The sequence below is a fragment of the Blautia sp. OF09-25XD genome (assembly GCF_003482095.1).
Taxonomy (GTDB): domain Bacteria; phylum Bacillota; class Clostridia; order Lachnospirales; family Lachnospiraceae; genus Fusicatenibacter; species Fusicatenibacter saccharivorans.
In genome coordinates this window covers 57,672-110,043 of the sequence record NZ_QUMG01000011.1, presented here as the reverse complement: position 1 = coordinate 110,043, position 52,372 = coordinate 57,672, and the positions used below count along the sequence as shown (strand labels likewise).

Here is a 52,372-nt window from a genome sequence, read left to right as displayed (position 1 = left end):
CCCTCTGCTTTCCACTGTTCCAGACGCGTCCGATAAGAAGATACACTCCCAAGCGCATGCTGGACTGCCGCCCGTCTGAAATAGGATGGCATCTTGGGAAAGCAGAAATCAAAATCAAACCGGGCCGGATTCCGTTTCGTTGTATGCACCAGATGTTCCGCTGCATTGAAACGTTTCTTACTTTCTTCAATTTTGACCAGTTCTTCCCATACAGATTCATACACTTCGACCAGATAGCGGACAGCAGAACGGTAAATCTCCAGTGTCTGGCGGATCGGAATATTCTGTTTTCGTAATTCTACACCATAACTGGATATGATTTTCATCGTTCTTCCCCTTTCTGGTTTTAACTGGATTTTTCCTTCTGACCTTCTATGTAAGCAAGTACCTGTTCACGGCTTCGGTCACTGACCGTTACTGCACAATAAGACGGATTCCACAAATGCCCTCCCCACAACTCTTTCTTTAGCTCTGGATGCAAAAGGAACATCTGGCGCGCAAGATTCCCCTTCATGATTTTGATCATGTCTGAAATATAAAACTGTGGTCGGCAATCTACAAGCAGATGAATATGATCCGGCCTAACCTCCATGGCCAGGATTTGAAATTTATATTCCTGTGCAAGACTTTCCAGCATTTCTTTGCATTCCACATCAATTCCGTCTTTTAAAACCTTTTTTCTGTACTTTGTACACCAGACCAGATGATACTGCAGAGAGTACACATATCCTCTACCATAGGAAAGACCATTTTTATTAATTGTAAACATATCTTTCTTCATAAAAATAGTATACCATATGCATAGGAATATATCAAACATTTGTTCCTCTTTTTGGTAAAAATTTTGCGCGTCTAACTCATCACTGAAGTAACGAGAATGCGACGCGCAGTTTTCAAAAAAACGCACGGCAGGAAATCCCGCCGTGCGTCCATAGATTCTGATTTACGCTTAAATTATTTAAGAGTAACTTTAGCGCCTTCAGCCTCAAGTTTAGTTTTGAGCTCTTCAGCTTCTGCTTTGGAAGCACCCTCTTTGAGGACTTTCGGAGCACCGTCAACTACTTCTTTAGCTTCTTTCAGGCCAAGTCCTGTAGCTTCACGTACAACTTTGATAACTTTAACTTTGTTCGGGCCAACCTCTGTCAGCTCTACGTCGAACTCGTCTTTCTCCTCAGCTGCTGCTGCATCGCCTGCTGCTGCTGCAACTACAACGCCTGCTGCTGCGGATACGCCGAACTCTTCCTCACATGCTTTTACAAGATCGTTTAACTCTAATACAGATAACTCTTTGATAGCGTCAATAAACTCTGCGGTTGTTAACTTTGCCATTTTATTTTCCTCCTTGGATATTTTCTGAATAATGTTCTCAGGCTGCGTATTTCACGCTGCCCGCTTGAGGCTTAGGCCTCTGCTGCGCCACCTTTGGACTCTGCGATCTGGTTGAGGACGCGAGCCAGGTTTGCGATCGGGGACTGGATGCTTCCAAGCAGTTTGCCAAGAAGTTCTTCTCTTGACGGAACGTTTGCCAGTGCTTCCATTCCAGCTTTGTCGTAGTAGTTTCCTTCTACAACACCAGAAACCATCTCCAGCTTCGGAGCGGTTTTTGCAAATTTAGCGATGATTCTTGCCGGAGCTGTTGCATCGTCCTTGCTGATTGCGATAGCGTTTGTGCCATCCAGGTCTTTGGTAAGAGACTCGAAAGCAGTACCAGCGAATGCACGTTTCATCATTGTATTTTTGTATACTTTGTAATGAACGCCTGCTTCTCTTAACTCTTTACGCAGCTGAGTATCCTGAGCAACGGTTAATCCGCTGTAGTTTACCAGCAGCACGCACTGTGCGCCTTCTACCTGTGCGCTGATCTCTTCCAGGACCGGCTTCTTCAGATCGATTTTTGCATTGATTGCCATGATTGCACCTCCTTGTAGTATTTCGTACCTACGCTTTGGAAGTATAAAAAAAGCTCTTCGCGAAGATTGGCGAAGAGATCTCAAAATTCCATAACATGAACCTTGTGTAACTTCTCCTCGGCAGGCGTTTGAAACTTACGCCTTGCGGCACCTGCTGTCTTCGGCGTGATACAGGTGGTATGATAGCATATGTGAGGCGAGTTGTCAAGATCAAAATAAACTTTTTTCATATTTGTGCAACTTCATCAAAATATGCGTTCTATTTTTTCAAACCGTTTCTTCCTATACCATGTTATACTTACGTTGTTGTCGCCTCCCAAACTGGCAACAGGAAGGGGGTGAGCGCATGTCTATACTTATTTCTCTTATCGTTTCCGTTGTAGCAGGTGTAATCAGCTACTATATCTGCAAGTGGCTAGACGGAAAACATGGTGACAATTAGCCCAGGCGGATGCCCTTCCGTAAAATAGGGAAGAACCCCCAGCAGTTGCCGCTGCTGGGGGTTCGCTTTGTGAACACATGTCACTTATTTCTCTTATCAGCTACATATACTATATCATATGCAGAACCGAATTTCAAGATTCCTCTCCCACATTTTTATTTCACTTTCACCAGTCGCACAGCCATATACGGTCTTGACGGCATGTCGATCGTAAATTCTCCGCTGTGGCGGCCTGCCGGGGTGATGGTCATGTTCCAGGTGTCGATGACTTCCACATCAAACTCCTGGCCTTCCGGCATGTGGAACGGGCGACGGCATGGGCGGTTGGCTCCGAAATAGTACATGATACAGTCTTTTCTCGGATGGCTTGCGCCGTTCGTGCAGCAAGTCTCATCAAAGAATGCCGGAAGCGGCTCCATATAGCCTCCGTTTTCTTCCATAATGTCCAGCAGGAACTGAATACGCGCCGGGCTGCCGCCCCTCAGCTCTCCGCCGTGTGACCACCAGATCACACCGTTTTCATTTTCATACGTCTCGCCGTGCTGGCCATATCCACCTCTGGTATATGCCTCCCAGAACCGGCGTGTCATCTCCTCGCCGCTGATATTTCCCCAGCCGAACGGAAGATTTCCTTCATATGCAATCTCATCGAGTACGCACGGTTTTCCATACTGCGGGCGCCAGATTTCCACATTTTCTGCGGTACGGTACAGATCGATTCTCTGCAGACTGCAGTGCGTGATCCATCCCCTGGAATGATCGTACATGGTCATACAGTTGTGAATGGAGCGCAGATGGCGGTACGGATCCTGACGGCAGACGGTTTCTGCATTGGACTCCCACTCGGATACCGGTTTCCAGCGGAACAGGTCAAATTCATTTGCCATAGCCCACCATACATTGTGGTATGCGCTGAAACGGTTGACAACGTATCTTAAATAAAAGTTCTGCTGTTCCAGATTCATGCGGGAATAGCCCCAGCGGTCGTACGGATGGAACAAAATCAGATCTGCCTGGATTCCCATGGTGCCAAGGCGTGCGATCGTGTTTTCAATATGTTCAAAATAAGAAGGATTCGGACGAGTATAATCCCATACTTCATCCGGGTTTTCAATCATGGCATCAATGCCGCCGAACATATTGCGCGGCGCTTTTTCCAGCTTTTCTGTCTCAAAATCAGACGGAGACCATGGAGAATTTTCACGAATTTCAAACGGATACTGTGCCGGCTCTTTTAAATTGTAGACATAGTGTTTCGGAAAAACACAGAAACGGATCTTGTTAAACGGAGAGGACGCAAGACTCTCATACGTTTTCTCCTGTGTCTCCTTACTCTGCAGCTCCCACACATAACAGGTCGTACCGCACGGGTAGTATTCCTTTCCGTCATCGTAAGCAAAATGATAGGTGTTTGCCACACGGACCGGACCGTGACAGCCTTCATCAGCTGCACCGACCTCCACCGTCACTTTCGCCTCATCGCCCCAGCTTGTTGCTGCGGTGATCTCATACGTTCCTTCGCCGGATGGCATAAAGCGAAGCTTGTATACGCCGTTTCCGTCATAAAAGCCCTCGGCATGCTTTTCCTCTGCCTGACCTGCCATCGTTCCTTTCACCCACTGCTCCGCAAATGGATTTCCCTCGGACGGTCCCTGGAAAACCAGCTCTGCGATTCCATATCGTTTTACATGTTCGGTATAAGACTGTAACATACGTTCCACCTTTCTGAAATAAGTATCGCTTCGTATTGTGATAATTTAATTTTACTAAATACATTTTGAATAGTCAATCTTTTTAAATTTAATTTTTAAACAATAATTCAGTTATTTTTTTATTACTTTTGCCGGTATCCGTTTCTTTTTTCCTTGTATTTATTGACGTTTTTTCACTTTTATTGTAAACTTTCCCATAGAGTCTGCCGGATCTTTTGCTGAACAGTTCCGGCCTTTTCTTCTTATCTGGCTCAAAATTCAGCATGTATCTAACATGTATCGGAGAGGAGATGTTTCTTTGAAAAAACGGTTTTCCAAAATTTCCATACACTCACTTGGTTTTCGTATTTTTGTTCTGCTTGCAGTCATGGTCGTCTTTTTTTGCGCGCTTGTCGTGTACAACAACACAGCCGCTTTCGGTCTGATGCTGGAGCGGATCCATGAGAACTCGGAAAATACACTGGTTCTGTACCAGAAAAGCCTGGATGAAAACCTTTCCCGCCCCGAAACCTATCTCTATGTTTTTGCTTTGAATGATACCGATCTCCTTTCGCTCCGCGCAGCGGAACCACAGACAACCAGCTGGTATACCACATTAAACCGAATCAAAAAAAGCTTTGAAAACGCAGCACCGAACTATACCGTAGACGGCTTTTTCTGTTATCAGGAAGCCACAGATGCCCTCGTTCTCTACGACCAGACCAGCAACCCGCCACCGCTCCTCTGGAACTATATCCGCGGAATCGCCAATACAGAGGCTCCGTCCTCTGTATGGAATCTCAACGAAATCAACGGGAAATATTACCTTGTCCGTATCCTGAACCTAAACGGATATCTGCTCGGCGCGTACATTTCCACGGATACACTCCTCGGCACTCTGGTCGATACAAAAACGCAGGACAGCCTTCTGTATTTTTCCGATGGTTCTCTTCTTCTGCGCACCCCGTCAAACGATGTCCGCCTGGAGGCTCCCCGCTTGAAATGGCGACGGTATCCTTCCTACGAAATCGACGGAACCTCCTGGATGGCGGTTTCACATGAACTGAAGGAAACACCGCTGTCGCTGACCCTGCTTCTGAAGGATTCGGAATATACCAAATATCAGACAAACTTTTATATCATTGCCTTTATTGTTTCGCTCGGTCTGTTCGTAATCTGGCTGCTCCTGTCTGCTTCCCTGCACCGCTGGGTTCTTCACCCGGTTCACATGCTGACGCATGCGCTGGAACAGCTCCGCGGCGGTGATCTCAAGGTGCGGATTCCGGATGACGCTATGCTCGACGAATTCCGGAAAATGACGACCGCTTTCAACGATATGGTCGAAGAGATCGATGATCTGAAAATCGCGAATTACGAAAAACAGCTCGCCCGTCAGAAGCTGGAAGCGCTTTACCTGAAGCAGCAGATCACACCGCATTTTATGATCAACTGCCTGAACACCATTTATCAGCTGACTGAAAATAACCACGCGGACCTGGCACGGCAGATGCTTCAGAACCTGAGTGTGCATCTGCGCTATACGCTTTCCTCCGGTCAGACCGTTTCGCTTTTAGAAGAGCTGAAGCTTGTAAAAAACTACGTGGAGCTTTCCTCCATCCGCTATCCCGGCGCGCTGCGCCTGCTCCCTTCCTGCGAGGAATCGCTGCACAATGCAACGGTTGTGCCGCTGATGCTTCTGAACTTTGTGGAAAACACGGTCAAATATGAGGTCGTTATGGGGAAAGTTCTGGACATACATATCGACGTCACCGCCAGAGAAAAAAATCAGTGCACCCGCCTTCATATCTGTATCTGGGATACCGGACGCGGTTTTTCGGAGAATATGCTTGCCGTGCTGCAAAATCTTGATACCTATGTAAATTCCGAGCAGGAACACATCGGCATCACAAACGTTGTACTCCGCCTCCGCCAGATTTTTCCCGACGCGGCTTTTACTTTCTGCAACCGTTCCGGCGCAGGCGCTCAGATTACCATTGATTTTCCTTACGTTCCCTTTTTCCGCATCGACGGATAACCGGAACGGTAAAAAAATATATTTTGGGAGGTTATCATGAACCTGTTAATCGTAGACGATGAATATTATACCGTTGAAAGCATTTCCAACAAAATCCGCACACTGCGGCCGGACTTTTTTGAGATTTTCTGTGCCTACAATATGACGCAGGCATTGGAAATCTTTTCCGCGCATCCGATTGACCTGATGATTTGTGATATCGAGATGCCCGGCGGTTCCGGCCTCGAACTGCTGGACCAGATCCGTCAGGCACACTACGAAACGGTCTGTATTTTTCTGACCGCCTATGCAAAATTTGAATATATTTCCCGCGCCATGAAGCTTTCCAGCAGTGACTATCTGTTGAAGCCGCTGGATGACCATGCCCTTCTGGAAGCCCTTGACAAAGCCTGTGCGCAATGTGAAAAGCAGCAGAAGGACCGCGTCAACACCCTTCATGCCAATTACTGGAAGGAAAGTGAGCTCCCGCTTGCAGAGCAGTTCTTCCTCGACCTACTAAATGGCAGTATTTCCTCTGCTCCTTCCGAAGTGATGGATGAAATCCGCTATCGCCGTCTGAATGTCGAACTGATTCATCAGCCCTTCTGTCCGCTTCTGATCCAGACCGGACAGACGAACTCCTTTTCTCCGACCGACAACCGTACCCTGTATGAATTTGCCTTAAAAAATATTGCCCGGGAATATTTTTTTGAACCCGGCGAGCTGCCGCTGACGATCCGTGTGCTTGATGGTTTTTATCTTCTGCTTCTCCCGGCCTCCACACACTCTCGGGACGCCGTGATTGGCCGATGCCGTCAGGCCCTGACCGACTTTGTGACACACTTTCCGTTCTCGATCAACTTTTTCGTTGATCAGAAGGTCTGTCTCCCGGAAGACCTGCGAAAAGCTTTTCTTTCCATGAAAGCCTTCGCCGGAAAGAACGTCACCTACGAAAATCACGTTTTCGATCTTGCCGCTGAAACCGAAGCTCCTGTTCAGACGCCTTTTCAGCCGATTCCATCTGACCGCTGGTCCGATCTTCTCACATCCGGAAGAACGGAACAGCTTCAGATTGAGGTTTTCGCTTTCTTAAATCAGACGAAAAGCTCCGGCACTGCTACACGGGAATTTCTGACCGGCTTTTACTATCAGTTCCTGCAGCTGCTGTTTCGCCAGATGGATCATCCGGGCAGCGAAGACGAAGCCTTCCGCCGCCAGATTACCGTTGCTTCCCCGGAGCAGACCTTCTCCTCGTTTGGTGCTTTACGAGAATGGATTTCCAACAGTCTTCTGCTGTTCACACAAAGCCGTCAGGCAGCCGCTTCCCAGGACACGGCTGTTGCCACCGTGAAGGCATATATCGAATCGCACCTCTCCGACGAGCTGGATCGCGATACGCTTGCGGCCATGGTGTATCTGAACGCCGATTATCTGTCCCATCTCTTCAAAAAAGACACGGGAAGTTCTCTCATCAACTACATCATCGACCGCCGGATTGCTCGCTCCAAGGAGCTTCTCGCAAAGGGCGAAATGAGCATCCGCGACATTGCCATCACCTGCGGCTTCCAGAATATTTCGTACTTCTCCCGCCAGTTTAAAAAATCGACGGGCATGACACCACGGCAGTTTAGAAATTAAAAAAATCCGGCCTTCCTTTTGCATATCGGAAAGCCGGATTTTTTGGATTCACTTACTTTTTTATCAGCCCTTCACGCCGCCAAGGGTAATACCTTTTACAAAGTTTTTCTGGATGAACGGATAAATGATCATGATCGGCAGAATACCAAGTGCTGCCATCGCCATACGAACCGTTCCGGATGGGATCTGGGAGAGGCCTTCGCCTGCCTGCGCCATGTTGTTGGCGTTCTGCGTCAGCGCCTGAATATTCTGCATCAGACGGTTCAGCAGGTTCTGGATACTGTAGAGATCCGTTCTCTTTGTCAGATAGATATAACCATTGTTCCAGTCATTCCAGTAAGCGATACCGGAGAACATGGCAACGGTGGTAATAATCGGTTTGGACAGCGGAATGGCGATCTTCCACATAGTCTGGAATTCGTTTGCACCGTCAATATAGGCAGCCTCAAGAATTTCATCCGGCACACCGGTGACAAAGTAGCTCTTCATCAGGAGAACGTTGAATGCGCTCATCATCAGAGACGGAACCAGCAGCCCGAAGAACGTATCTTTCACATGGAATACGGTCGTGTAATTGATATAAGTCGGTACAAGGCCTCCGTTGAACAGCATGGTAAAGAACACCAGAAAGGTCAGGACATTGCGTCCCGGCAGACCTTTTTTCGAAAGACCATAGGCCAGACAGGTTGTCAGGGCAAGGCTGCAGACAACGCCGGTTGCGGTCAGGATAAAGGACATTCCGTAGGCTTTGATTACCATGGAACTGCTGGATGTGAATACCCACTCATAAGCATAGGTACTCCACTTTTCCGGCAGAAAAGAGTATCCATTCTGTAACAGAGTTGCATTGTCAGTCAATGAGGAAATGAACATCAACAGAATCGGAATGATCGCGAGCAGTGTCAGGATTGTCATGATCAGATGGCCGAAAAAGCTATAAATTTTATCTTCTCTTGTTTTCATACCGTTCCTCCTAGATCAGCGCGCTGTCGCGGTCAATTTTACGTACCAGCAGGTTGGCGCCAAGCACCAGAATAAATCCTACGATCGACTGGTAAACACCGGCTGCGGCAGACATCGAAACATTGCCCATCTGAAGCAGTCCGCGATATACGTAGGTATCAATTGTGTTTGTTGTGGAATACAGAGCTCCCTGGTTCATCGGCACCTGGTAAAAGAGACCGAAGTCAGAGTAGAAAATTCTTCCGATTGCCATCATGGTCAGCATGATAATGGTCGGACGCAGAAGCGGCAGGGTAATATATTTGATCTGCTGCCATCTCGTTGCACCATCGATCTTGGCTGACTCATAGAAGGATTTATCAAATCCCATCAGTGTTGCCAGATACACAATACAGTTGTAGCCAACCGACTTCCATGCACTGACAAAAACCAGGATAAACGGCCAGTATTTCGGTTCCGAATACCAGGAAACCGGATCTTTTCCCAGCGCCTTTAAAATCGTGTTGTTAATGAATCCGTTTTCTACACTGAAGAATGCAAAAACAAGATATCCGATGATAACGGTGGAGAGGAGGTTCGGAAGAAGGATGGCGCTCTGGTAAACTTTTTTCCGTTTTCCTTCCAGCTCACTTAAGATAATAGCTACTGCGATTGCCAGTGTTGTGTTGATTACGATAAATGCCACATTGTAGAGAATGGTATTTCGTGTAATAACAAAGGCATCGCTTGTCGTAAACAGATATTCAAAGTTTTTCAGTCCTACCCATGGACTTCCGTAGATGCCTTTTCCGGCATTGTACTGTTTGAATGCAATCACAAGACCCGGCAGAGGCATGTAATTGTTGATAAACAGATAAATGAGACCCGGCAGCATCAGAATATAGATCGGCAGAAAACGTACAAATGTTTTTCGTCTTTTCTGGCTCTTCTGACTTTTCACTCTTGCCATGTTTTTCCTTCTCCTTTTTTCTTATCCGCAGCCGGTCCCAAAGCGTTCCGGTTTTGACAGATTTTTCTCTTCTTACAACCTGCGCCGTCCTGTTTTTGGGACGGCGCAGTCATTTTTTGATCTAAATTCTTAAACTTTATTTGTTTGCTTCCTGCCACGCTGCAAGCTGTGCCTTTTTCTCGTCGATAATCTTCTGGAGGCCTGCAGTCATCATCTTATCATTCATTTCGGCAATTCCGGTCTCCGGGTCTACAAAGCCGTACTCTACGCTGGTCTGATACTCGTTGTATACGTTCTGTACTGCTGTGAGCTCGTTTGCCACATTTGTGCTGTCAAAGGAGAAACCGCTTGCTTTGGAAACCTTTGCATTGGTGTTAAACTCTTTCATCTCTGTCCACAGATCCGGATCATTTCCTTCCCATACATGGGTCAGGAACTGGTTCGGCATCATCCATCCCATGGAATGATTCCATCCGGAGTTGGATGCATCTACACCGTCTGCATAAGTAGCAAGTCCGTCATCGCCAATTTTATAATGTGTTCCCTCGATGCCCCATGCCAGAAGGTTTGCGATATCGGCATTTGTGTAGCACTCATTCAGGAATTTCATGGCTGCTTCTTTATGCTGTGCAGAGATCGGAATGGTCCAAGGCATACTAGCCACAGATGTGGAACTGATATAGTCATCCAGTGTCTGGAAGATGGTCATATCGCGACCGGTCAGTGTAGTCTCCTGCGCTTTGATGCCAGGCTTTCCGCCTGTGGTATAGCTCATCAGAGTTCCGGCTTTTACAAGCTCTCCGACTGCTGTTGTATCGGTCGATGCATCGGCACTGATATAGCCTTTCTGATTGTAGTCATACAGTCTTGCACAATAATCCTTGTAGAAATCGCTCTCAAAGAGATTTACAACATCAAGGTTCTGGCCATAGTCAAGCAGAACACCGAACACATTTCCTCCAAGGGAGTCTACGTTAGAGAACTGCGACATAGAACCTGTTGTCGGACGATAAACCTCTTTGTCCGGATATTTCTCATGCAGCTGTGCATAAATATCGTTTAATTCATCCAGACCGATTTTTACGATCTCATCGTCTGTGTTTGCTTCGTAGCCAATACCATCGAGATACTCGGTTGCGATCGCTGCGCATCCACGTCCCTGTGCAATGTCCCGGTTGCTTGGAAGGCCATAGAGAACTCCGTTCACACGGCAGGCATCAATGTTATCCTGTCCAACTGCTTCTGCGATGTCCGGTCCATACGTTGCAAGAAGATCGTTCTCTTCCAGATCGGAAAGATATCCCTGCTGAATTCCGGTTGCATATGGGAAACCTACACATGCAAGTACATCAATTTCCTCATTTGCGGAAAGCGCCAGTGTCGTATTCTGATTAAAGGATCCGAAATCGGTAATAGAAAGCTCAATTTCAACGCCAATCTTATCTCTTGTGATATCATTGATGGCTTCCTGTACTTTCTCCGTGTCTGCCGGAGCACCCGTCCAGGTCGGGAAGCTTACGATGATTTTTTCCACTTCTCCGCTTCCGTTCTCTGCTGTACTGGATGCGGTACTCTTATCCTTAGAATCTGTCTTTCCGGAATCTGAACTTCCGCCGCTGCTTCCGCATGCAGCCATGGAGCATGCCATAATGGATGCCATGAAAATCGCTGCTACTTTCTTTTTCATTCTTTCGTCCTCGCTTTTTATCTTTTTGTCTTGCTGCTTTATTTCGTTTCTGAGTTTCGGCCGTGACTCATTTGATGATCTTATTATATCTGCTTTCTTACCTCCAAAAAAGAACAATCCTGCGATGAATTTGCACTTTTCTGCGGTTTCTTTCCGCATTTTGTATAGTTTATGATCACTTTTCAGTCTTTTCTATGCATTCTGCTATCAGCACCCAATCTCCCGCCGCCGGTTTCTTTGGCATAATGCACGACTTTCCACGCACTTCCACCTGGATTTCTGCTTTTTCTGTCTGTCCCGTTCTCGGATCAAACCAGGAAATTGCATAGATTCCGTCGCAAAGGCCCGCGAGCGGTGTACTCATGCCATCCATCTCTCCGTAATAAATCAGTGCTCTCGTTTTATCCCGGCTGATCGTGGCAGCCGCAAGCTTATTGGCAAACGGGCTGATACTCTCTTCCATTTCTGCCGGTTCATATGGCACCATCTCCTCAAAATGATGTTCTTCATAGAAACGTTTCAGATATCCCATCTGTGCGCCTCCGGGGCCGTCAATGGCTTTCGCCAGGTGATGCCAAATTTGTTGAATGCATTAAAATCCGGGTTGATGTCACTTACCTCCCAGATATTATCCCAGATTCCCTGCGCACCGTACGTATAGCCGCAGCCGCCGGTCTGGACTGCCATATATGCCACGCGGCGCAGCATTGCATCGGTGCAGAGCCGGGTTCCGTTTTCTTCCAGTGTGGAACAGTATTCATACAGGGACTCGCCTTCGATGAATGGTTTTGTTCCGTGTTCCTTCCGATAGGCACGGTACCAGGACGGATTGATCGGGAAATCGCCGTGTCCGGCCTGATTCAGCACAAAATCAAACCACGATTCGTCATAATAGTAATCTGCAAACGGACGCTCATTCGTATAATGTGCGGTCTGCAGTGTTCCATATCCGTCCATTTTTTCCACATACTTTGCGACCTCGCGCCAGCCTTTGATGGCTGTTTCCCGCGGCTTTCCCGGGAAGTAGCCTGCCACTTCGCCTGACAGCGTCCACACAACCGGAAGGGCACCATAGCGGGCAATGATATAGCGTGCCAGATGTTTCTGGTGCTCCACGCCCTGCTCGATCGAGCCGGACCAGGCAAAACCGAGCGCGTTGATAAAGCCGAGGTCAGCGAGATACTGCATGCGGCGGTCGAGTTCGTTCTGGTAAAATGCCACATCTGGCACATCATCTGTGGCATCCGTTTTCCAGTAACGGCTCTTGTGCTCCTTCCAGCTGTCGCTTCGAAGGTTCGTCTGATAAACGTTATAACCCTGTTCCTTCCTGCGGTCCGCCATGCCGCGGAACATGCTCGTCATCTGTGGATGGTTCGACTCGTCCCACCGCTCACCAAAGGCAAATTCCCAGTGCGTATCGCCGAGCCAGAAAAACGGTGTTCCGTCTGCATACGTCAGATATCTTCCTGATGGATGCACTTTCAGAAATCCGTGCTGATAGATAGCAAGATTTCCTTCGTATGGAATACATTCGATCGTTCCCTGCACTCCGGAAAGTCCCGTCTCCTCCGGTGCTTCCAACCTATAACTCCACATTCCGGTTTCGGTCGGCGCAAAGGCAATCCGATAGGTATTTCCGCCGTCCCAGTATGCTTCTCTTCTGATCCTTCTTCCCGACGGTCCCGTAAAAACACTCCAGATGGAAACATCGAGGAATGGATTGTTGTATGTTTTCTTGCTCTCAAATGATAAAATAATTTGTCGCCACTGTTCTGCTTTCATCCCCATTTTATTTTCTCCTTTATCTGCGCAGAGCGCGCCCGGTTTTTTTCGGGCACGCTCCTCGAATCTGATTTTACTGTAACTGTTTATTGTTTTTTATTCCAGTCCGCGTTTCTTTGCAAGCTGCACGGCAATCTCAACCAGCTCCGCCGCATCCTCGCGGCAGACAAAGCCTTTCGTTACCTGCTCTTTCGTGTTTTTCTCCGCCATTTCCCGGTAATGTGCCAATGTTCCGTACAGCTCTTTTATCATTTCTTTCGAAAACGCCTGCTGATAACCGAACAATCCTTCCTTTTCCGATTCCGGATCCAGGAAATTCTGGCCTTTTTCAATGTCGCTGGTATTGCTGTATCTTCCGGTTGGATAGTCAAGGAGGCAGGTACGCAGTCCACCGATCGTATTTCCGAACGCATCCTTTTTGTTTTCTCCGTCGCTGTCAATCGCAATCCGGTCACAGTGCGCCGGAGCTGCGCCTGTCCGTACCCAGGTAAAGAGATTCCGAAATGCTGCCGCAAAAAGAATCTGGGACGGATAGTCGTTTCCTTCCTCATTTTTTCCCATATAGAATGGCAGATGGTTGATCCGCACCAGATCCGGATCGTTCTGATAGTAGTCCACATAGCTATAGGAAGTGTCATGGCTTGCACCCGTCACATCATACTGGCGGAACAGGAACTCCGGATCATCGCTGTCCTGCTGGGCAATGCGCCATGCTTCCATTCTTCCGTTTTCACTCTCCGTCTGCACAGCGATAAACGGCTCGCGCGCCTTTTCCACACGTGTCAGACTGTAATGGTACGGAGCCATGGTTTCATACTGGTTGACCGGAATACCAAGGGAATGGACTCCTCCTCCGGAAAGGTAGCCATCAAATACACACGCACCGCGTGCCACCTCCGGACGATACGCAAAGCTGTTCAGATAGCGGAACAGATACGAACCCGACTGTGACCAGCCCGTCAAATAGACGTATTCTCTCTTATATTCCCGAATCGGATTCTGCTCCTCATCGCCGCGCAGCAGCCACGCCAGGTCTGTCAGCATGTCCCAGAAAAGACCCGTTTCGTAATCATGATTCAGATCGCCGAGTCCGCCTGTGACCTGCAGTCGCTCCGAGAACGGCACATCCGGCGTCGGGTTGGCCCAGGAAAGACGGCCGTAACGCTTTTCATCAAACTCTACCATTTTAGCGATCGTATTCGGTTTGCTTGTGATTCCCACATAGATATCTCCGTCCCGCACAAATTTCTTCCAGCCGAGAATCCACATGCGGTCAATCTCCATAAAACTCGTTGGATTGATGATCTCCACTACAACGTTTCCGCTGCATTTTGCAGTGTCCTGCGGTGCGCGGACAATGATGCGGTTTGTATACGGCGCATCCGCAGTGCGCACACGGACGCCGCCGCGCTCGTCGGCTGTCTCGTAGACATTTGCCGTTCCATACATATAATATTCCTTCTCCACATAGCCGCGCTCCGACAGCTTCAGGTAACGCTCCGCACTGGCAAACGGATAGCTTTCTTTCGTTACCGAAATCTCCTCTAGTCTTGTAATCATCTCGTAAAACCTCCCTTTTTCCTTGTATGATTTTATTATTCCATACGGCTCCAATACGAAAAACAACGATTCTGCTGTTTTTTGACACTTTTCTGCGGTTTCTGTTTCGGTCAGACTTTTTCCGTTCCGGAAACAAAAACACAGAAAAAGCATCTCCGTGCAAATTTATCTCTGATTTGTACTTTTTCTTTCGGAATGTCTGTAGTAGACTGGTATTGTAGGGCAGAAAAAATCTATCATTCCCAATACCGTCTTTTCTGCCCATGCAAACAACTGTACTCTCAAGCTTTTTCTGTACCTGATTTTGTGAGATGATTTTTGTCAGTCGCAAAAGCAAGTGCAGAAAGACTCTGAGCGTACATTCCGTACCAAAGGAGGGTTTTTACAAATGAACGGAACTTATTATACCATTACCGAAGTTTTTGATTTCGGTCCGCATATTTCGAAAGTAATTCTGGATTATGGCAAAAGCATGAAGGGTGCGGTCCCATCTCCGGAGCAGTTTACGGTACACGTTACCCGTACATCCACCGAGGGCGAGGATTTTGTATGGCCGAATTTTATGGGCGACAAACCGGATGACTCGATGGACGGAACCCGCCGCGTTTCGAACGTTTACGTTTCTGACAAAACCGGTGCACCGTGCGAGGACGGTACCTGTCTGACGCTGGAGCTGCCGTGTTTCATCATGGAAGGAATCGGCTCGATCATCAAATTCAACGGTAATTTTAATGTATTTGTCAATGTTGCTTACGATGTAACACAAGTCTCTGAAATTGCAACAGACGATGATGCCATTTCTCCGCAGACGTTCGACGTAGACGGCGGAAACCGCGTCATCTACGGTGAATGGCTCAAAGAAGACCGCTACGAGGATCCGCAGATTCCGCTCTCTTACGTTTACTACGAGCCGGAAATGGATGCGGATGAGAAAATCCCGCTGATCATCTGGCTGCACGGCGCAGGTGAGGGCGGACAGGAACCGCCGATTGCAGCAATCGGAAATAAAGTTGTAAACCTGATTTCCCCAAAGGTTCAGAAAATTTTCGGCGGCAAGACCTATCTGCTCGCTCCACAGGCTCCAACCATGTGGATGGATGACGGAACCGGCGAATATACCAAAGACGGTTCTTCCAAATATACCGAAGTTCTCGATGCCCTGATCGGTGCTTTCGTGGATGCCCATCCGCAGATTGACCGCTCCCGCATCTACATCGGCGGCTGCTCCAACGGTGGCTTTATGACCATGAAACAGATCATTTTCAACCCGTCCCGCTACGCTGCCGCATATCCGGTCTGCGAGGCTCTGGCGGATGCATTTATCTCCGATGAAGATATTCTGAAGCTCAAAGATCTGCCGATCTGGTTTACACACGCAAAAACCGACCCCGTTGTCGTTCCGGATGATTTTGTCGTTCCAACCTATGAGCGTCTGGCAAAGGTCAACCCGAATGCTCACTTCACCTACTGGGACAAGGTACTCGATCACACCGGAACACAGAAAAATGCGGATGGCACCCCATTCGAATACATCGGCCACTGGTCCTGGATCCCGATGCTGAACGATGAGTGTGTCCTCGATTACGACGGAAAACCGGTTATGACAGACGGAAAAGAGACTCCGATTCTGGAGTGGATGGCTGCACAGAAAAAAGCATAACACAGCACTTGCCGGATTCTCCGCCTACGGCGGATTGTTGCAGTGAAAAAAACAGATGGTATGAAATCGGACTTCAAAGCTGATTTCATACCATCTGTTTTTGTCTGTTCTTGTCTTTTTTTCTCTGTTCCGTTTGATATCATCAACCGTGCAAGTCGGCTGATCTTTTTGAAAAGCTCTTGCCCCTACTGTTCTTTTCTTTTCAGCTCTTCATAAAATTTCTGCAGCACATAAAATGCCGGTTTGCGGTACTTTTTGTCCTCAGAGAGCAGCCCCTTCCGGTTATAATATTTCTGGATCAGGCTTGTTCTGCGCGGGCAGCGGAAGTCGTAGAGAATCCAGGGGGTCATGCCCTTGATGTAGTCAATGTTCCGCAGCGTTGCAATCTGTTTTTCGTACACATCCGCCTGGCACTCCTCGGTTCCTTTGTCCGAGATGGTTCCATGGTGATGCGGCAGCGCGTCTGCGCCGAACTCCGTTACGATAACCGGCTTGTCCGGCTGGCTGTTTTCCATCAGTGCCGGCAGCATCGCAAAATCCGGGGTGTACCAGCCGCAGTACTCGTTGATGCCGATGATGTCAAGGTATTCCATCAGACGGTCCTCAATCTTATTTTTCGCAGCATTAACCAGGCAGGCCGCAGACACCATTCGCGTCTCATCCTCCCGATGCGCGCATTCTGCCAGTGCGCTCATGAATTTCAGCCGTTCATCCGTATCGGCATTCTCATTTCCGACAGACCAGATGATCACGCTCGCGCGGTTCCAGTCACGGTTGATGAGTTCGCGGAGCTGATTCTGGGCATCCTCATATGTTTTTTCACGTTCAAAACGAATTGCCCAGTAAACCGGAATTTCCTCCCACAAAAGAAGCCCAAGCTCGTCGGCGAGTTTTGCCATTTCTTCGTTATGCGGGTAATGTGCAAGGCGCATGAAGTTGCATCCCAGTTCTTTCGCAATGCGGATATTTTCGATCCGTTCCTCTCTTGTCAGGCCTTTTCCGTTTTCCACGCTGTCTTCGTGGCAACTGATACCACGCAGGAAAACGGGCTCTCCGTTCAGCAGAATGTCTCTGCCGTTCACGCGAATTTCACGAAAGCCGACCCGATCGCTGACGGTATCGGTTCCACAGGTTACTTTTACATCATACAGCTTCGGTTTTTCCGGTGTCCAAAGCTCCGGTTTTGCATCAAAAACAACTTCTCCGGCTCCGTTTTCCAGCTGGATTTTCCGGCTCACGCCAAGCTCCTCGATGACAAGCTCTGCCTTGGCTGTGATTTTTTCCGACAGTGTCACTTTCGCCATAACATGTCCAAATGTTCCGTCCGGCACAAGCGCAATTTTAAAAGTTTTGATATGGCATTTCGGAACACGGATCAGTGCGATATCGCGGTATACGCCGCAGTAGTTGAACCAGTCGGTATTCTCGGTCGGCACCTGCTCCGGCCGTCTCGTTCCGTCAACAGCAAGCACGATGCGGTTCTCCGCTTTCAGGTATTCTGTGATATTCCAGAACGCCGGTGTCGATCCGCCGCGATGCATACCGACGTATTTTCCGTTTAAGAAAACGCGACACAGATAATTGGCTGCGCCCACCTTCAGAAAGACTGTTTCCTCTCTTTCTGCGATATAGGAAAATTTTCTCGTAAAGACCATGCTTCCCTCATACAGGAGATACATCGGATCGATGGTATTCCAGCTGCACGGAAGCTGCATCACCGGCCACTCGTCAAAGGAATAGTCGATCGGCACAGTGAAGCCTTTTTCGTCGCGGTATCTCTCTTTGTACCATTTCTGGCGCAGACAGGTATCGTACTGATCGACTGCATAATGCCAGCCGCCGTTCAGCAGCTCCTCTCTTCTTCCCCCTTCAAATATCATCGTGTCCACTGTGGCAAATCCCGTTTCGTACTGTTCGGTATAATCCTCGAGATGGATATCCGACATATACTTTTTCTCTTTTTTTGCTTCCATAAACTTTTCCCTCACTTCTCCAAACGATCCGAAACACGCTCTGCGAGTTTCTCAGGGTATCGCGGCAGTCGCCGGGTCTCGTGCAGACACGGACTTTGGCGCGGCACCACCCATTCCTTGTTTTTATTATAACGCTTTCACAGGAAAAATCTATGGTCAAAACTGTTGAGGATATTGCAAAAATTGCGGTACCGCTTATTTTTCTTCGTTTTCGTTCTTTCCTTCCGCCGCCATCTGCCGCTTCCTCCGTGTCACAAGGCCACCGATCCGTCCCGTTTCTTTTGCCGTGAGTGATCGCCAGCCGTCATTCAGCACGCGTTCTAAAAGCCCCAGCTCACCTGCGATTTCGTATTTCATTTTCTCCTTCTCCGTCATATGTTCCAGATCAATTTTCTTCTGCCTTGCCATTTTTTCTGCACTCCTTTTCTCTGCATTTTTGCTTTATCCAGAGTGTAGACACTTTTTTCCGGCCTTATACCTCCTGTTGTCAAACGGATATTCGCAATCCGCTTCGCTGCTTGCTCATAGCCGAAGAGCTGCTTCGCAGCTTATCTTTTCATCCCTGCTTTCGAAATTCCCCCCCGAAGGCAGGGATCTTTTATCTGCCGCCACAAAAAAACCTCGCTTTTTGAAATACGGTCCGGTTTCCCATTCCGTTTTTTCAAAAAGCGAGGTCCTTTTCTTTATTTCTATTCTATGTTCTTATCTCCTCACTCCGGCGTCTCTCCGAGCCCGCTTTTAATTGCGGCAACAGCCGCCCGAAGTGCCTCCTCTTCATCCTCCCCGCTGCTGCAGATCTCAATGGTTTCTCCCTGCTTGATTCCTGCAGCTACGATACTCAAAATACTCTTTAAATTAACCGTTCCCTGCATCCCGTTGTTTTCATAGGTAAACGACATGGCAGATTTGTACCGGCTTACACTGTTTGACAAATTTACCGCATTTAAAAGATGCAGACCTGACGGATTGACAATCGTTACTTTTTCACTTACCATCTTATGTTCCACCTGTCTTTCCTTTGTAATCCGCTCATTTTTCTTTGAAAAATGGCTACTTACTCATTTTTTGCCGTGTCCCGAGTTCAAAAATCCTCCTGCAAGCTTTGCCTGCATCGGTTTTTTGACCTTTTGACACTGATATTTTCATGATAGCACAGTTTTGTTAATACAGTTTGAACATTCTGTTAGATACTCCTCAATTCTTTCCGCTTACTCAGCTGGCTGAAGAACAGGTAATAAATAAAGTACGCAATCGTTGTGATCACCCACGACAGCGGATAGCAGAAGGCTGCTCCTTTTAAGGAGTGGAAATGCGGCAGAACCGCCGTCATCCACACGATACGTACTCCGCAGATTCCTATTCCGGTGATAAACATCGGAATCCATGCATCTCCGACACCGCGGAGTGCACCGGAAAGGATTTCGATGGAAATGTAGGTAAAGAAGGTCGGAACCAGGAAATGGATCAGTCCGTGACAGATTTCACGCACCGCCGTATCTGTGGTAAACAGAGAAATCAGTGTATCACCGATAAACCACATAAACACAACCATCAGACCCGTCATCAGGAATGCCATGATCATGCTGGTGCGCACACCGCGGTGTACACGATCCATCTTTTTCGCACCGTAGTTCTGACCGACAAAGGTTGTCGCCGCAATACCGAGCGCATTGATCATCATCCAGAAAAGACCGTCCACCTTTCCGTAAGCCGCCCACGCAGCCACATTGTTGGTTCCCAGCGAGTTGACAGCAGACTGAATAATCACGTTCGATACCGAGTACAGAATTGACTGTACGCCTGCCGGAAAACCAATGCGGATAATCCGTTTGAGCATAATCCAGTCAATGCTGATTTTCCGCAGATGAAGCCGGTAAATGTCTCTGGTCCGCATCAGAGAGCCCATAACAAGAACCGCACTGATGATCTGAGACAGAATGGTCGCAAGCGCCGCGCCCATAACACCCATCTGCAAACCGACAACAAATAAAAAGTCAAGCGCGATATTGGTCATACAGCAGATGATCAGATACAGCAGCGGACGTTTCGAATCGCCGACCGCACGCAGAATACCGGAACCCATGTTGTAAATCAGGTTTCCGATGGTTCCAAGAAAATAAACACGCATATAAATCAGCGCATGATTTACAACATCATCCGGCGTGTTCATCAGATCGAGCATCCATCTCGAACAGCCAATGCCAACTACTGTCAGCACAATACCTCCGAGAATGGAAAAGGCAATGGAAGTGTGCACTGCCCACTGCACCTTGTCCTCTTTATTGGCTCCGTAATGCTGTGAAATAACAACCGTCGCACCACTCGAAAGGCCGACAAAAAATCCGACCAGCAGATTGATCAGCGTACCTGTCGTTCCGCCGACCGCCGCAAGTGCCTGTTTTCCGAGAAAGTGTCCGACAATCATGGCATCCGCCGTGTTGTAAAGCTGTTGGAAAAACGTTCCGAACAGAATCGGCAGGAAAAAGATCAGAATCTGCTGCCAGATAACACCTTCCGTAATCTGATTTACCTTTACTACTTCTTTCTTCTCTTTGTTCATACCCAAATACCTTCTAAAACTGCCGCCGGATCTCATGGCTGATTCCGACGGCAGTCCCCCTTTAAAATTTTCTTCTGCTCCTCTGCAGATACTCTTCTTCTGTTTTATATTTTCAGCTGCTTCATCCCTCTTGGCAAGCGGATATTTGCAATCCGCTTCGCTACTTGCTTGATTCGGTTAAGTAATCTTTCAAAAAATCAAACAGCGTCTGCATTTCTTCCCGCGTGCCAATCGTAATACGCAAATAATTGTCAATGCGGGGTTTCTCAAAATACCGCACATAAATATGGCGTTCCCGGAGTGCCTGAAAAATCTTCCCGGCCGGTACGCTTTTGTGTGTTGCGAAAATAAAGTTCGATTTCGAATCCTCGAAAGAAAATCCAAGCTTTTTCAGCTCCTCCTTCGACCACTCTCTCGTTTCCATCACTTTTTTCACCGTCTTGCGGAAATATTCCACATCGCGGATCGCTGCGGCTCCGGCTGCGATCGTGGTCTGATTCATGGTATACGAATTGAAGGAATATTTCACATCGTTCAGATACGAAATCATCTTCTCATTTCCGATTGCATAGCCGATGCGCATGCCGGCAAGCGAACGGGATTTTGATGTTGTCTGCACAACCAGCAGATTTTCATATTTTTCCAACAGCGGCTGCGCAGTGGCTGCTCCGAAATCCACATATGCCTCATCCACAATTACAACCACATCCGGGTTGTTCTGTAATATCGATTCGATCGCAGAAAGCGAAAGCTCCACACCCGTCGGTGCATTCGGGTTCGGGAACACAATTCCGCCATTTGGATGGTTCTCTGCAAAATACTGCTCCGGCACAATGCAGAAATTTTCATCGAGCGGGATCTGCTCGTACGGAATACGGAATTCCTCCGCCCAGACATCGTAGAAGGAATACGTAATGTCCGGGAAAAGAATCGGTTTGTCAGAGTTAAAATACGTCATAAACGCCATCGCCAGAACATCATCCGAACCGACACCGACAAAAACCTGCTTCGGGCTTACGTGGTAGACATCCGCGATCGCCTGCACCAGTTCTGCCGCGGTTGGATCCGGATAGAGACGGAGGGTATCCTCTTCTGCTACCCGTCTGATCGCCTCTGCGGCTTTTGGTGACGGCGGATACGGATTCTCATTCGTATTCAGCTTAATCATGTCAGCCTCATGCGGCTGTTCGCCCGGTACATACGGCACAACTTTTCTTACATTCTTTTCCCAGTTACTCATAAGTTCCTTCCTTTCTGCCTGTGGTCAGGAAATGCACCCTGACTTTATTCCGTCTTTCTGTTTTTTTGGAAAACCCTGTGAATCGTAACCATTTTTTCTTTTCCTTCTGCTCCCGGCAGTTTCCCGCCGACGCAAAGTCCCTCTTCTTCCCGGTGAACCGCTTTATCCTCTCTTCTTCCAGGTAGACGGATAGAAAAGGATCAGCATCGGAAACAGTTCCAGACGGCCTGCCAGCATATCGAAAATCAGAATCAGCTTGGAAACCGGACTGTATCCGAAGAAGTTACTGGTCGGTCCTACCTGGTCAAGACCCGGTCCGATGTTGTTCAGTGTTGCGGCAACTGCCGTGAAGTTTGTCTCGAAGGAAAATCCATCCACACTGATGATCAGCATGGAAAAGCTGTAGATCACCAGATAAACAATCAAAAATACGTTGATCGCCCGCAGAACCTCATGCTCTACCGGGTGATCGTCGAAACGGATGCGTTTGATACTGCGCGGATGTACGATCGAACCAAGCTCTTTTTTCACGGTTTTTAAGAGGATCAGGATTCGCGAAACCTTGATTCCGCCTCCCGTTGAACCGGCGCAGGCTCCGATGAACATCAGCATCACCAGAATACATTTTGACAGCTCCGGCCAGAGGTCAAAGTCCGTCGTGGAATAACCCGTTGTCGTGATAATCGATCCGACCTGGAAAAAGGCGGTCCGTACTGTCTCACCGATGGAATGGTACATCGGATAGGTATTCCAGGAAATCACGCCTCCTGCCAGAAGGATAATCAGGAAATACGCTCTTACCTCCTGGGACGAAATGGCGGCCTTTCCCTTTTTGCAAAGCATCAGATAATAAAAGTTAAAATTCACACCGAACGCAATCATGGCGATTGTCAGAATCCACTGCTGCAGTGGTGTGTACACTGCACAACCGCTGTTCAACACGGCAAAGCCTCCTGTTCCGGCAGCTCCCATGGCGAGTGTGACAGAATCAAATGTCTTCATGCCGGAAAGCAGCAGAGCAGCAATGGTAAAAAGTGTCATGCCAAGATAAATCTGATACAGAATTTTAGCGGTTCCGCGCACTCTCGGAACAAATTTGGAAACGGTCGGTCCCGGGCTCTCTGCCTTCATCAGGTTCATGACGGAACCGCCCTTCATCGGAAGCAATGCAAGAATGAACACAAGAACGCCCATACCGCCAATCCAGTGGGAAAAGCTTCTCCAGAACAGGCTGGCGTGTGAAAGGGCTTCCACATCACTCAAAATGCTGGCTCCTGTCGTTGTAAAACCGGAAACGATCTCAAACAGCGCATTGATATAAAACGGAATTTCCCCCGTAATTACAAACGGCACCGCTCCGAAAACACCAAGGACAACCCAGCTTAACGAAACGCAGACAAATCCGTCGCGGGAATAGATTTCCATATTGGACGGTTTTCTGAAGCAGAGGATCAGACCGGCCGCAATGCAGAGCAGTCCCCAGATAAGATACGCAAAGCCTGTCTTTTCCTGATACATGGCTCCGACCAGCGCCGGAAACAGCATCAGCATACCTTCCACTTTCAGCACCCAGCTGATGACAAAACGAATCATTTTATAGTTCATAATCCGCTTCCCCCGTTACTCTGCCAGAATCTCATGGATATCCTGAAGACCGGTTTCCGTTGTTACGATAATGACGGAATCTCCTGCCTCAAAGGAATCCTGTCCACCCGGAATGATGACCTTTCCCCGTCTGTTAATCGCTGCTACCAGAAGGTTTGGCCGTGTTTTCATATCCTGCAGACGGATGCCGATCATACGGCAATTCTGGTTCACGATAAACTCAAGAGCCTCCACACGGTCTTCCATCAGCTTATACAGCGTCTCAACGTTGCTTCCGATGGAGTTTTTCATTGCCCGGACATACTGCAGAATGTACTCTGCGGTGATGTGTTTCGGGTAGATCAGGCTGTCCAGGTTCAGGCTGTGGATAACATCATTAAATTCCAGATGGTTGATTTTCGTTACAACCTTTGAGGATACCTTCTCTTTCGCATACAGCGACAGAATGATGTTTTCCTCATCCATATCGGTGCAGGCCACAAAGGAATCCATATTCTGGATGCGCTCCTCTTTTAAGAGCTCCTGGTCACTTCCGTCACCGTAAATAACGGTTGCATCCGGCAGTGCTTCGCTTAAAACCTCACAGCGATCCTTATTTTTCTCGATAATCTTGACATCGACGTTCATATTTGCCAGTGATTTTGCGAGATAATACGTAATTTCACCGCCGCCGACGATCATCGTACTGTGTACCTTGTTTGTATGAACACCAATTTTCTTAAACAGGCTCTCTGCGTTCTGCGGTGTGGTAATGATGGAAAGGCTGTCTTTTGCCTGGATCACAAAATTTCCATCCGGTATGTAAACCTCGCCGTTTCGCTCAACAGCACAGACCAGCAGACTGTACTGAAGCGCTCCGGCCAGCTCACGCAGCGACATATGGACAATTTTCGATGTTTCCGGCACTTTAAAGCGCAGCATTTCGATTCTTCCGCGGGAAAAGCTGTCGATCTCAATCGCAGATGGGAACCGCAGCAGTCTTGCCATTTCCATGGCGGCCGCGTGCTCCGGGTTGATGATCATGGACAGACCCAGCTTTTTACGAATAAATCTCTCTCCTCCCGATACATCGGATTTCGAACTCTGGCGATGGTGTGACAGTCTGCTGCCTGTTTGGCGATGACACAGCAAAGCAGGTTCATTTCATCACTTTTGGTTACGGCAATCATCAGATCCGCATGCTCAATATCCGCCTCCTGAAGCACCTGATAGCTTGCTCCGTTTCCTACAATTCCCATAACGTCGTAGGTGTTGGAGACGTTGCGGACGACAATACTGTCTGTGTCAATGACCGTCACAAGGTTGTCCTCGCGGCTCAGCTGGGCGGTCAGTGCGGTTCCGACTTTTCCGCAGCCCACAATGATAATTTTCATGTTCTCTCCCTTCAATGCAAAAGCATTTCGCGTAAAATAGTAAAGACCCGCCAGGCGGCATCGTAAAACCATTTTTCGATGCACTCCAAAAAGCAGATCTGTACCCCTATTGTACGATGGCGATTATATCATATTTCCAGGAAAAGCGGAATAGATTTTAACAACATTTTGGACGGAGTTTTTGTAATGATTGATCAAAAAAGGGAAAACCTGTTGAACCTTGCGCTGGCCGCAACGGAAGTCGAACGGCGGCGTGTGCCGGAGCTTTCGGCAGGTTATAACTCTTACAGCAAAACATGGGAAGTAATTGTACAGTATCAGGGAGACCTGGCTTTTCTGGAGGAGCAGGGAGTTCGTGTGACGCTGCTGCTGTTTTCGTATGCCATTCTTCTGGTTCCGGAGTCCCTGATGGATTACGTGACAGGACTGCCGCAGATTACCTATCTGGAGAAACCGAAATTACTTTATTTCGCAGATGCATTTGTGCGGAGCATATCCTGTATTACGCCTGTGCAGGAGGGGGTTATGGGTCTGTCTGGGAATGGGGTGCTGCTTGCATGCATTGATTCAGGCGTGGACTATGCGCATCCTGATTTCTGCGCACCGGACGGGACAAGCCGAATTGCAATTTTATGGGATCAGACGATTCCGGGGAATCCTCCGATGGGGTATGCTCTTGGGTCGGTATATACACGGCGGCAGATCAATGAGGCACTTGCATCTTCTACGCCGGAAGAACGGTTTGCCCTCGTGCCGTCCCGCGATGTGACGGGGCATGGGACAGCGGTGCTCGGAATCGCAGCGGGAAATGGGAGATCCTCGGCAGATGCGGCCATGCGGGGCGTGGCACCGGAAGCAACACTCGTGGTCGTAAAGCTTGGGAATCCTGATCCGGCGGATCTGCCGCGGACATCGCAATTGCTGCAGGCGGTGGATTTCTGCGTAAGATATGCACTTCTGGTGGAGCGGCCGCTTGTGATTAATTTGAGCTTCGGGAATAATTACGGTTCGCACAGCGGGGATTCCTTACTTGAAACGTATTTGAATGCAGTGTCAAATTTAGGGCAGAACGTGATCTGTATCGGGGCAGGAAATGAAGGGGATACCGGACGCCATTATGCCGGGAACCTAAAGTCGGATCGCAAGTCGTCCGGTCAGACGCAAACAGTCCGTGCGACATCTGATCCGGCTGCGACGTCTGCGGTCTCGGCAACGGCTGACCGCGCTGTCTCCGTTGAATTTCAGGTCGGTGCTTATGAATCCTCGTTCAGTCTCCAGATCTGGAAGGTTTATGGGGATGAAATCTCGATCGAACTGATTTCCCCCGGCGGCATCCGCTCCGGCACGCTCTCTCCTGTCCTCGGCACGGCGCGTCTGACGCTTGGTCCGACAGAACTTCTCCTGTTTTATGGCATGCCATCCCCCTACAGCCAGGCGCAGGAAATTTACCTGACCTTTCAGGGCGCAGGAAACCATCTGTCCGTCGAAAACGGCATCTGGACCTTGCGTCTCACCCCCGGCCGCCTGATCTCCGGTTCCTTTGACCTCTGGCTTCCCGGCGGAAACGCCATCGGTTCACAGACACGCTTCTTCTCCCCCGCTACCGACACCACACTCACCATCCCTTCCACCGCCCGCTCCGCCATCACGGTCGGTGCCTACGATCCCCGCCTTTCCTCCTATACCAGCTTCTCCGGCCGCGGCTATACCCGTATTCTCCACGAAATCAAACCTGATCTCGCCGCCCCGGGTGTCAATATCCCAGCTCCCCGTTCCGGCGGCGGCTATGCTTCCTTCACCGGCACCTCGTTTGCCACGCCTTTTGTATCGGGAAGCGCCGCTCTTATGATGGAATGGGGTATTCTGCGCGGAAATGACCCGTTTTTATATGGTGAAAAGCTGAAAGCTTATCTCATCGCAGGCGCAAAACCCATCGCCTCCGAGAGCGAATACCCGAACAGGCGGGTGGGATGGGGACGACTTTGTTTAGAAAGTAGCCTGCCAGATTAAAGTTATTGAAGGATTCGATAGAAGAAATAAAAGCGCAATGTAAAGAGTTAAACGACAAATGAGACATATTTTTATCTCTGTACTATCTTGTACTTTGCTACGAAAATAAAACTCGTAGCAAGGTACTTATAGTGTTCATTTGTCTGGCAACTCTTTTTTATTTAACTGTTAATAACTTGCTGTTTAAAATTTTTTGAATGCAAAGAGAATCACTTACCCAAAAGATATTCTTCCAACATTTCCTTTACTTTTTTCTCAATTTCGTCTATGATCTCTTCACACCTTGTCTTTTTCATCCCTGCACCAGTTCCTACCGCCAGTAACTCTTTTCTGCCTGGATTTCTTCCATTTCCATCTACTGACGTAGTATGTTCGCCATAATACGTATTACTGTAAGTAAGATCATATGCCGGACTTAAATGCCATTTATCTTCGTCTGCTTCGTACAAATACGTGAAGTTCTTCGAATGATCATCTCTGTTATGTGCAAAAACATTGAAACACATTCGGCGGAACATATTTTCAACATCTTCATCGCAATTGCGTGTCATGATTTTTGTCAGTTTCATTAATCCATGATAGTCCAGACTTGGCTGCTCAAAATCCAATTCCAGAATTGCAGCTGTCGTCAACATGTGCACTTTCTTTTTCCCTTTCAAACAGTTTCTCCTGTCAAACCTTTTAGTTCCAAAATATCCTTTACATTTTTCTGATGGAAACAATCTCGTTTCACTCATCATAATTCCGCAGGCCTTGGCACAGCAGGAATAGTCATATTCCATTTTTCCTGCATCTTTTCCGTCCACATGCGCTGGAAATTTGATAATCCATTCTTCATTATCAATGGTTGTCATGATTTTAGGTCTTGCTCCGCCGCTGGTACCTCCCAGCAGATACAATTCGTCCAGTTTATCCGAATACTCTGTATTCAGTATCTTTTGACACTCTTCCGCCAGTTTGTCCAGATCTGCACTGCTCTGCTCCTCTGGAAAATTCTTTTCCGGGTGATATGTCAACGCTCCCATCCCCGATGTGCCCACAATCGCCAGACGATCCAGTACGGTCAGTTCATCCGGATTTTGTTTATGTGCCCGTAACAGGCGATCCAACAGTAATCTGCCCCAATGATCTGGAAGACTGTCCGCAAAAACCCCAAATAATCCTTCAAAATGATCCTTAACTGGAACAAATACCTGTTTTTGCAAAGGCAATGAAAATGGGTTGATCGAAAATCCGGTTTCCAGCCATTCATCACTGTACTGAAATGCCACTTTGTGGTCTGCCGTCATAGCTAATGTTCCCACCGTTTGATCCTCATAACACACCTGCAGTACTTTATCTTGTTTCATTGATAACCTCCTGAATATCTTTATACGGTACCTGCGTGAAAATATTTCTGAGCTCATCTGCAAGATCCAGTGCGATTGCAATTTTCGTTAAAGATAACAGGGAAATTTGTCCTGTCGTTTCGAATCTTTTGATTGAGCCGTAACTCACTCCGCTTATAGATGCTAATTTTTCCTGCGTAATTGAACGTCTCTTTCTGATTTTTCTCACTCGCTGCGCAAGTTTTTGATCCAGTTCTTCCGGAGTTTCCCATATAAATTGTTCCATTTTTTCCCCTTCTTGTTACAGATTATATGTTATCTAAAATATCCTGTTTTTATTCAAAACAGATTATATATTATCTATTCTATTTTACCACTCACGTGCAGAAAGCACAATGATTTCCTGCCCTGTTTCCATAAAAACTCCACCCCGTTTTTGTAACTGCAGATAAATTTTGCATCTCCTTTACTCTATAGGGATAATTTGCGCTTTTTTGACTATCCGGTAGTATTTGTTTCAGAGTAAGTAAAAAAGCCTCTGCCGGGCAAAAATTTTGCTTTCCGGCAGAGGCTTTGCTGGTCAAACGGATATTCATGCAAGCATGATTCGCGATTTTTCTTCCATTTCGCATGGCTTGGAATCGTTACAAATACTGGCTGAATTCCACTTTTTCTTTATTTGGTCCTTCGATCGTGAAGAAACGGACGCCATTTTCCCAGAACGGAAGGAAATGTACTTCATCCTGCGTCGTATTCAGACCGGCCCCGGTAATCATTTCGTGAACCTTTTCAATATTCTTTACGTCAATCGCCACATGGTCGATTGCTCCGGGTTTCAGTGCTGCAGCTTTGTTTTCGTACGTTTCGATCACAAGTGTTCCAAGCTTTAAGAATGCCACTTTCTCATCCGCCGCCTCATTTACGGTGCGGAATGCAATTTCAAATCCAGCTTTTCATAAAACGCAATCGTCATCTCAATATCGTTGGTCGGAATACCGACATGCTGGATTCCATTTAACTGCTCTCTTAATTCCATTTCTTATCCCCCAGTCTTTTTTCTACCTGTGCCAGATCCGGCATGGCCGGAATAGAGCGTGTCTGAAAAAGGCTTTTCGTGAGCTGCGAGTCCCAGTTCGTGGGAGATTTTATCCGAATAAGGGCGGCGTAGCGGGCTACGGCAACCGAATGAGGGTAAAATATACCGCAAAGTGGAGCTTGCAGATTGCGGAAATGATTTTTCAGACACGCTCTAGCACCTTTTTTCTCCACACAAAGGCTTGCAACGGCGTTTCCAAAACGGGCAAACGCTGCCAGTTCTTCCTGCGGCTGTAAAGATATGCTCCATTCCACCAAGTGTCACTACAACTATTTTTACACTCTGATGATATAATATTTCCGCTGTTTTTGCAACATTTTGCTCTCTCCTGCCCGTTCGCTGCCGTTTTGCTGTTTCTTTTTTTCACAGATCACAAGGATGAGTGCCAGCATTCCTCCCATCAGGCTGCACCAACTGCCAGCCGTCCGTCCGGGCGCATGGTACACAAGAACAATTTTGTGCTCGCCTGATGGGATTTTTGCGCCGAGAAATGCCGTGTTTGCGCGGAACAGCAGTGTTTCTTTCCCATCCACTTTCAGCACAAAATTTTCATCGTATGGAATGCTGGTGATGAGGTATCCGTCTCTTTCCGCGGAAACCACGCCTGTGATGCCATCGCCGCCGTATGTTGCTGTTGTTCCGCCAATCAGGGTAACCGCCTGACTGTACAGCTGCTCCGTTTTTTCCAACGGCTGTGCCATACCAGTCCATGTCTCAAAATTTTTCAGGATATAATGGCCTTTTCCCATCCGAATGAATACGGTTCCATCTTCTTTCATCGTTACAAGATAGTTAAACTGTGTATTCCCATTGGCATACGTATGGTTGATGCCGGTCAGGCGGTTGGTCTGGCCGTTGATGCGGATAAACATATCATGACTCGCTTTCTGATTCTCCACCTCGAAAGAAACGGCGAGCAGCGTTGCTCCCTCTGCGGCACCCGGCAGCGTTGCTGAGACGGTCACGGATTTTTTCGTCTCAATCTCATATCCGTCCGCTGTCTTCTGAATGCGCAGATCTTCCTGATCGGTCTCTGGAATTTCAAGGTTTACTTTCTGAAAACAACTGTGAAACAGGGGTCCTACAGAACCATTCTTTGTATCTGAATCTGCAGCGGCTCTGAAATTATCCACAGATTTCGCCGATTTTTCCTGATCCGGGATTGCCGCTGTTGTCTTCCGCATTTCCTGATCCGGGATCACGGCTGCCGTCTCCAGTATTTCCTGGTTCTGCGGATAAGGTAATGATTTGTATTCCGTCTCGGAAACCACCTGGTCTGTCACGTAGGCAACCGGCGCTGCGGATATGGCACGATAAACCTGAAAGTCCCCGTAATCCCGGTACAGTTCATACCCCTCCGGCCGTGTTTCTGCCAGAATATATTTCACTCCCATGAACTGCCAGAACAGCGGATCATCGGAAACCGTCTGCATCATGCGGTTGCGGAAGGCTTCATTAATCCCATACGTCTCGTCCCGGAATTTCTTATATTCTGCATTGTATGCCGAGGAATAAATCGTCGAAACATTCTGTCCAATATCCCATATCCGGTTGACGTTCGCAAGGTTCTGTCCGCCGTCTCCATACTGCTCCATACGGTACCAGCCGGGATCCTCCGCACGGATCTCGCGGATTGCCGCTGCAATCTTGCTGTCCGTCAGAGCTTCATACGTTTTACGCGGGATCATCACATGCTTTTCCTGATTGATTGCTTTTCCGGCAAATGCAAGAATCACAGCACTAAAGACGAGCGGCAGAAACGGAAGCTCTCTGCCCCGCAGCCGTTTTTTTGCCGGAAACCACCGCCATGCCAGATAGCACGCAGTCACACAAATCACATCCAGTATGCCGAGATGCCAGTATGGTTCAAAGTATGTCTCTTGCTTTGCATTCCACATCAGAATCAGAACTATGAGGTACGGAAGCAATTCTCGCAGCTCTGTCATGACTTTGCGCTTAAAATTCCCGGTGCTTCGATTTTTTCCACACTCCCGCTTCCGGACAAGCTGGTTTTCCACATAAAGCCCGACTTCTGCACAGAGGACCGGAAGAAACGGGATGAATACTTTATCTTTGCTGTACAGGCCGCCGTTCAGCAGATAGCCGAACAGGGGAATACAAAAGAATACCAGCAAAAGGAAGGACAACAGTTTCTCACGCAACCGGCTCTTTCCGATCGCTCTGCCCAAAAGCGCCACCCCCGCAAATGCGGAGAGGCCAATGCCGTACGGCGTGTAGCAGAGACGCAGGATCAGAAACTGCGGTTTCCACATCGCCGGATCGGTAAAAAGTCCTGCAATGCCGCCCGCTGCGGTGCCGCGTCCGCCCTCGCCGCTGCCGCCGAACAAGGCGGCAGCCGATGGGATCAGCAGAATACCGGAAAGAAGGATTCCTGCGAGGACCGGAAGCGCAAAGCGGATTGCTGCGCCAAAAAAGCTCCGCAAACCCGCCAAAGCTTCGACTGTTCCTGAAGATTTTTCACCTGCCATCTGCTTTTTCTCTGCCCCGGCCTTTTGATTCCGCGACACTTTTCGATTCTCCTGTTCCGCTTCATACGCAGCATTTTCTGTACCGCATTTCAAATACTCCGTCACCGCATACGCCGTGAGCGCAAGCAGCCCGCCGACAGAAAAATAAAAGCTGGTCAGAATCATCCCAAGAACGGAAAGAATCAGAAGACCGCTCTTTCTCTTCTGAAAATGGCGGTCCACGCCCAGCAGAGCCAGCAGCAGAAACGGCATATAGTTGACAAACATAAGCTGATTATAGGAATGATACAGAAGTGCGGTAGAACACGTAAAGAAAAGTGATGTAAAAAGACAGTTGCCGTAATGCAGACCCTTTTTGCTGATCCATTGATAAAAAAGCACTGCATCCGCCGCATACAGCAGCGCGGAGGAACCCATCACCCACAGGTCCATCGGGATGAACGGGAAAAGGTAGGATAACAGCACGGTCGGACTCAGCAGTCCGTAGTAGGCAAAATGGTAAATATTCTGACCTCCTCCCAGATTCCATGCGAAATCCGGGAAGAGATTTCCGGTCGCGTAAAACCGCTTCCGGAAGTAATCGGCAAGGGTGCTGTGCTGGCTGATCCAGTCAATCGAGGAGCCGAATACGCCGTATTGCAGGACGAACAGCCGGCACAAAAGCAAAGAAAAGAAAAACAGACCAGCCGCCGTAAAATCCTTTCCGGTAAGACCTTCTAAAAAGCCGTTCCGCCGTCCTTTCGGCTGGCCTTTCTTTTTCCGTGATTTTCCCGGCTCTTTTGTTTCCTTTAAGATTTCTTTTTTCATGCCCGGATTTCTCCTCTTTCAGACGCATGGCGTTTGTCGGCATACTCTGGAAAATACACGTTTTTCTTTTCTGCCGTATGGGTATCTTTTCTTCTCTTTGCAGCACTCTCCTGCTTTTTCACCGGCTGCACACTGTGCATCTTGACCGTCTCTTCACTCGTCTCCTTTAAGAGATAGATCGGACGGTGCTTTGTTTCAAGATATGTCTTGGAAAGATAAATGCCTACAATGCCCGTGCAGAAAAGCTGTACACCGCTCACCAGAAAAAGGATGCATGCCATCGACGGCCAGCCCGCAACGGGATCGCCAAACAGCAGCGTTCTTCCGATGATGAACACGATCAGAATCATAGAAATCAGGAAAAAAAGCACGCCCATGACAGATGCAAGTGACAGCGGGGCTACGGAAAAGCCTGTGATGCCGTCGACCGAGTACGCGAGGAGCTTTCGAAGCGGCCACTTCGACGTCCCGGCGCAGCGGTCCTCGTGCTCAAATTCCAGCCATTCTGTGTGAAAACCGACCCATCCGAAAATCCCTTTGGAAAAGCGGTTGTACTCACTCATTTCCAGCACGGCATCCACCATTTTGCGGCTCATCAGACGGTAGTCCCGTGCACCGCTTACAATCTCTGTTCTGGAAAGGCGGTTGATCACACCGTAGAAGGCATTTGATAAGAAGGATTTGATTTTTCCCTCGCCCTCCCGTGAACTGCGGCGTGCCGCTACACAGTCACAGGTGCCGCTCTGCAGCATCGCGTACATTTTCGGAAGAAGGGACGGCGGATCCTGAAGGTCGACATCCATCACCGTTACGTAATCGCCTTTGGCCGCCTGCAGTCCGGCGTACATGGCTGCCTCTTTTCCGAAATTTCTCGAAAACGAGAGGTAACGGCAGCGCATATCCTTCTGCGCAAGCCGGCGCATCTCAAACAGGCTGTGATCCTTCGAGCCGTCGTCAACAAAGATCAGCTCGAACTGAACCTTCTGCTGTTCTTCCATCTCATTCATCTGACGTACCATCGTCTCGTAGTAAACCGGAATTGCTTCCTCTTCGTTGTAGCATGGTATGATAATACTGATTGTCTCCATTTTTTTCCTCCCGGGGATTACATACTCTCTCAGAATCCTTCTGTAGATCCTTCCTGCTGCAATCCCGCTTCTGTCTCATTCTTATGCAAGTCAGGTTTTTGTGGCTGTTTCTCCCGCTGCAGAATCCTCGCCTGCCTCCGGGAAACGCAGGATGACTTTAAACAGATCGCCGTCTGCCGCAAGCTCCATGCGGCCGCCCATGTTGGCCGTGTAGCTTGATGCAATCGCAAGGCCAAGGCCGTGCCCCTCGCTCGTCCGTGATTCGTCGCCGCGCACAAAGCGTTCCATCATTTCCTCCGCTTCAAAATTCATCTCATAGGCGGAAATGTTTTTCATCGTCACGAAAATCTCCCCGTTTTTCTTCCCTGCATCAATGTAAACTCTCGTTCCGCCCAGGCTGTATTTCAGGATATTTTCCACGAGATTCTGTATCACGCGGTACATTTTCCCATTATCCCCAAGGAACGGCAGTGGCTCTTCTCCGAGTGCCGTGCGGAACGACAGACTGCTCTGCGCAATCGCATCGTCCATATCGGCGAGGGTCTGCTCGATCAACCGTTTCATATCCATTTTTTCCATCTGGAATTTTTCGGTTCCGCTTGTCGATTTGGAGAGCTCGAAGAGGCTTTGGATCATCTCCTTTAGCTGTTCCTGTTTCACAGAAATCACCTCGACGTAATCCTGTGCCGCCGGTGTCAGATCCTCTTTTTTCAGAAGATCCGTATAGCCGACCATCGAGGTGAGCGGGGTTTTCAGATCGTGCGATACATTGGTAATCAGGTCAATTTTGAGACGCTCCGCCTGCATCTGTTTTTCTACGCTCTTCTGCATAGCGCTCTCAATATTTTCCAGCTCTGCAAACGCCGGATACAGCAGGGATTTTTCGGATATTTCATGGATCCGGCTTTCCATGCTGCCTTCTGCCATCGTATGGATCTGTTCCATCAAAAGGCCCATCTCCCGGTTCAGGCGACTGCGGTATGTTTTCCAGGCAAACAGAATTAAAATCAGCGTGGTCAGCCCAAGAAGAATGACAGACAGTACCTCGCCATCCATTCCGTTTATCAGTCCGGTGATCGTAATCACGATTAGAAGTTCCGCAATCAGTGCCACACGGAACGGCCATTTACTCTGACCGGCAAGCTGCCGTTCCAGGCTGGTCCGATCTCTGTAACGCTTCCTTTCTCTGCAAAAAAAGGACATTTCTCTCAGTTGTTTCTTTTCATAGCGACAGACAAGAATGCCGGCACTGAGAAGGAAAACGCCACAGATTCCAAAAAACAGAAGACCTGTCTGCACACACTCTATTACAGTACCCCATTCGGCAACAATGCGGTATCTGGCATAGCTGTGCCGGAGCGGCTGAAGCCATCCGAAAAAAGCAAATCCTCCGACAAGAACCAGAAGCTCATTCGGCACCTTTTCGGATTTTTCAGAAACAGCTGCTCTTTCTCTGCTTCCGCAGCGGCTCTTGCCTCAAACTGCATCTGCCGGGATTTTTCTATTTCATCTGTCTCGGACTTATCTGCGGCTGCCCCTTCGCTGCTTTTTGCTGTTTTTCCCGCTTTTTCCGGTTCACTGCCGGCAAAAGCAGTCATTTTCGAGTTCCCGGTATTTTTTCGGAATTTCCATACCAGATACAAGGCTGCGGCTATGCCCAAAACGCCGACTACCGTCACTCCAATGCCGATACCCCATTCGATATTGCGCCACATTCCCCATTCGAATTCACTGGCCCATTTCCGCAGAAGCTTTCCGCACAAAATCAGTACCATAGAAAGATCGAGAAGCATCCACAGCAGGATGCGTTTTTCAGTTTCCGTCAATTTTTTCAATTTTGTATCCAATTCCCCACACCACCTTTAAATATTTTGGATTTTTCGGCGTAATTTCGATTTTCTCACGAATGCGCCGGATATGAACCATGACGGTATTTTCTACGCTGTAAGCATCCTCCTGCCAGACCTGGCTGTAGATTTCTTCGGCCGAGAATACGTAGCCGGGATGCTCCATCAAAAGCTCCATAATTTTGTACTCGGTTGCAGTCAGGCGGACGGGTTCACCGTCCACCAGGAGTTCTTTGGTGTTTCGGTTCAGCAGCAGACCGCCGTTTTTCAGGATATCCTGGCTTTGTGTGGTTCCGTTTGCGGCGCCTAAGGAGAAGTAACGGCGGAGCTGGGATTTGACACGGGCCATGAGTTCGGCGGTATTATACGGCTTTGTCACGTAATCATCGGCGCCCATCGAAAGTCCGATGACTTTGTCGCTCTCTTCGGTTTTCGCGGAAAGCATGATAATCGGGATGTTGTTTTTTTCTCTTATTTTCATCAGGGCGGAAAGACCGTTCATTTTGGGCATCATGACATCGAGCAGGATCAGATGGATCTGTTCGGTCATGAGGATGTCGAGTGCCTCCATGCCGTTGTAGGCTTTTTTTACCCTGTAGCCTTCCAGTTCTAATAGTTTGCCGAGAGATCTTACGATTTCCCGGTCGTCGTCTACGACTAATATGTTGTATTGGCTCATCTCGTTTTTCCCCTCTTGGTTCTATGGTGTTTATCATAGCAGAAAAAACGGAGATTCTTTGGATAAAAAACTGACATTTTTCTTAAAATGTAATCCCCCATTACGTTTTCCTGCTTTTTTTACAAAAAAAACACTGATTGGTAGAGTTGTAAGCTGGTGTAAAAAAATAAAAACAAACGCATATAAATTAGTAAAAATGCCTGCCATAGCACCTGAAAATGTGGAAAAAGATAAAAAAAGTCAATATAAGTGGACAAAATACACAATATCAAACGGGGATTTTATTTGATATAGTGTAAATATCACAAATAAGCAAAGAAAATGCGTAATAAAAACGCACAAAACAACGGAAAGGATGGGGAGTATGGCGAAGGAAAAAATGAAAAAGAAAAAAGGGCAGAAAATCGCCCCCGCAATTTTATGGAAACAGCGCTGGCTGCTTGTGATGTCAGTACCATTTGTAATCTGGCTGATTATCTTCAAGTACATTCCGCTGTGGGGATGGACCATGGCATTTCAGGAGGTAAAACCGGCAACGTTCGCACTTCCGATCTGGGAGAGAACCTGGGTTGGATTTAAGAACTTTACAGATGCATTTAAAGACCGTCTGTTCACACAGACATTAATCAACACATTGGGAGTAAGCTTCCTTGACATCGCGGTTGGAACGATCGCAGCAATCGCATTTGCGGTTCTTCTGAACGAGATGTTCTTTATGAAGTTCAAAAAAGTAACGCAGACCATTTCTTATCTGCCGCACTTTGTATCCTGGGTTATCATTGCAAGTATTGCAAAGAATATTTTCAACGACGGCGGTGTTGTTGACAGTATCTTCGGCAAGAACCTGCACCTGATGAGTTCCAACTCACCGCTTATCTGGGTAACCATTATCCTGATTAACTGCTGGAAAGAGGTTGGCTGGAACGCAATTATTTATCTGTCCGCCATGGCAGGTATTGATCCTGGTCTTTACGAGGCCGCTGATATGGACGGTGCAAGCCGTCTGCAGAAGATCTGGCACATCACTCTGCCGGGTATCCGACCGACCATCATCGTACTGCTGATTATGAGCATCGGTGGCGCCCTGAACGTAGGGATGGAGCGTCAGATGCTTCTTAGTAACCCGCTGGTTGAGGATCACACGATGGTACTTTCCTGGTTCTCTTATAAGAGAGGTATCGGAAACAGCAACTACGGTCTTGGTACCGCAATCGGTGTATTCCAGTCTGCAGTCAGCGTTACCCTGCTGCTGATCGCCAATAAGATTGCCGGTCTGGTAGGCGAAGATAAACTTATGTAGGAGGACGCGAATATGAACAAGAAAGCAAAAAAATTTGACTACGTACTGGCGGTAATCTTCGTATTCCTCGTCATCATCACCATTTATCCGTTCCTGAACGTACTGGCGATTTCGTTCAACGATTCTACGGATACCATTAAGAATGTAAACTTCATCATTCCGAGAAAGTTTACATTAAGCAACTATAAATATGTATTTAAAGACGGCGGCATTGCAATGCCGGCTGTGATTTCTGTAACAAGAACCATCATCGGAACAATCGTAGGTATTGTATGTACCTCGATGGTTGCTTACACATTAAGCCGCAGAGACTTCGTACTCCGTAAACCATTCCAGCTGCTGTTTGTCATCACAATGTATGTCAGCGGCGGTATGATTCCGGAATACCTTCTGATTATCCGTACCTTAAAGCTGGGCAATAACTTCATGGTATACATTCTGCCTGGTCTGATGTGGGTTTATAATATGATTCTGGTTCGCTCTTATATCGACGGACTGCCGATGGCTCTGCAGGAGGCAGCAAAGCTCGACGGAGCAAACGATTTTCAGATCTGGTATAAAGTCGTTATGCCGCTTTGTAAACCGGTTATCGCAACCGTAGGTCTGTACTATGCAGTAGGACAGTGGAACTCCTTCATGGATACTTACCTGTATGCGAAAAAACTCCCGACTCTGCAGTACAAACTGTATGAGATTATGAACCAGGCGACCATGAAAATGGACGTTCATGCAGGAACCAATGTACAGACGGCCGTAACACCAATGTCCGTACGTATGGCCGTAACGATTGTAGCAACTGTGCCGATCGTTATTGTATATCCGTTCCTTCAGAAATACTTTATCGGCGGTATGACACTTGGTTCTGTTAAAGACTGATAAAAAACAGTATTAAAAAATTTTTAGAAAAAGATGATGTTTATTCCTGCCAGGCGAAAGCAAGAGTGCAGGATGACATAAACCATTTTAAGGAGGGCTTTTATGAAAAGAAAAGTAGTATCACTCATGTTAGTATCTGCTATGGTGGCCGGAATGCTCGCAGGATGCGGTTCCGACAGTGGCAGCAGCAAGGGAGGATCCAGCACAGAGACTGGATCAGCGGCAGAGGCAAGTTCTTCAGGCGAGACAGCAGATGATGCAGATGACAAATCTCCGATTACCTTTGAGTATTTTAACGCTGATGGTAAAAACGGCAACTGGGATAACCCGGTAGCAAAAGCAATCACAGAGGCAACAGGCGTTACACTGGATGTTTCCTATCCGGTAGCATCCCAGGGTGATGCAAAAGAAGATATTGCGCTGATGATCGCAAATGATGAGTATCCGGACATGATTTATGCAAAAGGCTCAGCAACGGATTTGTATCAGGCAGGCGCGCTGATTGATATGACAGACCTGATTGAAAAATATGGTCCAAACATCAAAAAAATGTACGGAGCAGAGATGGAAAAACTGAAATGGAGCCAGGATGATCCTGGAATCTATCAGCTTTCCTACGCAGGTGTAAACCAGAAAACCCTGACAACAGGCGGAAGCTGCCAGATTCAGTGGGCTGCATTAAAAGAGAACGATTATAAATATCCGAAGACACTGGATGAGTATGAAAAAATGATCAAGAGCTATCTTGCAGCACATCCAAAAACAGAAGATGGTCTGGATATGATCGGTATCACCATGAGTGCTTCTGACTGGCACTGGATGATTACCCTTGGAAACCCGGCAGGACTGATCGCTGATGCATCCCCGGATAATGGACAGTGGATCATTGACGACGAGTACAACGTACATTACAAACATGTAACAGATGAAGAGAAAGAATACTTCAAATGGCTGTGCCGTATGTACAACGAAGGTATCCTGGATCCGAACTTTGCAACGCAGACAGATGATGACTATATTGCAAAAGTTGCCAGCGGCCGTGTTGTTGCCATCACCGATGCTGAGTGGCATTACAGCCAGTGCGAAGCTACTCTGGTAGCAGACGGAAAAGTAGATCAGACTTATGTTGGACTTCCTGTAACCTTAAGAGAAGATCAGGTAGAAAAAGCCCTTCTGTATCAGGGAACTACCGTTGGCTGGGGTATTGGAATTACCAAGAGCTGTGAAGATCCGGTTCGTGCCATCAAATTCCTTGACTATCTGTGCTCCGATGAAGGACAGATCCTGTATCACTGGGGTATCGAAGGCGAGAACTACTTCCTCGATGATGACGGACAGCCATATCGTACCGATGAAGAAGTTGCAAAAGCTCAGTCTGATCCGGATTATGCAAAGAATACCGGTATTGACAACTACACTGGATTCCCGATCTACGGAACAGGTTCCTACTCTGAAGACGGATTCCCATACACTCCAACTACCAAAGAGTCTGTTATTGCAAACTACAATACAGCAGAAAAAGAAGGATGCGAAGCGATGGGATTTGAGATGCTGACCGACATGTTTGCACAGCCGGAAGAGTTCGATCTTCTTCCATACTCTGCACTGTGGGCATATCAGCAGCCACAGGAACTTGCTGAGAAACAGACAATTCTGGACGAAATTGCTTGGCCGGGACTTGTTAAATGCGTAACTGGTACTGAAGATGAGTTTGATGGAAACTGGGAGAGCATGGTACAGGAGCTGACAGACAATGGTCTGGCAGATGCAGAAGAAGCTATGACAGAGTTCCTTGCTACCAAACTTGTTGATGTAGAGTAAGTAAAGCAAAAACATAAGGTTTTGCCGTTGAACGGAAGGCGGCACAAAAACATGGTCTGATATTATTAAATGTCAGGCCATGTTTTTAAATACAGCGACAGTAATGGGAAATGTGAAACATTGTAAAAAGATAACAGTATATGGAAAATCTGCAAACAATTTCATGAGACAAAATCATAGGGAGGTTTTTGAAAAATGACAGAAAAGAAGGAGTTTCAGGTAAACAAAAACACACCGTTCTGGGATGCATCACTGACGGATCAGGAAAGAATCGACTGGCTGTTAAAAGAAATGACGGTCGAAGAAAAACTGGGATACCTCGCCAGCTCTTCCCCGGATCTGCCGCGCCTTGGCATCCCGGGAGTCTCTGTGGGCGGTGAGGCGGCACACGGCGTTGAGGGCAGAAACGATCAGAACGGTCTTGGAAAACCGGATGTGACAACATCCTTCCCGCAGCCGATCGGTATGAGTGCATCCTGGGACCCGGAGCTGATCAGGCAGGCCGGTGAAGTGACGGGAACGGAGGCGCGTGTCGTATGGCACCGCCATGAGGGCCATGGACTCAGCAGATGGGCTCCGACCGTTGATCTTGAGCGCGATCCGAGATGGGGAAGAAACGAAGAAGGTTACGGAGAGGATCCTGTGCTGACCGGAAAAATGGCCGGTGCTTATATCCGGGGAATGCAGGGCGATGATCCGAAGTATCTGCGCTGCGCAGCGACCTTAAAGCATTTCTATGGAAACAACACGGAGGTCGGCCGCGGATGGAAAAATTCTTCCATTGACCCGCGGAACAAATATGAGCTGTATCTGGAGCCATTCCGCAGATGTATTGAGGACGGCGGCGCAGAGGGCATTATGACGGCATATAACAAGATCAACGGAACGATCGGTATCCTGAATCCGGAAGTGACCGATATTCTGAAAAAACAGTACGGTCTCCGTCACGTTGTCAGCGACGGCGGTGCGATGGGACTTGTCGTGAATCTGCATCACTATTTCGGACAGCATGCGGAGACGATCGCAACGGCGCTGAAAGCCGGTGTGGATGCCATGTCTGACGATCCGCGTATGGTAGAGCAGGCGGCACGCGAGGCATATGAGCTTGGCATTCTGAAAGAAGAGGATATGGACCGCTCTATTCGCTGTATGATGGAGACGAAGCTTCGTCTCGGCGTTTATGATCGGGAAAACCTGAATCCGTATGACCGCGTGACCGAGGACGATATCGATTCCCCGAAGGCACGTGAAATCTGCAAAGAGCTGAGCCGTGAATCGATCGTACTTCTGAAAAATGAGAACGGGGCGCTGCCGCTTGACAAAGCTCTGAAAGCAGAAGATATTGCCATTGTCGGACCGCTTGGTGATGCATGGTATCAGGACTGGTACGGCGGAACGGCACCATACCGCACAACCTTCCTGCAGGGGATGGAAGTACTGAAGCAGGAGAACATTACATTCGCGGATGGTCTGGATCGCGTTGTTTTCCGCTGTGATGGAAAAGGTCTTGCCGTAGCAGAAGACGGAACACTTCAGATGGCAGATGAGCCGGATGTGTTTATCAAGGAATACTGGGGTGAGGGAAGCTATACGTTCAAGAGTGTCCGTACCGGAAAATACCTCGGCGCAAGACTCTCAGAGTCGCAGGGAGAAAAGCCGAAAATGGGACAGATCGCGGCAGACCGCGAGGAAGCCTTCGACTGGTTTGTGATGGAGATTTTCCACGTGGAGCCGCAGGAGGATGGCAGCGTTGTGCTGACCAACCGTTTCCATTACCCGGTTTATAGAGATGTGGAGGGATTTTTCTCCTTCGAGCAGACGGAGGGAATTCCGATTACGATGGAGGTTGTCGAAAACGGAATTGAAAAAGCAGTTGCTGCAGTCCGGGGCAAAAAGCAGGTTTTACTTGCGCTCGGCTGTAACTCCGTGATCAATGCGAAAGAGGAGATCGACCGCAACACACTGGAGCTGCCAGAGGAGCAGGAGATGCTGCTTGACCGGATCGCAGAGGTCAATCCGAATACCGTTCTGGTGCTGTTTACGAATTATCCGTACACACTTCAGAAAGCGATGGAAAAACTGCCGGCGATCATCATGTCTGCAACGGGAAGCCAGGATATGGGAAGCGCAATGGCAGAGGCTGTGCTTGGAATCTATGCACCGGCCGGTCGTCTGAATATGACCTGGTATGAGAGTATCGATCAGCTGCCGGACATTGACGATTACGACATCATCAAAGGAAAAAGAACGTACCGCTATTTCGACGGGAAGGTATTGTATCCATTCGGCTATGGCCTGACGTATACCACATTTGCGTATGAGAACTATAAGGTTTCCTTAAAAGACGACCGCCTGCTGCAGATTTCCCTCGATGTAAAGAACACCGGCGATACCGCAAGCGACGAGGTTGTCCAGATCTACGGTTCCGCTCTGGAATCCTGCGTAAAGAAACCAATCTGCCAGCTGCTTGATTTTGTCCGTGTGAAAAACATTGCCCCGGGCGAGACGAGACACATCGCACTGGAAATCCCGGTGGAGGAGCTTCGCTTCTACGATGTCATCAGCCGCAGACTGATGGTAGAAGAAGGAACGTATGAAATCTATGCGGGCGCATCCTGCAAGGATAAAGCCGTTTCCGCAGAAATCTTTATTCCGGGCGGAAAAAGGGGAGTACGCGATCTGAGTGCATTTACCGCGGCAGACCATTATGATGATTACGAGAACATGTATCTGACGGAAGGCCATTTCAACTTCAAGGCAGTCCGCGTGCAGGATGAGATGAAAGACGGTGTTCTCGTTTACCGTGACTGTGATCTTTCCGATGCTGCTGTTCTGGCACTTCATGTGAAGAGTGAACGCGGCGGCAGTGTGAAAGCCTTTGTGGACGGTGTTTCAATGGGAAGCTTTACCGGTGACACAAGAACCTGTGAGTTCCGCAGCGCCCCGAAACTGGACCGCTATGCGGAGGAAGAAATAAAAGAGCGCAACCGGTACCGTGAACCGGTGTATGAGGATGTTGAAATTTCCCTCGCAGACAGACCGCAGACAGACGGCGCATCTGAGATCCGTCTTGTCCTGAAGGGGGATATGCGGATCTGCTATCTGCGTGTGCTGAAAAATAAGAGCACAGGAAAAATTCAGATGGGCGTAGCAAACTAACCAGATAATGTATTGTCTGAAAAAAGTATTGACAAATTGTGTGAATATGAATAAAATATTCCTGTAAAAACAAAATACGGAGATCTTCAGGGCAGGGTGTGATTCCCTACTGGCGGTATAGTCCGCGACCCGCTGCGATATCAAACAGCGGCTGACTCGGTGCAACTCCGGGACCAACAGTTAAAGTCTGGATGAAAGAAGATGAAATAAAATTTATTTGCATGGAAATATTTGTGCCCTGAATTCAAGAAAAGGAATTCAGGGCACTTTTTTTCGCGGGCAACGAGCCAAAGTCCGTGCTTGCACGAGACCTTGGCGACTGCCGCGAAAACGAGTTCAAATTCGTGGAGCGTATTTGGACTCGTTACTTCCGGCAGAACCGGTCAAGATCTCCAGAAAAAAGGAGAAATGCAGTTATGAATGCACAGACAACAGCAAAACAGACATCAAAGATGTCGCAAATCGGAAAAACCCGTTACATGGTACAGGTGGCAATGCTCGGCGCCGCCGCAGTCGTATTGATGTTTTTTGACATCCCGCTTCCGTTTGCCCCAAGTTTCTACAAGATTGATTTAAGCGAAGTTCCGGTGCTGATCGGAGCCTTTGCGATGGGACCTCTTGCCGGAGCTGCGATTGAGCTGATTAAGATTCTGCTGAACCTTGTCATGAAAGGAAGTACCACCGCAGGTGTTGGCGAGGTAGCAAACTTCCTGATCGGCTGTGCGTATGTTATGCCGGCCGCATGGATCTACAAAACACAGAAAACAAAGAAAAATGCCATGATCGGTATGGCAGTCGGAACCGTATTTCTGGCAGCAGCCGGCGGTCTTCTGAACGCTTTTGTACTGCTTCCGGCTTATGCAGCAGCCTTTGGAATGCCGATGGATGCCCTTGTGGGAATGGGATCCGCAGTCAACAAAGCAATTACAAGCCTTCCGACCTTTGTTCTGTTTGCCGTTGTACCGTTTAATATCATCAAAGGTGTTGTGGTATCACTGGTAACCATGCTTCTGTACAAGCACATCAGCAGACTGCTGAAGGGTGAGGCGATGAATTAGTTCATCATTTCCGTAAACGGAGAATCCAATAAATACGTTGTAGGGAGACGGACAAAATGCAGAGAGAAATCCTCTGTTTTTTGTCCGTCTTTTAAAATTTTCGGGGAATGGCGGCAATGGATTGCCCACACAGGTCTTTTAGTAGTACAATGAAGCATAATCGATAAAAGAAAATACGCAGCGAAATTGGAAAGGAGCGCAAAAAAAAGAGATCCGCACATTGGCTGAAATCTCTTTTCTATCACATTTTAATATTGTTATTATGTCTCGAAACTGTTAAGCGCTTTCCAGATGTTCCATCACTTGAACGCCCCATTTAAAAAGGGCGGTTCGCATGGCAAAGGTCAGGACTGCGGTAAGCAGAATCATCACGCTCGTGGTGATGTGGATGTTGAGGTGAAGTTTTCCGTACAGCAGGTAGCCGGCTCCGATCAGGATTGCGCCGACGGTGAGGTCGATGAGGACGGAGATCAGGGAGCGGTTGTTGGATTTTATGGCGGCGGTTTCGTTTTCCCAGTTTAATTTCGGAAATGCAAGGTCAAAAAGGAGCTGTTCATAGTTTACGAACAGGGTAAATAAAACCGTGATCGCCGTGGTGTAAAGAAGGGTCGCCGGGTGCAGACCGAAAACGACCGCGATGATGTTGAAGACCAGAGCGTACGGCAAGGTGCCAAGGAGACTGATCAGGATGCCGCTTACCAGCATGGCACGGATCTGGTCGTGATAGCTCATCGGAATGCATTTCATATAGATGTATTCGCTGCCCTTTCGGGACATCGCTGTGGCAGAGATCACGCAGAACATGGACATCATGACGGCGATTCCGGCGGCGGTAAGGACGGCAACTGCGACAGGCAGTTCCCCTTTCAGGAGGCGGAATATGGTGCCATCGGCGACAAGCCGGGTCCAAAGGCCGGTGGTTTTAGCCATGCCAAGGCTGGAAATGACCGAAACGAGGGCAATGCCAAGCATGAAGACCGGCCAGATGAGAGGCATCAGAACACAATTCATGAACCAGGCCGGGGTTCGGTACAGTTTTTTCCATTCGATCATCGCGTAGGTGCGGATCGGATTTTTGCTTTTGACCGTTCGGGTCACTTCTTCTTTGGATAAAATGCGTTTTTCGCTGGTGGTTTCGCTCATGCCGAGGACAGCCGGGAGGTAGATTTTCCAGGCGAGGGCGAAAAAGACAGCAAGGATGACGGCTGTTGTAGCGATGTAGAGTATCATTTCGAGAAAGGATGCATCTGCAAGGCTTCCGGTCATCAGGGCAGGTTCGGAAAAATGGTCCGGAAGGCGCGCAGAGTGCCCTTCTGGCTTTCCATCAGGTTCATAATATCCTGCATTTCAAAATTTCCGATACTGCGCGAAAATACGTTGATGCCGATCGCAAAAATCAGGGATGCGGCGAATCCGAGGTAGCTTAAGAAATCCTTGTTTCGGATATTTTTGAAAAGACGCATCACGAGCATCGTCAAAACTGCGGCGTAAACGAGCGGCACAACCGGGAAAATAAGGCAGGCGAGGATCATATTGATCCAGTAAAAAATGCCCATTTTGGCGCTGATCCCGTACCCTAACAGAAACGGAAAGAACAGCAGTACAATAAGATAGTATTCGTTCAGCAGACAGCAGAAGCCTTTCGCACCGACAATCTGCGCCGGGGTAAACGGCAGCGGCAAAAGCTTTACGAGGTCAGAGTCCATGTAATACTCGCTCAGAAACAGCGGCAGGCCATAGAAGAAAATGACCATCATGCCGATGGCACAGACGAACTCGATCAGCAGGGTTTCCAGCCCGAGCGGCTGCAGGAAGGTATAGCCGGAATATCCCAGAAGAAACAGTAAGACCGACACGGGAAGGAGGCAGACACCAAGCAGAAGGTATACAACGATACGTCCTCCGTCCGAAAATGCTTTCTTTTTTCCGCTCTTCTGATTGCTTTTTCCTGGTCCGCTTTTCAGAAGGAAACGGGTGAGAATCCATAAGTTACGCATGTTCGGTGATCTCCAGAAAGATATTTTCAAGTGTCTGATCCGGATAGGCCGCTTTTAATTCTTCCAGGGTACCCAGGTATACCTGGCGGCCGTGATGGATGATGGCGATGCGGTCGCAGAGTTTTTCCGCTACTTCCAGCACATGGGTGGAAAACAGCACGGCGTTTCCGGCATCGGCGTGTTCACGCATCATCTGTTTGAGCTCGTGCGCGGAGCGCGGGTCAAGGCCGGTCAGCGGCTCATCGAGAATCCAGACCGGCGGCTTGTGGATCAGTGCGCCCATCACCATGATTTTCTGACGCATGCCATGCGAGTAGCTCATGATACGGCTCGAAAGGTTCTCTTCCATCTCAAAGCGTTTTGCGGTTTCTTCGATAAAACGCTGACGTTCTTCCGTTCCGACACCGTAGATATCTGCCATGAAATTCAGGTATTCAATTCCCCTGACGCGAAGAAACGCATCCGGGTCATCGGGCACAAAGCCGAACTGGCGCTTGGCTTCGAGCGGATCCTTCTGAATATCTTTTCCATTGATTTCAATCGTTCCTTCGGACGGCGCTAAGATACCGGTGATCATTTTTAACGTTGTCGTTTTTCCGGCCCCGTTAGGACCGATGAAGCCGGTGATCTTTCCATCTTCGATATCCCAGGAAAGATCGTCGACGGCTTTTTTGCTTCCGTCTCCGTAAATCTTACTGACGTGGTTCAGACGAATCATGTTTTATTCCCCCTCTTTTTTCTTTGTAAAGCAAAGCTATCATTCTCTTGCTTCGTTTCTAAAAACAGACTGCCCTTTTCTCACTCCGAAAGCTCTTATCCTTCCCTGCGCAGGAAAAGGAGTCAGGCGGATCTTCGCAATCCGCTTCGCTACTTGCTTGATTCAGTTAAATTTCGAAGCACGGGCTGTGATCTTGTGTTTTTTTCAGTATGCATTCTTCTGCCAGAACTGTCAATCAGCGGAACGAAAAATACAGAATTTTGTAAGAACTTGTAAGACTTTTAGAGCGTGTCTGAAAAAAAAGATACCGCAAAGTGAAGCCGGCAGATTGCGGAAATGCTTTTTCAGACACGCTCCAGAATCAAATCCGATTTTACCCTCTACTTTTTCAGAATCACATCGATGACTGTATCGACTCCATCCGGCAATACCGGGTCTTCGCCGAGATCGGCGAATGCCATGGTCGGATAATCGCTGTGTACCCAGCTTGTGGAAACCGGGATTTCCGCGCCGGTTGCGACGTAGCGGATCGCCTGGATTTCTTCTTTTTTCACGCCGGGCAGCGGCAGCGGCCCAACGGTATTTTCATAGACATGAAAATACAGATGGTTTCCGCGGCGCGTCACACGGCCAAAGTCCGGTTTCTCAATACCGGCTTTTCCGCAGCCGTAAATGCTCTCTCCGTTTTTCTTCATCCACTTTCCAATCTCAGCCAGCCGTTCGATCGACTCCTCCGGGATATTTCCCCTGGCGTCCGGGCCGACGTTCAAAAGCAGGTTTCCACCCTTCGATACGCACTCGACCAGCTTTTTGATCAGCATCGGTGCCGGTTTGAAGAAGTGGTCATTGGCACAATAGCCCCAGTGATTGTTCATCGTAACGCAGGATTCCCAGGCGATATCGTTTCCATTCACATCCTGGATGCCATTCGGCGGAATCATCTGCTCCGGCTCACAAAGTCGCCGTGGTACGGGGTCGGATTTCCGGCCGCCAGAGAGCCGTAGCCCTCTCCGCTCACCTCAAGACGGTTGTCGATAATCACATCCGGCTGGAGCTTCCGCACCATCTTGATCAGCTCCGTCGCTTTCCATGCTTCGCCGCGCAGCGTATCGTAAGAGAAGTCAAACCACAGCACATCCAGCTTTCCGTAGTTTGTGCAGATCTCGCGTACCTGATTGTGCATGTAGGTCAGGTAGCGGTCGAAATCGCGGTCATCGTTTTTATATGCCGGGTTGTTCCGCATCGGGTGATTCCGGTCGCCATAGTGCGGAAAATCGTCGTGGAACCAGTCGAGCAGAGAGAAATACAAACCGACCTTCAGTCCTTCTGCACGGACGGCATCAACGTACTCTGCAACGAGGTCGCGGCCGCATTTCGTGTTGGTGGATTTGAAATCGGTATACTGGCTGTCGAAGAGGCAGAAACCGTCGTGATGCTTGGCAGTCAGAACCACGTATTTCATACCGGCCTCTTTCGCCGCCTTGGCCCATTTCCGCGGTTCGAAATCAACAGGATTGAACTCCTCAAAATATTTCATGTAATCTTCTTTCGGAATCTGCTCGGTACTCCGCACCCATTCTCCGCGCGCCGGGATGGCATAAAGCCCCCAGTGGATAAACATGCCGAAACGGGCGTCGCGGTACCACTCCATCCGCCTGTCATAGGCTTCTCTGTCAAATTTGTACATCGTTTTGCTTCCTCCTGTTTTAGTTTTATATTGGTAATGATTCAGAGTACCATTTCGCATGGCTCTGAATCGTTACGTCAAGCGGATATTCGCAATCCGCTTCGCTGCTTGATTCGATTAAATCTTAATTTTCACCCATTTTCCCTGTTTGAATCGGATCGTCGCAAAGATAAACCGTGACATCTGATCCGCCAGCACGCCGAACCAGATTCCGACGATGCCAAGCCCCAGCGTGTAACCGCCGAGATACGAAACGATCGTACGAATAAATGTAACGCTGATCATAGATGCAACTGCCGTATAAAGTGTATCTCCCGCACCGCGCAGGCATCCCATGTAAATAACCTGACAGATCTGGAAAATGACGACGAAGATAATGACATGGATGATGCTGACACCGATTTCAATGATATGCTGTTCTTCGAAAAACAGGCTGTACAGCCATCTTCCGCCGAAAAGATAAATGGCAACGAGGCATACTGCGATGCCCGCGCCGATCAGACGGCACGTTCTGCCGTACTCCTTCGCAAGATCCGGCTTTTTTGCGCCAAGCTCCGGCTGATCAGTGCAACCGCTGCGGACTGGAGGCCGTCACCGAACGCAAACGAAAGCGACATAATATTCATGCCGACCTGGTGTGCCGCCATCGCATCGGTTCCCTGCTTGGCCGCCATGATCGCCGTCATCATAAAGCCGATCCGCATGAAAACCTGCTCGAAAAACACACTGTACCCGACCCTGACCAGGCTGATGAACGCTGCAAGCGTCGGTTTAATTTTGTTCTTCAGAATATAGCCAAGGTTCAGGAATCCGTCTTGCTTTGTGATGGAAAGGATGCTCATCACACATCCGACAACCGTTCCTGTGACGGTTGCCAGTGCCGCACCCTGAATGCCGAGTGCCGGGAACCCGAAATGGCCGTTGATCAGAAGATAATTCAGGATAATATTAATCATATTTGATGTTACATTTGTGCGCATCGTGATTTTTGTATTGCCCGCACCGCGCTGTGCCGAGTTGATCCCCATCTGGATACAGTTAAAAATCATACCGCCCATGATGATACGGAAATATGTTACTGCGCCATTATGAGTCTCCGCCGTTGAACCGCACAGATGGATAATCGGACTTGCAAACGCCACAAATCCAACACTGAATGCAGCTGCCGCAAGGATAATAAATACAAGCGCAGTTACCAGAGTCTCATTCGCCGCACCCTGCCTCTGCTCTCCGCGCCGCCGCGCAACGAGAGCCGAAATCGACACATTCAGCGCAAAGAAAAACGCCAGGCCAAGCAGCTTCGGCTGTGTCGTCAGACCGACCGCGGCAACTGCGTAGGAGCCAAGCGAGCTTACCATCAGCGAATCTACAAGACCCGCAAATGCAATGAAAAACGACTCCACGATCGCCGGCCACGCCATGTTGACGGCGGTCTGGAATGTGTCTTTGTGGTATTTCCCCTTTAACTTGTTTCCTAAGTACCCCATTTCTTTTCCTCTCTTTCGTCCCAATACCAATTTCTATTTTACTTTGTTTTAACAGAAGGGTCAATACGGTACCGGCAGAAAAAAGCCAGCCGCAAAAGCAAAATTCTTTTCGCTTTTTGTGGCTGGCTTTTCTTTTATCTTTCCGTAGCGATTCAGACCCCCATCTTGATTCCGCTTACGCTACATCCCAGTATTGCTTCTTATTTTTTCAGCACAAATTCTGCCTTATTCTCCGTCATGCTGTCGCTTCCGATGAAGACTTCGAAAGCACCGTTTTCACTTTCTACACGCTCATTTTCTGTCAGGAAGCGAAGCTCTTCTTCTGTGATTTTGAAGATGACTTCGGTTTCTTCTCCCGGCTGAAGGGTTACCTTGCAGAAATCTTTCAGCTCTTTCACCGGGCGTACCACGGATGCGGCTACGTCGTGGATGTAAAGCTGTACGGTCTCGGTTCCCTTTGTATCGCCGGTGTTTTTCACGGTTACGGAGCTTTAATCTCATCTTCCATGCCAAGCTCTGCCTTGTCCAGTTTCACATCTGAAATTGCAAAGCTGGTGTAGCCAAGGCCATATCCGAACGGGAACAGTGGTGCGTTCGGGATGTCGAGGTATTTGGAACGGAAACGGTCTTTGTCCTTGCCCGGCACATGCGGTCTTCCGGTGGAATACTCGTTGTAGTGAACCGGTACCTGGCCTACAGAGTACGGGAAGCTCATGGTCAGCTTGCCGCTTGGAGCGTATGCACCAAAAACAACATCTGCGATTGCATTGGCACCCTCGGTACCCGGCATCCATACTTCAAGAACGGCTTTTGCTTTCGATACGACATCGCGCAGGTCGAGCGGACGGCCGTTGAAGAGAACAACGACAACGTTTTCATTGACCTCCGAAACGCGCTCAAGCAGTCTCTGCTGGATTTCCGGGATACGGATGTTCGCGTTGCTGGTTGCCTCGCCGGACTGCAGACGGTCCTCACCGATCGCAAGAACGACAACGTCGGCCTCTTTTGCTGCATTTACAGCCTCAAGAAGCATTGCTTCTTCTTCCTCTGGCGTGGTGGACTGCTCCATCGCCTCGCCGAAGCCCTCCAGGCGGATGTCGGAGCCAAGCATCGGAGAGCCTGCATGGAAGCTCATGTTTGTCGTATCTGCCTGCGCTTTTACGGCCTCTTCCAGATTTGTCACATCCTCTGCATCTCCGATAAAGGACCAGGCGCCCATCAGGTTTCTGCTGTGGACATACGGTCCGACCCAGGCAATCTTCTTCTCCTTGCCAAGAGGCAGGATTTTCTCTTCGTTTTTCAGCAGTACAAACGATTTTCTTGCGGCTTCTCTTGCCAGATCACGGTGCTCTTTGCAGAGAATGACTTCTTTTTCTTTCGTCTCGTCTGCGTCTTTATACGGATTTTCAAACAGTCCCAGTTTGTTTTTCAGTTCCAGAATACGCATGCAGGACTCATTGATCAGATCCTCGGAAATCTTGCCCTCTCTTACAAGACGGCACAGGTTTTCGCAGTAAATGCCGGTCATCATATCAATGTCAACGCCTGCCTCGGCGGAGCGGACAGCTGCCTCCTCACGGTCTGCGCAGTAGCCGTGGTAAATAATCTCCTCGATTGCCGCCCAGTCGGAAATCAGAACTCCGTCAAATCCCATCTCGTCACGCAGGATGCCGCGCATCAGTTTCTTGTTTCCGGTTGCCGGAACACCGTTTACCGTGTTGAAGGAAGTCATTACCATCGCTGCGCCTGCATCGATGCCGGCTTTGTAGGATGGCAGATAGAAGTCACGGAAGGTATGCTCGGAAAGCTCTACGGTGTTGTAGTCTCTTCCCGCTGTTGGAGCGCCATAGCCTGCAAAATGTTTCACGCAGGAAGCAA

42 protein-coding genes, 4 pseudogenes, 1 riboswitch and 1 other annotated feature (1 of these 48 running past the window's edge) are annotated in these 52,372 nt (G+C 48.5%); of the genes and pseudogenes, 11 read left to right on the top strand and 35 right to left on the bottom strand.

The features are described 5' to 3' along the window. From DXA93_RS10605 to DXA93_RS10585, 5 genes and pseudogenes are all read right to left on the bottom strand, one after another. Positions 1-326, bottom strand: a pseudogene (locus DXA93_RS10605) (IS200/IS605 family accessory protein TnpB-related protein); the annotation flags it as partial. Between the two features lie 20 nt (positions 327-346). Then, a complete protein-coding gene (tnpA, locus tag DXA93_RS10600; RefSeq protein ID WP_119208284.1) occupies positions 347-781 on the bottom strand; it encodes an IS200/IS605 family transposase in 435 nt (144 codons plus the stop codon). Positions 782-954: 173 nt separating this feature from the next. Further along, a complete protein-coding gene (gene rplL, locus DXA93_RS10595; RefSeq protein ID WP_022462823.1) occupies positions 955-1,329 on the bottom strand; it encodes a 50S ribosomal protein L7/L12 in 375 nt (124 codons plus the stop codon). Positions 1,330-1,400: 71 nt separating this feature from the next. Beyond that, positions 1,401-1,910: a 50S ribosomal protein L10 gene (rplJ, locus tag DXA93_RS10590; protein ID WP_055227784.1), complete on the bottom strand. Its 510-nt coding sequence runs from the start codon at positions 1,908-1,910 to the stop codon at positions 1,401-1,403. Between the two features lie 37 nt (positions 1,911-1,947). Next, positions 1,948-2,092 (bottom strand) — a sequence feature (ribosomal protein L10 leader region). A gap of 415 nt (positions 2,093-2,507) precedes the next feature. Beyond that, positions 2,508-4,064, bottom strand: a complete 1,557-nt coding sequence (locus DXA93_RS10585) for a DUF5605 domain-containing protein (protein WP_117761440.1) — start codon at positions 4,062-4,064, stop codon at positions 2,508-2,510. A gap of 298 nt (positions 4,065-4,362) precedes the next feature. On the opposite strand from DXA93_RS10585, the gene DXA93_RS10580 reads away from it, so the two are divergent. Both DXA93_RS10580 and DXA93_RS10575 read left to right on the top strand, forming a co-directional pair. After that, entirely contained in the window at positions 4,363-6,078 is a 1,716-nt protein-coding gene (locus DXA93_RS10580; RefSeq protein ID WP_158583293.1) for a sensor histidine kinase, read from the top strand. 36 nt (positions 6,079-6,114) lie between these two features. Next, positions 6,115-7,695: a response regulator transcription factor gene (locus tag DXA93_RS10575; RefSeq protein WP_118719670.1), complete on the top strand. Its 1,581-nt coding sequence runs from the start codon at positions 6,115-6,117 to the stop codon at positions 7,693-7,695. Positions 7,696-7,758: 63 nt separating this feature from the next. Here DXA93_RS10575 and DXA93_RS10570 read toward each other — a convergent pair whose 3' ends face one another. From DXA93_RS10570 to DXA93_RS10550, 6 genes are all read right to left on the bottom strand, one after another. Next, positions 7,759-8,658: a carbohydrate ABC transporter permease gene (locus DXA93_RS10570; protein WP_055266923.1), complete on the bottom strand. Its 900-nt coding sequence runs from the start codon at positions 8,656-8,658 to the stop codon at positions 7,759-7,761. A 10-nt stretch (positions 8,659-8,668) separates the two neighbouring features. After that, a complete protein-coding gene (locus DXA93_RS10565; RefSeq protein WP_055266921.1) occupies positions 8,669-9,607 on the bottom strand; it encodes an ABC transporter permease in 939 nt (312 codons plus the stop codon). Positions 9,608-9,743: 136 nt separating this feature from the next. After that, positions 9,744-11,294 carry an ABC transporter substrate-binding protein gene (locus DXA93_RS10560; RefSeq protein ID WP_158579758.1) on the bottom strand — a complete coding sequence of 517 codons (1,551 nt, stop codon included), beginning with the start codon at positions 11,292-11,294 and terminating at the stop codon, positions 9,744-9,746. Positions 11,295-11,469: 175 nt separating this feature from the next. Next, complete coding sequence (locus DXA93_RS18540) at positions 11,470-11,826, bottom strand: putative collagen-binding domain-containing protein (protein WP_243109208.1); 357 nt, start codon at positions 11,824-11,826, stop codon at positions 11,470-11,472. After that, positions 11,814-13,082, bottom strand: a complete 1,269-nt coding sequence (locus DXA93_RS10555) for an apiosidase-like domain-containing protein (RefSeq protein ID WP_243109207.1) — start codon at positions 13,080-13,082, stop codon at positions 11,814-11,816. Before DXA93_RS10555 ends, DXA93_RS18540 begins: the two co-directional genes overlap by 13 nt. A gap of 90 nt (positions 13,083-13,172) precedes the next feature. Further along, positions 13,173-14,636, bottom strand: coding sequence for an alpha/beta hydrolase domain-containing protein (locus DXA93_RS10550; RefSeq protein WP_118719678.1), 1,464 nt, complete (start codon positions 14,634-14,636; stop codon positions 13,173-13,175). Positions 14,637-15,024: 388 nt separating this feature from the next. On the opposite strand from DXA93_RS10550, the gene DXA93_RS10545 reads away from it, so the two are divergent. Further along, complete coding sequence (locus DXA93_RS10545; RefSeq protein ID WP_119208277.1) at positions 15,025-16,296, top strand: prolyl oligopeptidase family serine peptidase; 1,272 nt, start codon at positions 15,025-15,027, stop codon at positions 16,294-16,296. A 185-nt stretch (positions 16,297-16,481) separates the two neighbouring features. On the opposite strand, the gene DXA93_RS10540 is transcribed toward DXA93_RS10545, so the two are convergent. The 7 genes and pseudogenes from DXA93_RS10540 to trkA form a co-directional block, all read right to left on the bottom strand. Beyond that, positions 16,482-18,269 carry a glycoside hydrolase family 2 protein gene (locus DXA93_RS10540; RefSeq protein ID WP_119208275.1) on the bottom strand — a complete coding sequence of 596 codons (1,788 nt, stop codon included), beginning with the start codon at positions 18,267-18,269 and terminating at the stop codon, positions 16,482-16,484. 195 nt (positions 18,270-18,464) lie between these two features. Next, positions 18,465-18,677, bottom strand: coding sequence for a small, acid-soluble spore protein, alpha/beta type (locus tag DXA93_RS10535; protein WP_055220834.1), 213 nt, complete (start codon positions 18,675-18,677; stop codon positions 18,465-18,467). A gap of 302 nt (positions 18,678-18,979) precedes the next feature. Further along, positions 18,980-19,264: an HPr family phosphocarrier protein gene (locus DXA93_RS10530; RefSeq protein WP_119208273.1), complete on the bottom strand. Its 285-nt coding sequence runs from the start codon at positions 19,262-19,264 to the stop codon at positions 18,980-18,982. Between the two features lie 188 nt (positions 19,265-19,452). After that, complete coding sequence (locus DXA93_RS10525; protein WP_117812991.1) at positions 19,453-20,829, bottom strand: MATE family efflux transporter; 1,377 nt, start codon at positions 20,827-20,829, stop codon at positions 19,453-19,455. 160 nt (positions 20,830-20,989) lie between these two features. After that, on the bottom strand, positions 20,990-22,069 hold the full coding sequence (hisC, locus tag DXA93_RS10520) for a histidinol-phosphate transaminase (RefSeq protein ID WP_055266909.1): 1,080 nt from the start codon (positions 22,067-22,069) through the stop codon (positions 20,990-20,992). A 162-nt stretch (positions 22,070-22,231) separates the two neighbouring features. Then, entirely contained in the window at positions 22,232-23,674 is a 1,443-nt protein-coding gene (locus DXA93_RS10515) for a TrkH family potassium uptake protein (RefSeq protein WP_055266907.1), read from the bottom strand. 15 nt (positions 23,675-23,689) lie between these two features. Beyond that, a pseudogene (gene trkA / locus DXA93_RS10510) lies at positions 23,690-25,047 on the bottom strand (Trk system potassium transporter TrkA). 186 nt (positions 25,048-25,233) lie between these two features. On the opposite strand from trkA, the gene DXA93_RS10505 reads away from it, so the two are divergent. Continuing rightward, positions 25,234-27,057 carry a S8 family peptidase gene (locus DXA93_RS10505; RefSeq protein ID WP_119208271.1) on the top strand — a complete coding sequence of 608 codons (1,824 nt, stop codon included), beginning with the start codon at positions 25,234-25,236 and terminating at the stop codon, positions 27,055-27,057. Between the two features lie 209 nt (positions 27,058-27,266). On the opposite strand, the gene DXA93_RS10500 is transcribed toward DXA93_RS10505, so the two are convergent. From DXA93_RS10500 to DXA93_RS20620, 5 genes are all read right to left on the bottom strand, one after another. Then, positions 27,267-28,406, bottom strand: coding sequence for a type II toxin-antitoxin system HipA family toxin (locus tag DXA93_RS10500; RefSeq protein WP_055227801.1), 1,140 nt, complete (start codon positions 28,404-28,406; stop codon positions 27,267-27,269). Continuing rightward, positions 28,393-28,671: a helix-turn-helix domain-containing protein gene (locus DXA93_RS10495; protein WP_055227803.1), complete on the bottom strand. Its 279-nt coding sequence runs from the start codon at positions 28,669-28,671 to the stop codon at positions 28,393-28,395. The genes DXA93_RS10500 and DXA93_RS10495 overlap by 14 nt, the downstream gene beginning before the upstream one ends. A gap of 358 nt (positions 28,672-29,029) precedes the next feature. Then, a complete protein-coding gene (locus tag DXA93_RS10490) occupies positions 29,030-29,284 on the bottom strand; it encodes a hypothetical protein (protein WP_330426974.1) in 255 nt (84 codons plus the stop codon). Between the two features lie 20 nt (positions 29,285-29,304). Further along, on the bottom strand, positions 29,305-29,421 hold the full coding sequence (locus DXA93_RS19870) for a VOC family protein (RefSeq protein WP_330426975.1): 117 nt from the start codon (positions 29,419-29,421) through the stop codon (positions 29,305-29,307). Then, positions 29,412-29,585, bottom strand: a complete 174-nt coding sequence (locus tag DXA93_RS20620; RefSeq protein ID WP_308054139.1) for a DUF6783 domain-containing protein — start codon at positions 29,583-29,585, stop codon at positions 29,412-29,414. The genes DXA93_RS19870 and DXA93_RS20620 overlap by 10 nt, the downstream gene beginning before the upstream one ends. Between DXA93_RS20620 and DXA93_RS20615 the strand changes: the two genes are divergently transcribed. Further along, entirely contained in the window at positions 29,505-29,717 is a 213-nt protein-coding gene (locus DXA93_RS20615) for a DUF6783 domain-containing protein (protein WP_306665944.1), read from the top strand. The two genes, DXA93_RS20620 and DXA93_RS20615, sit on opposite strands and share 81 nt — an antisense overlap. A gap of 39 nt (positions 29,718-29,756) precedes the next feature. Here the strand turns inward: DXA93_RS20615 and DXA93_RS10480 are convergent, their stop codons facing one another. From DXA93_RS10480 to DXA93_RS10460, 5 genes are all read right to left on the bottom strand, one after another. Then, positions 29,757-32,777, bottom strand: coding sequence for a YfhO family protein (locus tag DXA93_RS10480; protein ID WP_119208269.1), 3,021 nt, complete (start codon positions 32,775-32,777; stop codon positions 29,757-29,759). Next, positions 32,774-33,865, bottom strand: coding sequence for a glycosyltransferase family 2 protein (locus DXA93_RS10475; protein WP_119208267.1), 1,092 nt, complete (start codon positions 33,863-33,865; stop codon positions 32,774-32,776). Before DXA93_RS10475 ends, DXA93_RS10480 begins: the two co-directional genes overlap by 4 nt. 90 nt (positions 33,866-33,955) lie before the next feature. After that, positions 33,956-35,068 (bottom strand): sensor histidine kinase, encoded by a 1,113-nt coding sequence (locus DXA93_RS10470; protein WP_147399547.1) that lies wholly within the window; start codon positions 35,066-35,068, stop codon positions 33,956-33,958. A gap of 104 nt (positions 35,069-35,172) precedes the next feature. Continuing rightward, positions 35,173-35,712, bottom strand: coding sequence for a hypothetical protein (locus DXA93_RS10465; RefSeq protein WP_119208262.1), 540 nt, complete (start codon positions 35,710-35,712; stop codon positions 35,173-35,175). Beyond that, the gene (locus DXA93_RS10460; protein ID WP_055266899.1) at positions 35,678-36,391 is read right to left on the bottom strand and encodes a response regulator transcription factor; all 714 of its coding nucleotides are present in this window, start codon (positions 36,389-36,391) and stop codon (positions 35,678-35,680) included. The genes DXA93_RS10465 and DXA93_RS10460 overlap by 35 nt, the downstream gene beginning before the upstream one ends. Positions 36,392-36,449: 58 nt before the next feature. Between DXA93_RS10460 and DXA93_RS10455 the strand changes: the two genes are divergently transcribed. From DXA93_RS10455 to DXA93_RS10430, 6 genes are all read left to right on the top strand, one after another. Then, the gene (locus DXA93_RS10455; protein WP_119208260.1) at positions 36,450-36,680 is read left to right on the top strand and encodes a hypothetical protein; all 231 of its coding nucleotides are present in this window, start codon (positions 36,450-36,452) and stop codon (positions 36,678-36,680) included. 75 nt (positions 36,681-36,755) lie between these two features. After that, on the top strand, positions 36,756-37,691 hold the full coding sequence (locus tag DXA93_RS10450) for an ABC transporter permease (RefSeq protein WP_055221943.1): 936 nt from the start codon (positions 36,756-36,758) through the stop codon (positions 37,689-37,691). A gap of 12 nt (positions 37,692-37,703) precedes the next feature. Beyond that, the gene (locus DXA93_RS10445) at positions 37,704-38,567 is read left to right on the top strand and encodes a carbohydrate ABC transporter permease (protein ID WP_055221945.1); all 864 of its coding nucleotides are present in this window, start codon (positions 37,704-37,706) and stop codon (positions 38,565-38,567) included. Positions 38,568-38,669: 102 nt separating this feature from the next. Further along, positions 38,670-40,388, top strand: a complete 1,719-nt coding sequence (locus DXA93_RS10440) for an extracellular solute-binding protein (RefSeq protein WP_119208258.1) — start codon at positions 38,670-38,672, stop codon at positions 40,386-40,388. 195 nt (positions 40,389-40,583) lie between these two features. Beyond that, on the top strand, positions 40,584-43,547 hold the full coding sequence (locus tag DXA93_RS10435) for a beta-glucosidase (protein ID WP_119208256.1): 2,964 nt from the start codon (positions 40,584-40,586) through the stop codon (positions 43,545-43,547). A 78-nt stretch (positions 43,548-43,625) separates the two neighbouring features. Beyond that, positions 43,626-43,754: riboswitch (FMN riboswitch) on the top strand. Positions 43,755-43,963: 209 nt separating this feature from the next. Then, positions 43,964-44,605: an ECF transporter S component gene (locus DXA93_RS10430; protein WP_022461231.1), complete on the top strand. Its 642-nt coding sequence runs from the start codon at positions 43,964-43,966 to the stop codon at positions 44,603-44,605. A gap of 276 nt (positions 44,606-44,881) precedes the next feature. Here the strand turns inward: DXA93_RS10430 and DXA93_RS10420 are convergent, their stop codons facing one another. From DXA93_RS10420 to DXA93_RS10395, 7 genes and pseudogenes are all read right to left on the bottom strand, one after another. Continuing rightward, entirely contained in the window at positions 44,882-45,871 is a 990-nt protein-coding gene (locus DXA93_RS10420) for a hypothetical protein (protein ID WP_119208251.1), read from the bottom strand. Then, complete coding sequence (locus tag DXA93_RS10415; RefSeq protein WP_117812976.1) at positions 45,871-46,602, bottom strand: putative ABC transporter permease subunit; 732 nt, start codon at positions 46,600-46,602, stop codon at positions 45,871-45,873. The genes DXA93_RS10420 and DXA93_RS10415 overlap by 1 nt, the downstream gene beginning before the upstream one ends. Further along, positions 46,595-47,320 (bottom strand): ABC transporter ATP-binding protein, encoded by a 726-nt coding sequence (locus tag DXA93_RS10410; RefSeq protein WP_055221955.1) that lies wholly within the window; start codon positions 47,318-47,320, stop codon positions 46,595-46,597. Before DXA93_RS10410 ends, DXA93_RS10415 begins: the two co-directional genes overlap by 8 nt. A 380-nt stretch (positions 47,321-47,700) precedes the next feature. After that, positions 47,701-49,007, bottom strand: a pseudogene (locus DXA93_RS20610) (alpha-L-fucosidase). A 117-nt stretch (positions 49,008-49,124) separates the two neighbouring features. After that, a pseudogene (locus DXA93_RS18535) lies at positions 49,125-50,365 on the bottom strand (MATE family efflux transporter). A 329-nt stretch (positions 50,366-50,694) separates the two neighbouring features. Continuing rightward, on the bottom strand, positions 50,695-50,973 hold the full coding sequence (locus tag DXA93_RS18530) for a fibronectin type III-like domain-contianing protein (RefSeq protein ID WP_243109206.1): 279 nt from the start codon (positions 50,971-50,973) through the stop codon (positions 50,695-50,697). Between the two features lie 2 nt (positions 50,974-50,975). Next, on the bottom strand, positions 50,976-52,372 hold the 3' portion of the coding sequence (locus tag DXA93_RS10395) for a glycoside hydrolase family 3 N-terminal domain-containing protein (RefSeq protein WP_243109205.1). 541 nt of this gene lie beyond the right edge of the window; the window shows 1,397 of its 1,938 coding nt (coding positions 542-1,938); its start codon lies beyond the right edge, outside the window; it ends in the stop codon at positions 50,976-50,978.

What these genes read in the sequence shown, in the direction of transcription:
- DXA93_RS18540 (WP_243109208.1), bottom strand. Translation starts at nt 11,826, where the DNA reads ATGGGATATCTGAAACGTTTCTATGAAGAACATCATTTTGAGGAGATG.
- DXA93_RS10435 (WP_119208256.1), top strand. Translation starts at nt 40,584, where the DNA reads ATGACAGAAAAGAAGGAGTTTCAGGTAAACAAAAACACACCGTTCTGG.
- DXA93_RS10540 (WP_119208275.1), bottom strand. Translation starts at nt 18,269, where the DNA reads ATGGAAGCAAAAAAAGAGAAAAAGTATATGTCGGATATCCATCTCGAG.
- DXA93_RS10495 (WP_055227803.1), bottom strand. Translation starts at nt 28,671, where the DNA reads ATGGAACAATTTATATGGGAAACTCCGGAAGAACTGGATCAAAAACTT.
- DXA93_RS10480 (WP_119208269.1), bottom strand. Translation starts at nt 32,777, where the DNA reads ATGAAAAAAGAAATCTTAAAGGAAACAAAAGAGCCGGGAAAATCACGG.
- DXA93_RS10430 (WP_022461231.1), top strand. Translation starts at nt 43,964, where the DNA reads ATGAATGCACAGACAACAGCAAAACAGACATCAAAGATGTCGCAAATC.
- DXA93_RS10515 (WP_055266907.1), bottom strand. Translation starts at nt 23,674, where the DNA reads ATGAACTATAAAATGATTCGTTTTGTCATCAGCTGGGTGCTGAAAGTG.
- rplL (WP_022462823.1), bottom strand. Translation starts at nt 1,329, where the DNA reads ATGGCAAAGTTAACAACCGCAGAGTTTATTGACGCTATCAAAGAGTTA.
- DXA93_RS10450 (WP_055221943.1), top strand. Translation starts at nt 36,756, where the DNA reads ATGGCGAAGGAAAAAATGAAAAAGAAAAAAGGGCAGAAAATCGCCCCC.
- DXA93_RS10535 (WP_055220834.1), bottom strand. Translation starts at nt 18,677, where the DNA reads ATGGCAAGGCAGAAGAAAATTGATCTGGAACATATGACGGAGAAGGAG.
- DXA93_RS10440 (WP_119208258.1), top strand. Translation starts at nt 38,670, where the DNA reads ATGAAAAGAAAAGTAGTATCACTCATGTTAGTATCTGCTATGGTGGCC.
- DXA93_RS10575 (WP_118719670.1), top strand. Translation starts at nt 6,115, where the DNA reads ATGAACCTGTTAATCGTAGACGATGAATATTATACCGTTGAAAGCATT.
- rplJ (WP_055227784.1), bottom strand. Translation starts at nt 1,910, where the DNA reads ATGGCAATCAATGCAAAAATCGATCTGAAGAAGCCGGTCCTGGAAGAG.
- DXA93_RS19870 (WP_330426975.1), bottom strand. Translation starts at nt 29,421, where the DNA reads ATGGAATTAAGAGAGCAGTTAAATGGAATCCAGCATGTCGGTATTCCG.
- DXA93_RS10585 (WP_117761440.1), bottom strand. Translation starts at nt 4,064, where the DNA reads ATGTTACAGTCTTATACCGAACATGTAAAACGATATGGAATCGCAGAG.
- DXA93_RS10555 (WP_243109207.1), bottom strand. Translation starts at nt 13,082, where the DNA reads ATGGGGATGAAAGCAGAACAGTGGCGACAAATTATTTTATCATTTGAG.
- DXA93_RS10525 (WP_117812991.1), bottom strand. Translation starts at nt 20,829, where the DNA reads ATGAACAAAGAGAAGAAAGAAGTAGTAAAGGTAAATCAGATTACGGAA.
- DXA93_RS10420 (WP_119208251.1), bottom strand. Translation starts at nt 45,871, where the DNA reads ATGACCGGAAGCCTTGCAGATGCATCCTTTCTCGAAATGATACTCTAC.
- DXA93_RS10460 (WP_055266899.1), bottom strand. Translation starts at nt 36,391, where the DNA reads ATGAGCCAATACAACATATTAGTCGTAGACGACGACCGGGAAATCGTA.
- DXA93_RS10560 (WP_158579758.1), bottom strand. Translation starts at nt 11,294, where the DNA reads ATGAAAAAGAAAGTAGCAGCGATTTTCATGGCATCCATTATGGCATGC.
- DXA93_RS10470 (WP_147399547.1), bottom strand. Translation starts at nt 35,068, where the DNA reads ATGTCCTTTTTTTGCAGAGAAAGGAAGCGTTACAGAGATCGGACCAGC.
- DXA93_RS10550 (WP_118719678.1), bottom strand. Translation starts at nt 14,636, where the DNA reads ATGATTACAAGACTAGAGGAGATTTCGGTAACGAAAGAAAGCTATCCG.
- DXA93_RS10475 (WP_119208267.1), bottom strand. Translation starts at nt 33,865, where the DNA reads ATGGAGACAATCAGTATTATCATACCATGCTACAACGAAGAGGAAGCA.
- DXA93_RS10570 (WP_055266923.1), bottom strand. Translation starts at nt 8,658, where the DNA reads ATGAAAACAAGAGAAGATAAAATTTATAGCTTTTTCGGCCATCTGATC.
- DXA93_RS10500 (WP_055227801.1), bottom strand. Translation starts at nt 28,406, where the DNA reads ATGAAACAAGATAAAGTACTGCAGGTGTGTTATGAGGATCAAACGGTG.
- DXA93_RS10505 (WP_119208271.1), top strand. Translation starts at nt 25,234, where the DNA reads ATGATTGATCAAAAAAGGGAAAACCTGTTGAACCTTGCGCTGGCCGCA.
- DXA93_RS10530 (WP_119208273.1), bottom strand. Translation starts at nt 19,264, where the DNA reads ATGGTAAGTGAAAAAGTAACGATTGTCAATCCGTCAGGTCTGCATCTT.
- DXA93_RS10565 (WP_055266921.1), bottom strand. Translation starts at nt 9,607, where the DNA reads ATGGCAAGAGTGAAAAGTCAGAAGAGCCAGAAAAGACGAAAAACATTT.
- DXA93_RS10545 (WP_119208277.1), top strand. Translation starts at nt 15,025, where the DNA reads ATGAACGGAACTTATTATACCATTACCGAAGTTTTTGATTTCGGTCCG.
- DXA93_RS10415 (WP_117812976.1), bottom strand. Translation starts at nt 46,602, where the DNA reads ATGCGTAACTTATGGATTCTCACCCGTTTCCTTCTGAAAAGCGGACCA.
- DXA93_RS10445 (WP_055221945.1), top strand. Translation starts at nt 37,704, where the DNA reads ATGAACAAGAAAGCAAAAAAATTTGACTACGTACTGGCGGTAATCTTC.
- hisC (WP_055266909.1), bottom strand. Translation starts at nt 22,069, where the DNA reads ATGAGTAACTGGGAAAAGAATGTAAGAAAAGTTGTGCCGTATGTACCG.
- DXA93_RS10410 (WP_055221955.1), bottom strand. Translation starts at nt 47,320, where the DNA reads ATGATTCGTCTGAACCACGTCAGTAAGATTTACGGAGACGGAAGCAAA.
- tnpA (WP_119208284.1), bottom strand. Translation starts at nt 781, where the DNA reads ATGAAGAAAGATATGTTTACAATTAATAAAAATGGTCTTTCCTATGGT.